The sequence below is a fragment of the Pseudomonas sp. IT-P2 genome, assembly GCF_949767575.1.
Taxonomy (GTDB): Bacteria; Pseudomonadota; Gammaproteobacteria; order Pseudomonadales; family Pseudomonadaceae; genus Aquipseudomonas; species Aquipseudomonas pharyngis.
On record NZ_CATKQA010000048.1, the window covers coordinates 1 to 52514 of the forward strand.

Annotated in this window: 64 protein-coding genes and 2 pseudogenes (1 of these 66 running past the window's edge); 34 read left to right on the forward strand and 32 right to left on the reverse strand. The window is 60.0% G+C overall.

Going from position 1 to position 52514, the window contains the following annotated elements:
• Positions 1–772: 772 nt before the first annotated feature.
• The 3 genes from infA to aat form a co-directional block, all read right to left on the reverse strand.
• Complete coding sequence (gene infA, locus ACM6JM_RS27305) at positions 773–991, reverse strand: translation initiation factor IF-1 (RefSeq protein ID WP_002553999.1); 219 nt, start codon at positions 989–991, stop codon at positions 773–775.
• A 112-nt stretch (positions 992–1103) separates the two neighbouring features.
• Entirely contained in the window at positions 1104–1811 is a 708-nt protein-coding gene (locus ACM6JM_RS27310; protein ID WP_007958178.1) for an arginyltransferase, read from the reverse strand.
• Between the two features lie 58 nt (positions 1812–1869).
• Positions 1870–2550 carry a leucyl/phenylalanyl-tRNA--protein transferase gene (gene aat, locus ACM6JM_RS27315; RefSeq protein WP_414882785.1) on the reverse strand — a complete coding sequence of 227 codons (681 nt, stop codon included), beginning with the start codon at positions 2548–2550 and terminating at the stop codon, positions 1870–1872.
• A gap of 522 nt (positions 2551–3072) precedes the next feature.
• On the opposite strand from aat, the gene ACM6JM_RS27320 reads away from it, so the two are divergent.
• The 6 genes from ACM6JM_RS27320 (at position 3073) to cysG (ending at position 10592) form a co-directional block, all read left to right on the forward strand.
• Positions 3073–5481 (forward strand): DNA translocase FtsK, encoded by a 2409-nt coding sequence (locus ACM6JM_RS27320; protein WP_011334945.1) that lies wholly within the window; start codon positions 3073–3075, stop codon positions 5479–5481.
• 78 nt (positions 5482–5559) lie between these two features.
• Positions 5560–6180, forward strand: a complete 621-nt coding sequence (lolA, locus tag ACM6JM_RS27325) for an outer membrane lipoprotein chaperone LolA (protein ID WP_011334944.1) — start codon at positions 5560–5562, stop codon at positions 6178–6180.
• A gap of 24 nt (positions 6181–6204) precedes the next feature.
• Positions 6205–7527 (forward strand): replication-associated recombination protein A, encoded by a 1323-nt coding sequence (locus ACM6JM_RS27330; RefSeq protein WP_007958186.1) that lies wholly within the window; start codon positions 6205–6207, stop codon positions 7525–7527.
• Positions 7527–7901: a fluoride efflux transporter CrcB gene (crcB, locus tag ACM6JM_RS27335; RefSeq protein WP_007958188.1), complete on the forward strand. Its 375-nt coding sequence runs from the start codon at positions 7527–7529 to the stop codon at positions 7899–7901. The genes ACM6JM_RS27330 and crcB overlap by 1 nt, the downstream gene beginning before the upstream one ends.
• A 15-nt stretch (positions 7902–7916) precedes the next feature.
• Positions 7917–9197 carry a serine--tRNA ligase gene (serS, locus tag ACM6JM_RS27340; RefSeq protein WP_074688938.1) on the forward strand — a complete coding sequence of 427 codons (1281 nt, stop codon included), beginning with the start codon at positions 7917–7919 and terminating at the stop codon, positions 9195–9197.
• On the forward strand, positions 9198–10592 hold the full coding sequence (gene cysG, locus ACM6JM_RS27345; RefSeq protein ID WP_210709782.1) for a siroheme synthase CysG: 1395 nt from the start codon (positions 9198–9200) through the stop codon (positions 10590–10592).
• Positions 10593–10637: 45 nt separating this feature from the next.
• Here cysG and ACM6JM_RS27350 read toward each other — a convergent pair whose 3' ends face one another.
• The 8 genes from ACM6JM_RS27350 to ACM6JM_RS27385 form a co-directional block, all read right to left on the reverse strand.
• Complete coding sequence (locus ACM6JM_RS27350; RefSeq protein WP_414882786.1) at positions 10638–11639, reverse strand: glutathione S-transferase family protein; 1002 nt, start codon at positions 11637–11639, stop codon at positions 10638–10640.
• A gap of 92 nt (positions 11640–11731) precedes the next feature.
• A complete protein-coding gene (locus ACM6JM_RS27355) occupies positions 11732–12733 on the reverse strand; it encodes a glycosyl transferase family protein (RefSeq protein WP_074688932.1) in 1002 nt (333 codons plus the stop codon).
• Positions 12730–13065: a TusE/DsrC/DsvC family sulfur relay protein gene (locus ACM6JM_RS27360; RefSeq protein WP_039767398.1), complete on the reverse strand. Its 336-nt coding sequence runs from the start codon at positions 13063–13065 to the stop codon at positions 12730–12732. Before ACM6JM_RS27360 ends, ACM6JM_RS27355 begins: the two co-directional genes overlap by 4 nt.
• Positions 13062–13355 carry a sulfurtransferase complex subunit TusB gene (gene tusB, locus ACM6JM_RS27365; RefSeq protein WP_163975822.1) on the reverse strand — a complete coding sequence of 98 codons (294 nt, stop codon included), beginning with the start codon at positions 13353–13355 and terminating at the stop codon, positions 13062–13064. The genes ACM6JM_RS27360 and tusB overlap by 4 nt, the downstream gene beginning before the upstream one ends.
• The gene (gene tusC, locus ACM6JM_RS27370; RefSeq protein ID WP_039767393.1) at positions 13355–13711 is read right to left on the reverse strand and encodes a sulfurtransferase complex subunit TusC; all 357 of its coding nucleotides are present in this window, start codon (positions 13709–13711) and stop codon (positions 13355–13357) included. The genes tusB and tusC overlap by 1 nt, the downstream gene beginning before the upstream one ends.
• Position 13712: 1 nt before the next feature.
• Complete coding sequence (gene tusD / locus ACM6JM_RS27375) at positions 13713–14105, reverse strand: sulfurtransferase complex subunit TusD (RefSeq protein WP_074689306.1); 393 nt, start codon at positions 14103–14105, stop codon at positions 13713–13715.
• Between the two features lie 100 nt (positions 14106–14205).
• Positions 14206–14907, reverse strand: coding sequence for a YoaK family protein (locus ACM6JM_RS27380; protein ID WP_210709786.1), 702 nt, complete (start codon positions 14905–14907; stop codon positions 14206–14208).
• 24 nt (positions 14908–14931) lie between these two features.
• Positions 14932–15261: a DUF6388 family protein gene (locus tag ACM6JM_RS27385; RefSeq protein ID WP_210709787.1), complete on the reverse strand. Its 330-nt coding sequence runs from the start codon at positions 15259–15261 to the stop codon at positions 14932–14934.
• A gap of 135 nt (positions 15262–15396) precedes the next feature.
• Here ACM6JM_RS27385 and ACM6JM_RS27390 point away from each other — a divergent pair, with 135 nt between their 5' ends.
• The gene (locus ACM6JM_RS27390) at positions 15397–15747 is read left to right on the forward strand and encodes a hypothetical protein (RefSeq protein WP_039767389.1); all 351 of its coding nucleotides are present in this window, start codon (positions 15397–15399) and stop codon (positions 15745–15747) included.
• Between the two features lie 61 nt (positions 15748–15808).
• Here the strand turns inward: ACM6JM_RS27390 and ACM6JM_RS27395 are convergent, their stop codons facing one another.
• The gene (locus ACM6JM_RS27395; protein WP_414882787.1) at positions 15809–16234 is read right to left on the reverse strand and encodes a GNAT family N-acetyltransferase; all 426 of its coding nucleotides are present in this window, start codon (positions 16232–16234) and stop codon (positions 15809–15811) included.
• A 137-nt stretch (positions 16235–16371) separates the two neighbouring features.
• Here ACM6JM_RS27395 and ACM6JM_RS27400 point away from each other — a divergent pair, with 137 nt between their 5' ends.
• The 4 genes and pseudogenes from ACM6JM_RS27400 (at position 16372) to ACM6JM_RS27415 (ending at position 19466) form a co-directional block, all read left to right on the forward strand.
• Complete coding sequence (locus ACM6JM_RS27400) at positions 16372–16809, forward strand: hemerythrin domain-containing protein (protein WP_039767386.1); 438 nt, start codon at positions 16372–16374, stop codon at positions 16807–16809.
• 223 nt (positions 16810–17032) lie between these two features.
• Positions 17033–17668, forward strand: a complete 636-nt coding sequence (locus ACM6JM_RS27405; RefSeq protein ID WP_039767385.1) for a lytic polysaccharide monooxygenase auxiliary activity family 9 protein — start codon at positions 17033–17035, stop codon at positions 17666–17668.
• A gap of 39 nt (positions 17669–17707) precedes the next feature.
• Positions 17708–18733: pseudogene (locus ACM6JM_RS27410) on the forward strand (chitinase); the annotation flags it as partial.
• Positions 18734–18875: 142 nt separating this feature from the next.
• Complete coding sequence (locus ACM6JM_RS27415) at positions 18876–19466, forward strand: NUDIX domain-containing protein (protein WP_074688922.1); 591 nt, start codon at positions 18876–18878, stop codon at positions 19464–19466.
• On the opposite strand, the gene ACM6JM_RS27420 is transcribed toward ACM6JM_RS27415, so the two are convergent.
• Entirely contained in the window at positions 19463–19978 is a 516-nt protein-coding gene (locus ACM6JM_RS27420) for a methylated-DNA--[protein]-cysteine S-methyltransferase (protein WP_074688920.1), read from the reverse strand. The genes ACM6JM_RS27415 and ACM6JM_RS27420 overlap by 4 nt on opposite strands.
• Positions 19979–20114: 136 nt before the next feature.
• Here ACM6JM_RS27420 and ggt point away from each other — a divergent pair, with 136 nt between their 5' ends.
• The 3 genes from ggt to ACM6JM_RS27435 all read left to right on the forward strand — a co-directional run bounded on the left by ggt (position 20115) and on the right by ACM6JM_RS27435 (position 23569).
• Positions 20115–21842, forward strand: a complete 1728-nt coding sequence (gene ggt / locus ACM6JM_RS27425) for a gamma-glutamyltransferase (protein ID WP_039767376.1) — start codon at positions 20115–20117, stop codon at positions 21840–21842.
• Positions 21843–21907: 65 nt separating this feature from the next.
• Positions 21908–22441 carry a cysteine hydrolase family protein gene (locus ACM6JM_RS27430; RefSeq protein WP_103385914.1) on the forward strand — a complete coding sequence of 178 codons (534 nt, stop codon included), beginning with the start codon at positions 21908–21910 and terminating at the stop codon, positions 22439–22441.
• Positions 22442–22549: 108 nt separating this feature from the next.
• Complete coding sequence (locus ACM6JM_RS27435; protein ID WP_103385915.1) at positions 22550–23569, forward strand: lysozyme inhibitor LprI family protein; 1020 nt, start codon at positions 22550–22552, stop codon at positions 23567–23569.
• Positions 23570–23578: 9 nt separating this feature from the next.
• Here ACM6JM_RS27435 and ACM6JM_RS27440 read toward each other — a convergent pair whose 3' ends face one another.
• Positions 23579–24220 carry a TetR/AcrR family transcriptional regulator gene (locus tag ACM6JM_RS27440; RefSeq protein ID WP_103386010.1) on the reverse strand — a complete coding sequence of 214 codons (642 nt, stop codon included), beginning with the start codon at positions 24218–24220 and terminating at the stop codon, positions 23579–23581.
• 123 nt (positions 24221–24343) lie between these two features.
• On the opposite strand from ACM6JM_RS27440, the gene ACM6JM_RS27445 reads away from it, so the two are divergent.
• Positions 24344–24802, forward strand: coding sequence for a GNAT family N-acetyltransferase (locus ACM6JM_RS27445; RefSeq protein ID WP_103385916.1), 459 nt, complete (start codon positions 24344–24346; stop codon positions 24800–24802).
• Positions 24803–24925: 123 nt separating this feature from the next.
• A complete protein-coding gene (locus ACM6JM_RS27450) occupies positions 24926–25540 on the forward strand; it encodes a hypothetical protein (protein ID WP_210709788.1) in 615 nt (204 codons plus the stop codon).
• Positions 25541–25596: 56 nt separating this feature from the next.
• Here ACM6JM_RS27450 and ACM6JM_RS27455 read toward each other — a convergent pair whose 3' ends face one another.
• Together ACM6JM_RS27455 and ACM6JM_RS27460 are read right to left on the reverse strand one after the other, a co-directional pair.
• On the reverse strand, positions 25597–26142 hold the full coding sequence (locus tag ACM6JM_RS27455) for a hypothetical protein (RefSeq protein WP_414882788.1): 546 nt from the start codon (positions 26140–26142) through the stop codon (positions 25597–25599).
• Between the two features lie 79 nt (positions 26143–26221).
• Entirely contained in the window at positions 26222–26518 is a 297-nt protein-coding gene (locus tag ACM6JM_RS27460) for a hypothetical protein (protein WP_414882789.1), read from the reverse strand.
• 174 nt (positions 26519–26692) lie between these two features.
• Between ACM6JM_RS27460 and ACM6JM_RS27465 the strand changes: the two genes are divergently transcribed.
• On the forward strand, positions 26693–28138 hold the full coding sequence (locus tag ACM6JM_RS27465) for a SulP family inorganic anion transporter (RefSeq protein WP_414882790.1): 1446 nt from the start codon (positions 26693–26695) through the stop codon (positions 28136–28138).
• Between the two features lie 19 nt (positions 28139–28157).
• On the opposite strand, the gene ACM6JM_RS27470 is transcribed toward ACM6JM_RS27465, so the two are convergent.
• On the reverse strand, positions 28158–28676 hold the full coding sequence (locus tag ACM6JM_RS27470) for a carboxymuconolactone decarboxylase family protein (protein ID WP_039767361.1): 519 nt from the start codon (positions 28674–28676) through the stop codon (positions 28158–28160).
• A gap of 134 nt (positions 28677–28810) precedes the next feature.
• On the opposite strand from ACM6JM_RS27470, the gene ACM6JM_RS27475 reads away from it, so the two are divergent.
• Positions 28811–29632 carry an AraC family transcriptional regulator gene (locus tag ACM6JM_RS27475; protein ID WP_074688907.1) on the forward strand — a complete coding sequence of 274 codons (822 nt, stop codon included), beginning with the start codon at positions 28811–28813 and terminating at the stop codon, positions 29630–29632.
• Between the two features lie 3 nt (positions 29633–29635).
• On the opposite strand, the gene ACM6JM_RS27480 is transcribed toward ACM6JM_RS27475, so the two are convergent.
• Complete coding sequence (locus tag ACM6JM_RS27480) at positions 29636–30529, reverse strand: DMT family transporter (protein WP_414882791.1); 894 nt, start codon at positions 30527–30529, stop codon at positions 29636–29638.
• A gap of 89 nt (positions 30530–30618) precedes the next feature.
• On the opposite strand from ACM6JM_RS27480, the gene ACM6JM_RS27485 reads away from it, so the two are divergent.
• From ACM6JM_RS27485 to ACM6JM_RS27495, 3 genes are all read left to right on the forward strand, one after another.
• Positions 30619–31950 carry a PLP-dependent aminotransferase family protein gene (locus ACM6JM_RS27485; RefSeq protein ID WP_163975801.1) on the forward strand — a complete coding sequence of 444 codons (1332 nt, stop codon included), beginning with the start codon at positions 30619–30621 and terminating at the stop codon, positions 31948–31950.
• A gap of 55 nt (positions 31951–32005) precedes the next feature.
• Positions 32006–32389 (forward strand): c-type cytochrome, encoded by a 384-nt coding sequence (locus ACM6JM_RS27490; protein WP_074688901.1) that lies wholly within the window; start codon positions 32006–32008, stop codon positions 32387–32389.
• A gap of 153 nt (positions 32390–32542) precedes the next feature.
• Positions 32543–33238 (forward strand): hypothetical protein, encoded by a 696-nt coding sequence (locus tag ACM6JM_RS27495; RefSeq protein ID WP_085667546.1) that lies wholly within the window; start codon positions 32543–32545, stop codon positions 33236–33238.
• Positions 33239–33244: 6 nt separating this feature from the next.
• On the opposite strand, the gene ACM6JM_RS27500 is transcribed toward ACM6JM_RS27495, so the two are convergent.
• On the reverse strand, positions 33245–33475 hold the full coding sequence (locus tag ACM6JM_RS27500; protein WP_414882792.1) for a hypothetical protein: 231 nt from the start codon (positions 33473–33475) through the stop codon (positions 33245–33247).
• Complete coding sequence (locus tag ACM6JM_RS27505) at positions 33468–35147, reverse strand: sensor domain-containing diguanylate cyclase (protein WP_074688895.1); 1680 nt, start codon at positions 35145–35147, stop codon at positions 33468–33470. Before ACM6JM_RS27505 ends, ACM6JM_RS27500 begins: the two co-directional genes overlap by 8 nt.
• Before the next feature lie 174 nt (positions 35148–35321).
• Between ACM6JM_RS27505 and ACM6JM_RS27510 the strand changes: the two genes are divergently transcribed.
• Positions 35322–35654, forward strand: coding sequence for a hypothetical protein (locus tag ACM6JM_RS27510; protein ID WP_414882793.1), 333 nt, complete (start codon positions 35322–35324; stop codon positions 35652–35654).
• 73 nt (positions 35655–35727) lie between these two features.
• Here ACM6JM_RS27510 and ACM6JM_RS27515 read toward each other — a convergent pair whose 3' ends face one another.
• The 4 genes from ACM6JM_RS27515 to ACM6JM_RS27530 form a co-directional block, all read right to left on the reverse strand.
• Positions 35728–36168: a hypothetical protein gene (locus ACM6JM_RS27515; protein ID WP_039767350.1), complete on the reverse strand. Its 441-nt coding sequence runs from the start codon at positions 36166–36168 to the stop codon at positions 35728–35730.
• Positions 36169–36283: 115 nt separating this feature from the next.
• Complete coding sequence (locus ACM6JM_RS27520) at positions 36284–36601, reverse strand: DUF6966 domain-containing protein (protein WP_011334909.1); 318 nt, start codon at positions 36599–36601, stop codon at positions 36284–36286.
• A gap of 89 nt (positions 36602–36690) precedes the next feature.
• The gene (locus tag ACM6JM_RS27525; protein ID WP_039767347.1) at positions 36691–37092 is read right to left on the reverse strand and encodes a hypothetical protein; all 402 of its coding nucleotides are present in this window, start codon (positions 37090–37092) and stop codon (positions 36691–36693) included.
• Between the two features lie 114 nt (positions 37093–37206).
• Positions 37207–37530 carry a hypothetical protein gene (locus ACM6JM_RS27530; protein ID WP_085667550.1) on the reverse strand — a complete coding sequence of 108 codons (324 nt, stop codon included), beginning with the start codon at positions 37528–37530 and terminating at the stop codon, positions 37207–37209.
• 283 nt (positions 37531–37813) lie between these two features.
• On the opposite strand from ACM6JM_RS27530, the gene ACM6JM_RS27535 reads away from it, so the two are divergent.
• Positions 37814–39421: an ATP-dependent nuclease gene (locus ACM6JM_RS27535; protein ID WP_039767345.1), complete on the forward strand. Its 1608-nt coding sequence runs from the start codon at positions 37814–37816 to the stop codon at positions 39419–39421.
• A 28-nt stretch (positions 39422–39449) separates the two neighbouring features.
• Here ACM6JM_RS27535 and ACM6JM_RS27540 read toward each other — a convergent pair whose 3' ends face one another.
• The gene (locus tag ACM6JM_RS27540; RefSeq protein WP_414882795.1) at positions 39450–40019 is read right to left on the reverse strand and encodes a chorismate mutase; all 570 of its coding nucleotides are present in this window, start codon (positions 40017–40019) and stop codon (positions 39450–39452) included.
• Positions 40020–40085: 66 nt separating this feature from the next.
• On the opposite strand from ACM6JM_RS27540, the gene ACM6JM_RS27545 reads away from it, so the two are divergent.
• The 4 genes from ACM6JM_RS27545 to ACM6JM_RS27560 all read left to right on the forward strand — a co-directional run bounded on the left by ACM6JM_RS27545 (position 40086) and on the right by ACM6JM_RS27560 (position 43155).
• Positions 40086–40412, forward strand: coding sequence for a low molecular weight protein tyrosine phosphatase family protein (locus ACM6JM_RS27545; RefSeq protein WP_414882871.1), 327 nt, complete (start codon positions 40086–40088; stop codon positions 40410–40412).
• A 57-nt stretch (positions 40413–40469) separates the two neighbouring features.
• Positions 40470–41030, forward strand: a complete 561-nt coding sequence (locus ACM6JM_RS27550; protein ID WP_039767341.1) for a nucleotidyltransferase family protein — start codon at positions 40470–40472, stop codon at positions 41028–41030.
• Positions 41031–41145: 115 nt separating this feature from the next.
• A complete protein-coding gene (locus tag ACM6JM_RS27555; RefSeq protein WP_074688883.1) occupies positions 41146–42501 on the forward strand; it encodes an MATE family efflux transporter in 1356 nt (451 codons plus the stop codon).
• Positions 42502–42597: 96 nt separating this feature from the next.
• Positions 42598–43155 (forward strand): YceI family protein, encoded by a 558-nt coding sequence (locus ACM6JM_RS27560; protein ID WP_163975791.1) that lies wholly within the window; start codon positions 42598–42600, stop codon positions 43153–43155.
• 6 nt (positions 43156–43161) lie between these two features.
• Here ACM6JM_RS27560 and ACM6JM_RS27565 read toward each other — a convergent pair whose 3' ends face one another.
• Positions 43162–43389 (reverse strand): YXWGXW repeat-containing protein, encoded by a 228-nt coding sequence (locus ACM6JM_RS27565; protein WP_039767335.1) that lies wholly within the window; start codon positions 43387–43389, stop codon positions 43162–43164.
• A 183-nt stretch (positions 43390–43572) separates the two neighbouring features.
• On the opposite strand from ACM6JM_RS27565, the gene ACM6JM_RS27570 reads away from it, so the two are divergent.
• A complete protein-coding gene (locus ACM6JM_RS27570) occupies positions 43573–44259 on the forward strand; it encodes a GNAT family N-acetyltransferase (protein ID WP_039767333.1) in 687 nt (228 codons plus the stop codon).
• Between the two features lie 71 nt (positions 44260–44330).
• Here the strand turns inward: ACM6JM_RS27570 and ACM6JM_RS27575 are convergent, their stop codons facing one another.
• On the reverse strand, positions 44331–44771 hold the full coding sequence (locus ACM6JM_RS27575; protein ID WP_011334899.1) for a hotdog fold domain-containing protein: 441 nt from the start codon (positions 44769–44771) through the stop codon (positions 44331–44333).
• A gap of 156 nt (positions 44772–44927) precedes the next feature.
• Between ACM6JM_RS27575 and ACM6JM_RS27580 the strand changes: the two genes are divergently transcribed.
• Positions 44928–45554 carry a TetR/AcrR family transcriptional regulator gene (locus tag ACM6JM_RS27580; RefSeq protein ID WP_074688878.1) on the forward strand — a complete coding sequence of 209 codons (627 nt, stop codon included), beginning with the start codon at positions 44928–44930 and terminating at the stop codon, positions 45552–45554.
• A 193-nt stretch (positions 45555–45747) separates the two neighbouring features.
• On the opposite strand, the gene ACM6JM_RS27585 is transcribed toward ACM6JM_RS27580, so the two are convergent.
• On the reverse strand, positions 45748–46380 hold the full coding sequence (locus tag ACM6JM_RS27585; protein ID WP_414882796.1) for a TetR/AcrR family transcriptional regulator: 633 nt from the start codon (positions 46378–46380) through the stop codon (positions 45748–45750).
• A 114-nt stretch (positions 46381–46494) separates the two neighbouring features.
• On the opposite strand from ACM6JM_RS27585, the gene ACM6JM_RS27590 reads away from it, so the two are divergent.
• Positions 46495–47079 carry an NAD(P)H-dependent oxidoreductase gene (locus ACM6JM_RS27590; protein WP_074688876.1) on the forward strand — a complete coding sequence of 195 codons (585 nt, stop codon included), beginning with the start codon at positions 46495–46497 and terminating at the stop codon, positions 47077–47079.
• 14 nt (positions 47080–47093) lie between these two features.
• On the opposite strand, the gene ACM6JM_RS27595 is transcribed toward ACM6JM_RS27590, so the two are convergent.
• Positions 47094–48035: a class I SAM-dependent methyltransferase gene (locus tag ACM6JM_RS27595; RefSeq protein ID WP_074688874.1), complete on the reverse strand. Its 942-nt coding sequence runs from the start codon at positions 48033–48035 to the stop codon at positions 47094–47096.
• Positions 48036–48223: 188 nt separating this feature from the next.
• Here ACM6JM_RS27595 and ACM6JM_RS27600 point away from each other — a divergent pair, with 188 nt between their 5' ends.
• Positions 48224–48637 carry a response regulator gene (locus tag ACM6JM_RS27600; protein WP_039767308.1) on the forward strand — a complete coding sequence of 138 codons (414 nt, stop codon included), beginning with the start codon at positions 48224–48226 and terminating at the stop codon, positions 48635–48637.
• A gap of 63 nt (positions 48638–48700) precedes the next feature.
• Positions 48701–49369, forward strand: a complete 669-nt coding sequence (locus ACM6JM_RS27605; RefSeq protein ID WP_103385931.1) for an HAD family hydrolase — start codon at positions 48701–48703, stop codon at positions 49367–49369.
• On the opposite strand, the gene ACM6JM_RS27610 is transcribed toward ACM6JM_RS27605, so the two are convergent.
• The gene (locus ACM6JM_RS27610; protein WP_039767303.1) at positions 49363–50022 is read right to left on the reverse strand and encodes a methyltransferase family protein; all 660 of its coding nucleotides are present in this window, start codon (positions 50020–50022) and stop codon (positions 49363–49365) included. The genes ACM6JM_RS27605 and ACM6JM_RS27610 overlap by 7 nt on opposite strands.
• Before the next feature lie 88 nt (positions 50023–50110).
• Here ACM6JM_RS27610 and ACM6JM_RS27615 point away from each other — a divergent pair.
• Both ACM6JM_RS27615 and ACM6JM_RS27620 read left to right on the forward strand, forming a co-directional pair.
• Positions 50111–50248, forward strand: a pseudogene (locus tag ACM6JM_RS27615) (pyridoxal-5'-phosphate-dependent protein subunit beta); the annotation flags it as partial.
• A gap of 108 nt (positions 50249–50356) precedes the next feature.
• Positions 50357–50956 carry a DinB family protein gene (locus tag ACM6JM_RS27620; RefSeq protein ID WP_414882797.1) on the forward strand — a complete coding sequence of 200 codons (600 nt, stop codon included), beginning with the start codon at positions 50357–50359 and terminating at the stop codon, positions 50954–50956.
• On the opposite strand, the gene ACM6JM_RS27625 is transcribed toward ACM6JM_RS27620, so the two are convergent.
• Positions 50871–51797: a LysR substrate-binding domain-containing protein gene (locus ACM6JM_RS27625; RefSeq protein ID WP_039767299.1), complete on the reverse strand. Its 927-nt coding sequence runs from the start codon at positions 51795–51797 to the stop codon at positions 50871–50873. The two genes, ACM6JM_RS27620 and ACM6JM_RS27625, sit on opposite strands and share 86 nt — an antisense overlap.
• Positions 51798–51860: 63 nt before the next feature.
• Positions 51861–52514, reverse strand: partial view of a LysR substrate-binding domain-containing protein gene (locus ACM6JM_RS27630; RefSeq protein WP_414882798.1) — the 3' portion only. 240 nt of this gene lie beyond the right edge of the window; the window shows 654 of its 894 coding nt (coding positions 241–894); the start codon falls outside the window, past its right edge — the gene reads right to left on this strand; the stop codon is at positions 51861–51863.

The following is a 52514-nucleotide window of genomic DNA, read 5'->3' on the forward strand; positions in this document are numbered from 1 at the left end:
CGGGCGCCTTTTTTTGTTTTGGGTGTTTCCTCGGGTTTTGTTTGTATATCCGTTGCTGCGGTAACGGCTTCTTAGGATTCCGCCCTTACGGCGGGTCACTTTTTCCAAACGCCGAAAAAGTAACCAAAAAGGCTTTACCCTGACGTACGGCCCTCGCTGTGGCTCGGGTTCCTTCGCTCCGGGATTGATCCGGGGGCATCGCCTACGGTTTGCTTCGCTGCACCTCCTCTCGATGCATGCGGCTGCGCCGCACGGTCGCTGCGCTCCCACCCCCGGATCAATCCCTCCACTCAGCCTTCCGACGGGCCCTGCGATCAAAAGCGGTACTCGAGCTAACGCTCATCGTGTTGCGTAGTGAGGAGCGGGGGCTCTTGATCTGGCTTTTGCTTTTGCTTTTGCTTTTGCTTTTGCTTTTGCTTTTGATTTTTTGCCCCTTCGGCAGGCCGAGCGGAGGTGTCCATCAGGGGGTAGGCGCGCAGCGCCGTGCGGCGAAGCCGCATACATCGAGAGGAGGTGCAGCGAAGCAAACCGTAGGCGATGCCCCCTGGTGGACACCGTAGCGAGGGAACACTGAGCCTAAGCGAAGTGCCGTACGCCGGGGCAAAAGCCTTTTGGTTCCTTTTTGGCGTTTGAAAAAGGGACTCGCTGTAAGAGCGAAACCATAAGAAGCCGTTACCGCAGCAACGGATATACACTCAAAACTCAAGCGGAAACCCAAAACCCAGACAAACAAAAACGCCCGGCAAATGCCGGGCGTCTTGTATTGACTTGATTAGCGAGCGCGGTAAGTAATACGCCCTTTGCTCAAGTCATAGGGCGTCAGCTCGACGCGCACTTTGTCACCGGTAAGAATACGAATGTAGTTCTTGCGCATCTTGCCGGAAATATGCGCGGTTACGACGTGCCCATTTTCCAACTCCACACGAAACATGGTGTTGGGCAGGGTGTCGACGACAGTGCCTTCCATTTCGAAGCTGTCTTCTTTCGACATGCAGTAAAGCCCTCGGTATCCAATGAATGGCCCGGTGCAACTGCGCCAGGCAAAAGCGGCGTGCATTGTGCCCGAAAAATGGGGTTTACGCCAAGGGGTTTAGGGTTTGCATTCAGTTCAGGATGACCCAGCGCTGATTAATGAGCAGTTCAATGGGCCGATATTGGGTCTTGTAGTTCATCTTTTTGCAGTTTTTGATCCAGTAGCCCAGGTACACCGCCTCAAGCCCCAGGCGTTGGGCTTCGGCGATTTGCCAGAGGATGGCGTAGCGCCCCAGGCTGCGGCGTTCTTCCTGCGGCTCGTAAAAGGTGTAGACCGCGGACAGGCCGTTGGGCAGCAGGTCGGTGACGGCGACTGCAAGTAACCGTCCGTCGAGCCGGAACTCGTAGAAGCGTGAGAAGGGCAGGTCGCGTACCAGAAAAGTCGAGAATTGATCGCGGCTGGGCGGATACATGTCGCCGTCGGCGTGGCGCTGTTCGATGTAGCGCTGATAGAGATCGAAATATTCTTCGCTGAACGCCGGCTTGACCGGACGTACCTGCAAATCGATGTTGCGCTTGAAAATGCGTTTTTGTTGGCGGTTGGGGTTGAACTGCGCCACAGGAATGCGCGCAGGCACGCAGGCATTGCAGTTCTGGCAATGCGGGCGGTAAAGATGATCGCCGCTGCGACGAAAGCCCATTTCTGACAGATCTGCGTAGACATGCACATCCATGGGCTGGCTCGGATCGAGAAACAGGGTCGTCGCCTGTTCCTCGGGCAGATAACTGCAAGAGTGAGGCTGAGTGGCATAAAACTTCAAACGCGCCAACTCGGTCATGATCAACCCTCAAGGGTAAGCTGGTGAATTAAGTGTAAGCCACGCGCGCAAAAGTCGCTCAGCAAACCCAGGTCGCATGATTGGGTTGATCGAGGTGCCGGGCCAGATAGTCGGCGAATGTCTGCCGTGAAATGGCCCGGGCGCCAAGGCTGTGCAGGTGATCGGTCGGCATCTGGCAGTCGATCAGCACGAAGCCCGCTTCCTTAAGATGTTGCACCAGCGTGGCAAAGCCGTACTTGGAAGCATTGTCCGCACGGCTGAACATCGACTCACCGAAGAACAGTTGCCCCATCGCCAGGCCATACAGGCCTCCGACCAGTTCGCCCTGATCCCAGACTTCCACCGAGTGGGCAAAGCCGTGCCGGTGCAGTTCGATATAGGCGTTCTGCATCGCCTCGGTGATCCAGGTGCCGTCTGCGTATTCCCTGGGGGCGGCGCAGGCGCGGATCACGGCGTCGAAATCCTGATCGAAAGTCACTTGATAACGCTGTTTGCGCATCAATTTGCCGAGGCTGCGCGAGACGTGCAGTTCGTCGGGAAAAAGCACGGTGCGCGGATCCGGCGACCACCAGAGAATCGGCTGACCCTCGGAAAACCATGGAAAGCAGCCATGGCGATAGGCCTGGATCAGGCGATCGGCGGACAGGTCTCCGCCGGCCGCCAGCAATCCGTTGGGATCGCGCATGGCCTTTTCCAGTGGCGGGAAAGTCAGTGAGTTGCGTTGTAACCAAGTCAGCATGGCGTCCAGGCTTGCAGAAGGGGAGGGCGGTGGGCAGTGGGCCCGCGGTAAAGTGTGCCGGGAAATGACGCGAATGTCCTCCGTTGCAGTACGGCTTTTGCGTAGCTGCAACTTGAGCATCCGGATGCGGTCGTAATCGGGCGCAACACCGGTGCGAGCAAGCTTGCCGACGTCAATGTGTGGCGTTCATGGGAGATGAGGCGCGAATGCTTCGCTACGTTCATCAAATACACCTCATAAGCCTTTGTCACAAAAGGTAATGCATGCTCAAATTGAACGTCGGGTGTTGTGCGTTTGGCTATGCTTGAACCTGGGGCTTCGAAGCATGGCATCGAACGCGCAAACCCGTACAATGCCGGGCTGTTACAGAATATTCGCCGTGTGCCGTGTTTATAAAAGGCGGGGCGCAGTGTTAAAAGTAGTCTCCGTTGCGCCCGTCAATTTTTTTACCTGCCTGGATTGGGCAGTTTTTTATCGTCATTCAATAGATGGACGCGCCTCTGGCGCAGGAAAAGAAGCGTTTTGAAGAAATCCACGGAAGCACCAAAAACAGTCGTTCCGCTCTGGCGTCAACAGTTGCACTACCGGCTCAAGGAAGGTGCATTGATCGCCATCGGCGCCTTGTGCCTGTTCCTGATGATGGCCTTGCTGACTTACGGCAAGGACGATCCGGGCTGGAGCCACAACAGCAAGATCGATGACGTGCAGAATTTCGGTGGCCCGGCCGGTTCCTACAGCGCCGACATCCTGTTCATGGTGCTGGGTTACTTCGCGTACATATTCCCGTTGCTGCTGGCGATCAAGGCGTATCAGATCTTCCGTCAGCGTCACGAGCCGTGGCAGTGGAGCGGCTGGCTGTTTTCCTGGCGCCTGATCGGTCTGGTGTTTCTGGTGTTGTCCGGCGCTGCGCTGGCGCACATTCATTTCCATGCAGCCACCGGATTGCCGGCCGGCGCGGGTGGTGCGCTGGGTGAAAGCCTCGGTGATCTGGCCCGCAACGCCCTGAACATTCAGGGCAGCACGTTGCTGTTCATCGCACTGTTCCTGTTCGGCCTGACGGTGTTCACCGACCTGTCGTGGTTCAAGGTGATGGACATCACTGGCAAGATCACGCTTGACCTGTTCGAACTGTTCCAGGGCGCGCTAAACCGCTGGTGGTCGGCTCGTACCGAGCGCAAGCAACTGGTCGCGCAGCTGCGTGAAGTCGACGATCGCGTGCATGACGTGGTTGCACCGACGGTCACCGACAAACGCGAGCAGGCCAAGGTCAAGGAACGTCTGATCGAGCGCGAGCAGGCCCTCAGCAAACACATGTCCGAGCGTGAGAAACAGGTGCCGCCGGTCATCGCCCCGGCCCCGGTCAAGGCGCCGGAGCCAAGCAAGCGCGTGCAGAAAGAGAAGCAGGTGCCGTTGTTCGTCGACAGTGCCGTGGAAGGCACCTTGCCGCCGATCTCGATTCTCGATCCTGCGGAAAAGAAACAACTCAATTATTCGCCTGAATCCCTGGCGGCGGTCGGCCACTTGCTGGAGATCAAGCTTAAGGAATTCGGCGTCGAAGTCACCGTGGATTCGATCCACCCCGGTCCAGTCATTACTCGTTACGAAATCCAGCCTGCTGCGGGCGTGAAGGTCAGCCGAATCGCCAACCTGGCGAAAGACCTTGCACGTTCGCTGGCCGTGACCAGTGTGCGGGTGGTGGAAGTGATTCCGGGCAAGACCACGGTCGGTATCGAGATTCCCAACGAAGACCGGCAGATCGTGCGCTTCTCCGAAGTGCTGTCGACGCCTGAGTATGACAACTTCAAATCGCCGGTCACCCTGGCCCTCGGCCACGACATCGGCGGCAAGCCGGTCATCACCGACCTGGCGAAGATGCCGCACCTGCTGGTGGCCGGTACCACCGGTTCCGGTAAGTCGGTGGGCGTGAACGCGATGATCCTGTCGATCCTGTTCAAGTCCGGCCCGGACGACGCCAAGCTGATCATGATCGACCCGAAAATGCTCGAGCTGTCGATCTACGAAGGCATTCCGCACCTGCTGTGCCCGGTCGTGACCGATATGAAAGACGCCGCCAACGCCCTGCGCTGGAGCGTGGCCGAGATGGAGCGTCGCTACAAGCTGATGGCGAAGATGGGCGTGCGAAACCTGTCCGGCTTCAACGCCAAGGTCAAGGAAGCCCAAGACGCCGGCGAGCCGCTGAGCGATCCGCTGTACAAACGCGAAAGCATCCACGACGAAGCGCCGCTGTTGCAGAAGCTGCCAACCATCGTCGTAGTCGTGGACGAATTCGCCGACATGATGATGATCGTCGGCAAGAAGGTAGAAGAATTGATCGCCCGTATCGCCCAGAAGGCGCGTGCGGCCGGTATCCACCTGATTCTTGCGACCCAGCGGCCATCGGTGGACGTGATCACCGGTCTGATCAAGGCGAACATCCCGACGCGGATGGCGTTCCAGGTATCGAGCAAGATCGACTCCCGGACCATCATCGACCAGGGCGGCGCCGAGCAACTGCTCGGCCACGGTGACATGCTCTACATGCCGCCGGGCACCAGCCTGCCGATCCGGGTTCACGGCGCATTCGTGTCCGACGATGAAGTTCACCGGGTGGTTGAAGCCTGGAAACTGCGCGGCGCGCCGGAATACAACGACGACATCCTCAACGGTGTCGAAGAGGCGGGCAGTGGTTTCGAAGGCAGCAGCGGCGGCGGTGACGGCGACGATCCGGAAGCCGACGCGCTGTACGACGAAGCCGTGCAGTTCGTGCTGGAAAGCCGTCGCGCCTCCATCTCCGCTGTACAGCGCAAGCTGAAGATCGGCTACAACCGTGCCGCGCGCATGATCGAAGCCATGGAAATGGCCGGGGTCGTGACGTCGATGAACACCAACGGTTCCCGCGAAGTCCTGGCCCCTGGCCCGGTACGCGACTGATTCGATACCCTGATCCAAATGCAATGGGCGGTGCATGAAGCGCCGTCCACTTTCCCACGAGTATTCAAGAGGACTCCCATGCGTCTTATCCGCATGTTGCTGCCGGTACTGGCTCTGACCACCCTCACGGCTCACGCCGATGACAAGGATGTGGCTCGCCTGACCCAATTGCTCGAAACATCCAAGACCCTGACCGCCAATTTTTCCCAGTTGACCCTCGACGGCAGCGGCACCCAGTTGCAGGAAACCACCGGCGACATGACCCTGCAGCGTCCGGGCCTGTTCTACTGGCATACCAATGCGCCAGCCGAGCAGACCATGGTGTCCGACGGCAAGAAAGTCACGCTGTGGGACCCGGACCTGGAGCAGGCCACCATCAAGAAACTTGATGAACGCCTGACCCAGACGCCGGCGCTGTTGCTGTCTGGCGACGTATCGAAGATCAGCCAGAGCTTTGACATCACCGCGAAAGAGGCCGGCGGCGTGATCGACTTCACCCTGAAGCCGAAAACCAAGGACACGCTGTTCGACAGTCTGCGCCTGTCGTTCCGCAACGGTCTGGTCAATGACATGCAACTGATCGACAGCGTCGGCCAGCGCACCAACATCCTGTTTACCGGTGTGAAGGCCAACGAAGCGGTCCCGGCATCGAAGTTCAAGTTCGACATCCCGAAGGGTGCCGATGTGATCCAGGAATAAACACAGAGGTTTCAACGGTACGTGATGGATCTGTTTCGCAGTGCACCGATTGCCCAGCCACTGGCTGCCCGTTTGCGGGCGACCAATCTGGATGAGTACGTCGGTCAGGAACACGTGCTCGCTCGCGGCAAACCTCTGCGCGAGGCGCTGGAGCAAGGTGCCCTGCATTCGATGATCTTCTGGGGCCCGCCGGGCGTGGGCAAAACCACGTTGGCGCGGTTGCTGGCGGAAGTCTCGGATGCGCACTTCGAAACGGTTTCGGCGGTGCTGGCCGGGGTCAAGGAGATCCGTCAGGCGGTGGAAATCGCCAAGCAGCAGGCCGGTCAGTACGGCAAGCGCACGATCCTGTTTGTCGATGAAGTGCACCGCTTCAACAAGTCTCAACAGGATGCGTTTCTGCCGTACGTTGAAGACGGCACGCTGATCTTCATTGGCGCCACCACCGAAAACCCTTCGTTCGAACTGAACAATGCATTGCTGTCGCGGGCACGGGTCTACGTACTCAAAAGCCTCGACGAGGCGGCGTTGCGCAAGTTGGTGCACCGCGCGCTGACTGAAGAGCGTGGCCTGGGCAAACGTCATCTGACCCTCAGTGATGAAGGCTTCCAGATGCTGCTGTCCGCCGCCGACGGCGATGGCCGGCGTCTGCTGAACCTGCTTGAAAACGCCTCGGACCTGGCCGAAGACAATAGCGAGATGGGCACCGAGCTGCTGCAAAGCCTGCTCGGCGACACTCGCCGGCGTTTCGACAAGGGCGGCGAAGCGTTCTACGACCAGATTTCTGCGCTGCACAAATCGGTGCGCGGTTCCAATCCGGACGGCGCGCTGTACTGGTTTGCGCGAATGATCGACGGCGGCTGCGATCCGCTGTACCTCGCCCGGCGGGTGGTGCGGATGGCCAGCGAAGACATCGGCAACGCCGATCCTCGCGCCCTGAGCCTGTGCCTGGCGGCGTGGGAAGTGCAGGAACGCCTCGGCAGCCCGGAAGGTGAGTTGGCAGTGGCGCAGGCCATCACCTATCTGGCCTGTGCGCCGAAAAGCAACGCCGTGTACATGGGCTTCAAGACTGCGCTACGCGCCGCCGCCGAACACGGCTCGCTGGAGGTGCCGCTGCACCTGCGCAATGCGCCGACCAAATTGATGAAGCAATTGGGCTACGGCGACGAATACCGTTATGCCCACGACGAACCGGACGCTTACGCTGCCGGCGAAGACTATTTCCCGGAAGAACTCGACCCGATTCCGTTCTACCAACCGGTGCCCCGTGGCCTGGAATTAAAGATCGGCGAAAAGCTCAACCACCTCGCCCAACTTGATCGTTTAAGCCCCCGGCAGCGGAGAAAATAGTGGTTCCATTGATTGTTGCAGTCTCCGTCGGCGGGATTGCCGGCACTTTGTTGCGCTTCGCTACCGGCAATTGGGTCAACGCCAATTGGCCGCGGCACTTCTATACCGCGACGCTGGCCGTTAATATCGTGGGCTGTCTGCTGATTGGCGTGTTGTACGGCCTGTTTTTGATACGCCCGGAAGTACCGATCGAGGTACGTGCCGGGTTGATGGTCGGCTTCCTCGGGGGGCTGACGACATTTTCATCCTTTTCACTGGATACGGTGCGCCTGCTGGAAAGCGGGCAAGTGCCGCTGGCCCTGGGCTATGCGGCCATCAGCGTATTCGGCGGGCTGCTCGCGACCTGGGCTGGCCTGTCCCTGACCAAACTTTGATAACGAGAAACCGACATGCTCGATTCCAAACTGTTACGTAGCAACCTTCAGGACGTAGCGGACCGCCTGGCTTCCCGTGGCTTTGCCCTGGATGTCGCGCGCATCGAAGCGCTGGAAGAACAGCGCAAGACCGTCCAGACCCGCACCGAAGCACTGCAGGCTGAGCGTAACGCGCGTTCCAAATCCATCGGTCAGGCCAAGCAGCGCGGCGAAGATATCGCGCCGCTGATGGCGGACGTCGAGCGCATGGCGGGCGAACTGAGCGCCGGTAAAGTCGAGCTGGACGCGATCCAGACCGAACTGGATTCGATCCTGCTGGGCATCCCGAACCTGCCGCACGAATCGGTACCGGTCGGCGAAGACGAAGACGGCAACGTCGAAGTCCGCCGCTGGGGCACGCCGACCGCGTTCGATTTCCCGGTTCAGGACCACGTGGCTCTGGGCGAGAAGTTCGGCTGGCTCGACTTCGAAACCGCCGCCAAGCTGTCCGGCGCACGTTTCGCTCTGCTGCGCGGCCCGATTGCCCGTCTGCACCGCGCACTCGCGCAGTTCATGATCAACCTGCACGTCACCGAGCACGGCTACGAAGAGGCTTACACGCCTTATCTGGTTCAGGCCCCGGCGCTGCAAGGCACCGGTCAACTGCCGAAGTTCGAAGAGGACCTGTTCAAGATCGCTCGCGAAGGCGAAGCCGATCTGTACCTGATCCCGACCGCCGAAGTGTCGCTGACCAACATCGTGGCCGGTGAAATCGTCGATTCGAAGCAGCTGCCGATCAAGTTTGTTGCCCACACTCCGTGCTTCCGCAGCGAAGCCGGCGCGTCGGGTCGTGACACTCGCGGCATGATCCGTCAGCACCAGTTCGACAAGGTCGAGATGGTCCAGATCGTCGAGCCGTCGAAATCGATGGAAGCGCTCGAGAGCCTGACCGCCAATGCCGAGAAAGTCCTGCAACTGCTGGAGCTGCCTTACCGCACCCTGGCGCTGTGCACTGGCGACATGGGCTTCAGCGCAGTCAAGACTTACGACCTGGAAGTGTGGATTCCGAGCCAGGACAAATACCGCGAAATCTCGTCGTGCTCCAACTGCGGCGATTTCCAGGCCCGCCGCATGCAGGCGCGTTTCCGCAACCCGGAAACCGGCAAGCCTGAGCTGGTGCACACCCTGAACGGTTCCGGTCTGGCAGTCGGTCGTACCCTGGTGGCCGTGCTGGAAAACTACCAGCAGGCCGACGGTTCGATCCGTGTGCCGGACGTGCTGAAGCCGTACATGGGTGGCCTTGAGGTCATCGGCTAAATGAAATATCTGCCGCTGTTTCACAACCTGCGCGGCAGTCGTGTGTTGGTCGTCGGTGGGGGGGAGATTGCCTTGCGCAAGTCCCGCCTGCTGGCCGATGCCGGTGCGCTGCTGCGGGTGGTCGCACCTGAAATCGAAGCGCAACTGCGCGAACTGGTCGCCGCCAGCGGTGGCGAATGCCTGCTGCGTGGCTACGCCGAAACGGATCTGGACGGTTGCGGGCTGATCATTGCCGCCACCGACGACGAAGCGTTGAACGCGCAAGTTTCCGCCGATGCCCATCGGCGTTGCGTGCCGGTCAATGTGGTCGATGCGCCGGCGCTGTGCAGCGTGATTTTCCCGGCAATCGTCGATCGCTCACCTCTGATCATCGCGGTTTCCAGCGGCGGCGATGCGCCGGTGCTGGCCCGGCTGATCCGCGCCAAGATCGAAACCTGGATTCCCTCGACCTACGGCCATCTGGCCGGTCTGGCCGCGCGGTTTCGCGATCAGGTCAAAGGCCTGTTTCCCGATGTGCAGCAACGTCGCGGTTTTTGGGAAGACGTGTTCCAGGGGCCGATCGCCGACCGGCAACTGGCAGGACAGGGCGCCGAAGCCGAACGTTTGCTGCAAGCCAAGATTGACGGCGAAGCCATGGTTACGACCGGTGAGGTGTATCTGGTGGGCGCAGGGCCGGGTGATCCGGATCTGCTGACCTTCCGCGCCTTGCGCCTGATGCAGCAAGCCGATGTGGTGCTGTACGACCGCTTGGTGGCTCCGGCGATTCTTGAGCTGTGCCGCCGCGATGCCGAGCGGGTCTACGTCGGCAAACGTCGCGCCGATCACGCCGTGCCGCAGGATCAGATCAACCAGCAATTGGTGGATCTGGCCAAGGCCGGCAAGCGTGTGGTGCGGTTGAAGGGCGGGGATCCGTTCATCTTCGGCCGTGGCGGCGAAGAGATCGAGGAACTGGCGGCCCATGGCATCCCGTTTCAGGTGGTGCCGGGGATCACGGCGGCCAGCGGTTGCGCGGCATATGCCGGGATTCCGCTGACTCATCGCGACTACGCTCAGTCGGTGCGTTTCGTCACCGGGCACTTGAAGGACGGTTCGACCGATCTGCCGTGGTCGGACCTCGTCGCGCCGGCTCAGACGCTGGTGTTCTACATGGGGTTGGTGGGATTGCCGATCATCTGCGAGCAGTTGATCAAACATGGTCGTGCGGCCGAAACGCCGGCCGCGCTGATCCAGCAGGGCACCACGGTCAATCAGCGGGTCTTCACCGGCACGCTGGCCGACCTGCCGCGTCTGGTGGCGGAGCATGAAGTGCATGCGCCGACGCTGGTGATCGTCGGCGAAGTGGTGCAACTGCGCGAGAAACTGGCGTGGTTCGAGGGCGCTCAGGGTCAGATCTGACGACTCTGAAGGGATCGTTCCCACGCGGTGGGAACGATCCTGCTCTCAACCTCTGCGCCAAACCCCTTTCCCGCCCAACCGGTCCCGGTCATGAGCAGCAGTGAAATCCTGCTCCGGCCCCTTCGGCACAACCCCGGTCGGGTTGATGGTCTTGTGGCTGCCGTAGTAGTGGTTCTTGATGTGCTGGAAATCCACGGTCTCGGCAACGCCCGGCCACTGGTACATCTCCCGCAGCCAGTTCGACAGATTCGGATAATCGCTGATCCGCCGCAGATTGCATTTGAAGTGCCCGTGGTACACCGCGTCGAAACGAATCAGTGTGGTGAACAAGCGCACGTCCGCCTCGGTCAGGTATTCACCCGTCAAATAACGGTTGGCGCCCAGCACCTGCTCCAGATGATTCAGTTCGGCAAACACGTCATCGAACGCTTCTTCATAGGCTTTTTGCGAGGTGGCGAAACCGGCGCGATACACGCCGTTGTTCACGGCAGGGTAGATCCGCTCGTTCAGCGAATCGATCTCACTGCGTAATGGCGCCGGATAGAAGTCCAGATCGTTGCCGGTCAGGTCATCGAAGGCGCTGTTGAACATGCGGATGATCTCCGCCGATTCGTTGCTGACGATGCGCTTGAGCTTTTTGTCCCACAGCACCGGCACGGTGACGCGGCCGGTGTAGTCGGCGGTGTCGGCGGTGTAGCGCTGGTGCATGAAATCGAAATGGTCGAGTTTGTCGCCGGTCGAACCGAGGTTCTGATCGAAGGTCCAGCCGTTTTCCAGCATCAGCCAGCTGACGACGGAAACGTCGATCAGGCTTTCCAGGCCTTTGAGCTTGCGCAGGATCAGCGTGCGATGGGCCCACGGACAGGCGAGAGAGACATAAAGGTGATAACGCCCGGCTTCGGCGGCAAAACCGCCTTCACCGCTCGGGCCCGGCTCGCCATTGCGAGTGACCCAGTTGCGGCGCTGCGCCTGTTCGCGCTGGAACGCGCCGTCCTTGCTGCTTTCGTACCACTTGTCCTGCCAGCGGCCGTCGACGAGTAAACCCATGATCAAGACTCCAGAAACCAATAATTCGTTGGAGTTGAGTCTATTCCGATGAGTTCGAACAAAAAGCGCAAAGATCGGGCGTTAATGATCGGTTAAATCGATTTATCCCGCGCGGCCCAGTATTGCTCCGCGGTTTCAAAAGCCTGTTCACGGCTTTGGCCGAGGCCGCGCAGCGCCAACGCCATGGTCGAGATCAACGCCATTTGCGGGTAACTGTCGACCACATCGCCGCGCCAAACGGCCTTCAAATGCTCGATATCCAGCGACGCCGGTTTGACGTGACGCTGCGCCGACAGCTGCGGCCATTCCTCGTCCCAGCTCTCGCCGCCGGTGGTGCCGTACAAGTGGCTGTCGGCATCCGGGTTGATCTCGATCTCGCCGCCGTCGCCCTTGATCACGATCGCCGTGTCGCCGAGCAGGCCGCTGGCATCGCGGTGCACCGCCTGATAGCCGGGGTGGAAAATACTCTGCAGGCCGCAACGCGCGCCCAGCGGATTGAGAATCCGCGCCAGTGAGTGAATCGGCGAGCGCAGGCCGAGGGTGTTGCGCAGGTCGATCATCCGTTGCAATTGCGGCGCCCAGTCCACCAGCGGCATGAACGCCAGACCACCGTTGTCCAGCGCCGCGCCAACCTGTTGCCAGTTGCGGCACAGCGGAATGTTCAGCTCACCGAGCAATTGTTCGGAGTACAAGCGCCCGGCGGTGTGTGCGCCGCCGCCGTGCATGAAAATGCGCAGGCCGTTCTGCGCCAGGCACTTGGCGGCCAACAGATACCACGGCAGGTGACGCTTCTTGCCGGCGTAAGTCGGCCAGTCCAGATCGACGTTCAGCGCCGGGGCCTGCAAGCGCTCGCGCAGGGCCTCGGTGAAACCGGCCATCTCCTCGGCGCTTTCTTCCTTGTGCCGCAGCAACATCAGGAACGCGCCGAGCTGGGTTTCTTCGACCGCTTCGTCGAGGACCATGCCCATGGCTTGCCGGGCTTCCTCGCGGGTGAGGTCGCGGGCGCCGCGCTTGCCCTTGCCGAGGATGCGCACGAACTGGGCGAATGGATGCTCGGCGGGCGTTTCGAGGGTCAGCGCTGGATAGTCGGTCATAGGCAATTCGTCGGTTTGGGCAGGCCCGCCAGTTTCGCGGCGAGTTTGGCAGGGGTGCCTTTGAACAGTCGGTTCAGGTGCAGGCTGTTGCCTTTCTCCGCGCCGAGCTTGAGTGCGGTGTACTTGATCAGCGGCCGGGTGGCCGGTGACAGCTGGAATTCGGCGTAGAAGCTGCGCAGCAATTCGAGGACTTCCCAGTGTTCCGGGCTCAGTTCGATATCTTCGGCAGCGGCGAGGGCGCTGGCGACTTCGGCCGACCAGTCGTTGAGGTCGACCAGAAAGCCGTCCTTGTCCAGTTCAATGGCGCGGGCGCCGATGGTCAACGCATTCATAGCCAGCTGTTGACCTTGTCGTGTTGGATCGACAGCTCGACGAAGGCCGGATAATCGATGGCTTCGGCCCAGTCCGGAACCTGCACGGCACGGGCTTGCGCGTCTTCGGCCAGCACGAACAATTTCATCTTGCGGGATTCCAGCGCACTGAACGGCGCGGTGCCAGGCTGCAGCGCATAAACGGCATCGCCAGACAGCAACAGTGCATCGGCAGAACCGAGCAGGCGCAGGCAACTGGTCAGGCGTTCGTCGCCGAACGGGGAGTGGGACAACACATGCAAAGTCGACATCAGAGGGTGATCACCTGGTCGTAACGGTCAATGAGGGCGGTGATTTGCTCGGCGGCCAAAGGCTGCGCCTCGTCCAGCGAACGATCGCCGAGGCCGCGAACACTGGCGCTGTCGGCGCAGTAGAACAGCTCTTCGACGCCAAACATCGGCAGCGCTTGCAGGTTGGCGCTCAGGTCTTTCTGTTGCAGGGCCTTGGCGTTTTGCCCGGCGGCCAGTTGCAACACGCCGTCGTCGAGAAACAGCAGACCGATCGGCAGATCGAAGGCGCCGCCGGCGAGCACGATGTCCAGCGCTTCGCGGGCGCCGGGACCGGACCACGGCGATTGACGGCTGATAATCAGAAGGGATTTGGCCATGTCATGCGCCTCCGAAACAGATGAGGCGGTCGGCATCCTGCACCGCGTCATGCAACTGACCGAGGCCGGACAATTCCCACGGCGCGCTGACGGCCACGGCATCACGCTGATAACGCCCGGCTTCCTCGGCATTCAACACGCCACGGCGCAGGGCGGCGGCGATGCACACCACGCCATCGAGGTTCTGTTCGCTGATGAAGGTTCGCCACTGTTTGGGCAGGTCCAGTTCGTCCTGCGGCGTGACCACGGCGTCGGACGCGTTGTGGACCCCGTCCTGATAGAAAAACAGCCGGACAATCTCATGCCCGCCGGCCAGCGCAGCCTGGGCGAACAGCAGGGCGCGGCGCGAGGAGGGCGCATGGGCGGCGGAAAACAGCGCAATGGCGAACTTCATGACGGACTCGATCAGCAAAACTGCGGCCATGATAAAGCTTTCTCGGCGGGGCGGCGAAGTGGATGTTTCCCGCGCCCGTCTCGATACGAGCAGGCGTCCGTCAGCGCGGCATGTAGCCCAGCTGCCAGCGCCGCGGAATTTTCAGGGTCAGCAGCCCCAGTACGGCGGCGAACATACCGCTGACCAACATGGCCTTGAGTCCCAGATGATGTTCCAGCGCTGCCCCCAGAATGGCGCCGACCAGCATTCCGCTCCACGGCACCAGTTGCACCCGCCAGCCGCTTCGCCGTTCGCCGAGCACCCAGCGGCCCAATCCACGGCCGAATCGGGACAGGGCGCCGGTGACGTACGTCAGCCCGACCGGCAGGCCGTTCACTTCTTCCACCGCCGCGTTGAGCATGCCCATCGCAATGATCGCCGCCAGCAGGGCCGGCAGTTGCGTGTCAAAGGGCCAGGCTGCCAAGCAGAGCAGAGCGGCGATGGACAACAACAAGGGCAGCGCCCGCCGACCACCCAGTCGGCTGACCACAACCCCGAGGGCATTACCGACAATGAACGTCGCGACCAGCAGGATCAGCCTTAATGTCAGTCCGCTGTCGCCATCACTGATCGCCACCGCCAGCCGCGTGGTGTTGCCGCTCATGAAGGAAACGAAATCGCCGCTGGCCATGAAGCCGATGGCGTCGGTCATGCCGGCCAGCACCGACAGGCTGGCAACCAGCGCCAGTCCCACACGGCCGCGCCATTTCTGTTTGTGAAGATGTCCGGGGCTGGCGCGGTGGGTCGAGGTGGAAGGCAGCATCGAGGCAGCGTCCTTGAGCGGGGTTTACGGTTCTATGCCATACAGATCGCAATATTCCAGCCAGTCCATGCCGGCCATTTCCGCCACTTCGCGATGCACTTCCAGGCGTTGCGCCTGATAGTCCTCGGGCGTCGCGGCGGTGAGCTGCAACGTCAGTTCCCAGGCAAACAGACCCTGGCTTTCGGCCTCGGCTTCGAAGGCTTCGTGCAGGCGTTCTTCGCGGTACTGCGCCTGGGTTTCGCCCTTGGCCTGGGCCAGCAGCGGATTGAGGTGGTCAAGGGCTTCGCGCAGTTCCGGGCGCGCATCGAGAAACAGTTTCAGGGCCTGTTCGTGTCGCTGGTCAGTAGGCGCCATGGGCTTTCCTTGTAAGGCTGATGACCGTTAATGTGCCGCAGCGGCCGGCATGTGTCGCGCTCTAAATGCAGTAAAGCAGAACGATTTTTGGCGTTGCGGTGGTACAGTCCGGTTTTTTCCGAATGAGCGAATGCAATGCGAATGCTGATGGTGGCACTGGCGGCAGCCCTGCTGGCCGGTTGCGCGGGTTCGGCGATGGAAGACGCCCGCACGCAAACCCCTTACAAGACCCTGAATTCGGACAAACCCGAAAAAGTCGTGGCCCAGTGCGTGCAATTTGCCTGGCAGGACGAAGCGGTGTTCGGCGTGGACGCGGCGGCGTATCTGCAACCGGGCAAGAAGGGCGGTTCCACGGTCTATACGCGCTCGGCGGAGTCGTTTGTCGACTTGACCACGGATGCGTCCGGTACCGTATTGAATTACTACGCGCAGAAGGATGATTTTGTGGCCAAGCGCCGCTTGGCGGCGCTGGCGACCTGTCTGTAACGGGCGGCTGGATGCGTTGATTTTGCGACCCTCACCAGCCTGCGGGCGAGGGTCGCTGAAATCAATCAATCAAGCGTTTCTGGAAGAAATGCCGCTTGTGCCCCAGCGGATAATCCACAATCTCGCCACATTCGCTATAACCCAGTTTTTTGTAGAACCCGGGCGCCTGAAAATCAAAGGTATCGAGCCAGATCCCAACGCAGTCCTTTTCCCGTGCAAACTCCTCGACCATGTTCATCAGCTTCGAGCCGATGCCCTGTCCCCGGCCTTGTTCCGGCACCGCCAGCAACTCGATAAACAGCCATCGATAGAACGTGTGCCCATAGAGGCCACCGAGGATCGCGTCGTTGTCGTCGCGCACCAGCAGCGCGACCGGTTCGTACAGCGTCGGCCCGGCCTTGGCAATGTTGTAGGCACGCAGCGGCGCCAGGATGGCCGCGCGCTGTTCTTCGGTGGGGTCCTGCGACAGCTCGATCCGCAACGTCATGTTGTCTTCCTTGTAGTAATGAATCGGCAGCCTATCGCGCCACAGCCGATTGAAGCAATCGCTTGGAACCGTCGCTCCTGCGCCGCGGTCTAGCCCTTCAGGGCGTCCATCCGGTACGCGTTTGCCTGGGAGATTCCATGAACATTTTCGAAGCCCTGCGTGAAAGCCACGATCGTCAGCGGACCTACGCGAAATCGTTGATCAAGACCAGCGGTGACACCCCGGAAAGGGTTGAGGCCTACAAACAGCTGAAAGCTGAGCTTCAGGCCCACGAAACCGCCGAAGAGCGCCATTTCTATATTCCGTTGATGGAGATCGACAAGGGTGTCGACCTCAGTCGCCATGCCATTGCCGAACACCATGAAATGGACGAGATGATGGAAGAGCTCGACGAGACCGACATGTCCAGCCCGGCCTGGCTGGCGATGGCAAAAAAGCTCGCGGATAAGGTCCATCACCACTTGCAGGAGGAAGAGCAGAAATTCTTCCAGATGGCCGGCAAGCTGCTCGACGACAAGCAAAAGGAACAGCTCGCCGGGCAGTATGAAAAGGAGTTCAGAGCGCAGCTTCCCTGAACCGGTGAACGCAGGTGTTTGTAATGACGCGGTGTAGTCTTTTTGCCATGCGTTGAGTGAGCGTCGTCGCAGCGAGCTGTGTTTATATACAGTGTTTTCGGCATTTTTGAAGTTTCGCCGAGGCCGACTGCGACAAAACCGCCGATGGACAAAAAATCCCCCTCCGTTAGCTTGAAGGCCTCTCCTCGGACTGGAGAGTTCTTAAATCAACGGAGTGAAAAACATGAACCAACCACAAGCTCAAACCCAACTGCGACACGGTCGCGTCATTTCCCCTGCAAGCCGCGGCGCGGTGGCCATCGAGCAAGGATTGCTCGGTGGCTGGCAGGTCAATGAAATGGAGGGCGGCAAGAACTTCCCGGCACTCGCGGCTGGTCCGTTCCCCGCGCCGTTCGAAAGCGACAACCCGAGCGTCGTACCGCCCGCTGACGGCTATATTCTCAGTGGCGGCAAGAACGACGCACGTGACTGTGTGAACTTCACCGCAGAAGAAATGAGCAAGAAACTCGGGCGCCCGTTCTCCTGGCCACTGCTCAATGTCACTCCCGGCCAGACCCTTGAGGTCAAATGGGAATACACCGCGCCGCACACCACTCGCGGTTACCGCTGGCTGATCACCAGAGATGGCTGGGACCCGAAACAACGCATCACCCGAGCGCAATTGGAAGCGCAACCGTTTGCCGAGGATTTCTATCCGCAAGTGCCGTACTACAGTCATGCGGCGGAATTGAAAGCCAAGGTCACCCACACGGTGCAACTGCCGGGCAACAAGCAGGGGCATCACGTCATCGTTCTGATGTGGATCGTCGCCAACACCGGCAACGCCTTCTATCAGGCCTTCGATGTGGACTTCAAATAAGTCCGCAACGTCCACCCACACGTTCTGAAGGATTAGAACATGTCAAACATTGACTTCACCCTATTGAATAACCAGGCCAGCGATGCGGCATCGCTGATGCCGAGCCTTGCCGGCAAGAAGATCCTCATGGGTTTCTGGCACAACTGGCCGGCCGGCCCGAGCGATGGTTACCAGCGCGGCCAGTTCGCCAACATCACCCTGGAAAACGTCCCGAAGGAATACAACGTGGTCGCGGTGGCCTTCATGAAGGGCAGCGGGATTCCGACCTTCAAGCCGTTCAACGTCTCCGATGCCGAGTTTCGCCGTCAGGTCGGCGTGCTCAACAGTCAGGGGCGGGCGGTGCTGATTTCCCTGGGCGGTGCCGATGCGCACATCGAGTTGCGCGCCGGTCAGGAGCAACCGCTGGCCAACGAAATCATCCGTCTGGTGGAAACCTACGGCTTTGACGGCCTGGACATCGATCTTGAGCAGAGCGCGATTGATTTCGCTGCCAACAAGACCGTCCTGCCGGCCGCGCTGAAACTGGTCAAGGATCACTACGCAGGCGAAGGCAAGCATTTCATCATCAGCATGGCGCCGGAGTTTCCGTACTTGACCGCCTCCGGCAAATACGTCGGATATCTGCAGGCGCTGGAAGGCTATTACGACTTCATCGCTCCGCAGTTCTACAACCAGGGTGGCGACGGGGTCTGGGTGCCGGAAGCCAATAACGGCAGCGGAGCGTGGATCGCCCAGAACAACGACGCGATGAAAGAGGATTTCCTCTATTACCTGACCGAGAGCCTGGTGACCGGCACTCGCGGTTTCACCAGGATCCCGGCGGACAAGTTCGTCATCGGCCTGCCGGCCAACGTCGATGCCGCCGCCACCGGTTACGTGATCGACAAGACCGTGGTCGGCAACGCGATGAAACGCCTGGCGGTCAAAGGGCATCCGATCAAGGGCCTGATGACCTGGTCGGTGAACTGGGACAATGGCACCAGCAAGGATCGCGTGCCGTACAACTGGGAGTTCTGTCGGCGTTATGGGCCGCTGATTCACGGCGCGCCCTCTGCGGCACAGGGTGCTGATGCAGCGACGGTGAACGTGGCACATCAGTAGTCAATGAAGGAAAGCCCGGTAGCGCTGCCGGGCTTTTTTTCGTCGGCGGTTTGCATCATTTCACCTACCATGGCCTTCTTCCGATGACAAAAAAGGATCACGCGTCATGTCCAACACAGCCGAGCGGGTCAACATCGTCGATACCCAGGTGTTGTCCCACGACTGGTATCTACTGAAGAAAATAACCTTCGACTATCACCGCAACAACGGTGACTGGCAGCGCCAGACGCGCGAGGTCTACGACCGTGGCAATGGCGCGGCGATTCTGCTGTTCAACCGCGAGCAACGCACCGTGGTGCTGACCCGACAGTTCCGCCTGCCGGTGTTCGTCAACGGTCACGACGGTTTGCTGATTGAAGTGGCGGCCGGACTGCTCGAAGGCGCGGCGCCGGAGCAGCGCATCCGCGACGAGGCCGAGGAAGAAACCGGTTACCGCGTGCATGACGTGAAGAAGGTGTTCGAGGCCTACATGAGCCCCGGCTCGGTGACCGAGAAATTGCACTTTTTCATCGCCGAGTACGATGCCTCGTCAAAGGTCAGTGAAGGGGGCGGTCTGGAAGAAGAGACCGAAGAACTGGAAGTGCTGGAGTGGCGTTTCGACGACGCGCTGGCGGCGTTCCAGCGAGGCGAGATCTGCGATGCCAAGACCATCATGCTGCTGCAATACGCGGCGATGAATAACCTGTTTGGCAGTTAAAACAAGTCACCGGTTTTACCAATGTTCGACCACTGGCCACCCTCCAGGGTCAGCAGACGCTCCTTGGCTTCCAGGCCTCCGGCAAAACCGGTCAGTTTGCCTGAGGCGCCGATGACTCGATGGCACGGCGCAATGATCGAAATCGGATTGCGCCCGTTTGCCGCGCCGACCGCACGCACCGCACTCGGGTGGCCGATCTGTTCGGCAATCTGGCTGTAGGTGCGGGTTTCGCCAAACGGAATGGTCAGCAACGCGGCCCAGACCTTTTTCTGGAATTCGGTGCCGGCAAAGTCCAGCTCCAGATCGAACGCGTTTCGCGTTCCTGCAAAATATTCTTCCAGCTGTCGCGCGGTTTTCAGCAACAGCGGATTGTCCGGTGCCTCGCTCATCGGCCCCAGGCGCACCCGGTTCGGTTTGTCGTTTTCCCAGAGGATGGCGGCCAGACGTGAGCCGTTCGCGACCAGCTTCAACTCGCCGACAGGCGAGGGCAGGGTGATGAACGTGTAGGCCATGGGCAAAACTCCGGGATGGGGCGGGAAACAGCGCCCAGCATACTGCCGGATCGGGGAGGCGCAAACCGCAATCGCGACCATACTGGCTGGTGCTCTTGAAGCGCTTTCCTACCTTATAAAAAGAAGAGACCGACTCATGAAGTACGAACCTTTTGCCAAATCGCTGATTGCGACCTCATTGGCGCTCAGCTGCCTTATGGCCCATGCGGCTTCGGTTGCCCCGGTGGCCGCCGAAAACGGCATGGTGGTCACCGCCCAGCACCTGGCCACTCACGTGGGTGTCGACGTGCTGAAAAGTGGTGGCAACGCGGTGGATGCGGCGGTCGCCGTGGGTTATGCACTGGCAGTGGTTTACCCGGCGGCGGGCAACCTCGGTGGCGGTGGTTTCATGACCATTCAACTGGCGGACGGACGCAAGACCTTCCTCGACTTCCGCGAAAAAGCCCCGCTGGCCGCGACGGCCAACATGTACCTCGACAAGGACGGCAACGTCATCCCTGATCTGAGCACCCGTGGCCACCTCGCGGTCGGCGTTCCGGGCACCGTGTCCGGCATGGAGCTGGCACTGAGCAAGTACGGCACCAAACCGCGCAAGGAAATGATTGCCCCGGCCATCAAACTGGCTGAAGAAGGGTTTGAACTGGAACAGGGCGACGTCGAGCTTTTGGAGTACGCCACGGACGTGTTCAAGAAAGACATCAAGGATTCCGGCGCGATCTTTCTGAGCAACGGCGAGCCGATGCAGGTCGGGCAGAAACTGGTGCAGAAGGACCTGGGTAAAACCCTGCGCACCATTTCCGAAAAAGGCGCCGACGGTTTTTATAAAGGCTGGGTGGCCGACGCCATCGTTACCTCCAGCCAGGCCAACAAGGGCATCATTACCCAGGCCGACCTCGACAAATACAAGACCCGCGAACTGGCCCCGGTGGAGTGCGACTATCGCGGCTATCACGTCGTATCGGCACCGCCGCCAAGCTCCGGTGGCGTCGTGATCTGCCAGATCATGAACATCCTCGAAGGCTATCCAATGAAGGATCTGGGCTTCCATTCGGCCCAAGGCATGCACTACCAGATTGAGGCGATGCGCCACGCGTACGTGGATCGCAACAGCTATCTGGGCGACCCGGATTTCGTGAAGAATCCGATCGAACACCTGCTGGACAAGAACTACGCGACCAAGCTGCGCAACGCGATCCAGCCGCAGAAGGCCGGTGTGTCGGCGGAACTCAAACCCGGCGTCGCGCCCCATGAAGGCAGCAACACCACGCACTATTCGATCGTCGACAAGTGGGGCAACGCGGTCTCGGTCACCTACACCCTCAACGACTGGTTCGGCGCAGGCGTGATGGCGAGCAAGACCGGGGTGATCCTCAACGATGAAATGGACGACTTCACTTCCAAGGTCGGCGTACCGAACATGTACGGCCTGGTGCAGGGTGAGGCCAACGCCATTGCTCCGGGCAAGGCGCCGCTGTCCTCGATGAGCCCGACTATCGTCACCAAGGACGGCAAAGTGGTGATGGTGGTCGGTACGCCGGGTGGCAGTCGCATCATTACCGCGACGTTGCTGACCATGCTCAACGTCATCGACTACGGCATGGGCCTGCAGGAAGCGGTCGACGCTCCACGTTTCCACCAGCAGTGGATGCCGGAGGAAACCAACCTCGAAGACTTCGCCGCCAGCCCCGACACGAAGAAGATTCTCGAGAGCTGGGGCCACAAGTTCGCGGGTCCGCAGGACGCCAACCACATCGCTGCGATTCTGGTCGGTGCACCGTCGCTGGGGGGTAAACCAGTCGGAAAGAACCGCTTCTACGGCGCCAACGATCCACGGCGCAACACCGGGTTGTCATTGGGTTACTGAGCGGAGTAAAAAGGGGGCGGGCACAGGTCCGCCCCTGTCCAAGGACCAATCAAGGAAGGCTCACCATGACCACCGCATTGCTGATCATCGATGTCCAGCGCGCCCTGTGCGCGGGCGAATACGAGTGCCACGACGCCAAACGGGTAATCGACACCATCAACGGCCTCAGCGCCCGTGCGCGCCAGTCGGGTGTGCCGGTGGTGCTGATCCAGCACAACGAAAAGGACAGCCCGTTCGCCCACGGCGCCGAAGGCTGGCAATTGGCTGAAGGCCTGAACACTGCACCTGGCGATCTGCGCGTCGACAAGACTGCCAACGACTCGTTCTACCAGACCAATCTGCAGAAACTGATCCCCCGGGAAGACTTCGACCGCCTGGTGATCTGCGGCATGCAAACCGATTACTGCGTCAACGCCACCGTGCGTCAGGCCCACCAGTTGGGCTACGACGTGGAGCTGGCGGCCGACGCCCATACGACGGTCGACAACGGCAACATGAGCGCCGAAGACATCATCGCCGAACACAACAAGGACTGGGCGCACCTGACCGGTTCCGTGGCGCGGATCGATGTGAAGCCGGCGGCTGAAATCAGATTCTGAGTCGTTCTTGCACAAGAGCCCGGTTGTCCGCCAGCAACCGGTGAAAAATCAGAGCATCGATAGCCCGAGCCCGGCATACTGCTGCCGCCTCAGGAATGGAATCTGTCGATGCTCGCTTTCAATCTCCGTCACGCCTTGCTGCTGACGTGTCTCGTATTTGCTACCACGTCCCACGCTGCCAGTTTTGACTGTACTGGCGCTTCCAGTCCCGTTGAAAAAGCCGTTTGTGCGGATCCGTATACCTCGAGTCTCGATGAGAAACTCGGGGCGCTCTGGCGGACAACGTTGGCGCAGGTGGCTGACCCGCAAGCGCTCAAGGCTGATCAGCGTTCATGGTTGAAACAGCGCAATCAATGCGCTGCCAATAGCTCCTGCCTGCGCCGTGAATATTTGATGCGTCTGAAAGCGCTTGAATACGTGGCCAAGCCTTTCAGCTGGGATGCCACCTGGCAGATGATTCCGTGGGGCGTTTCATCGGCGGCAGAAGTCATAACCAAGCGTGTGGACGCCACGCATATTGCCTTTGATGTTTCTGCGTCAAATGGTGGCAACTCTGGTGACATGGACGGTGTGGCCACAATCGACGGTGCCGTAGCGCATTTCGCTGAAGGCAACTGCACCCTGAAATTCAGCGCCCTCAACGGTTTGCTGGATGTTGATTCCGATGGCGGTGAGGGGGCTTGTGGTGGCGGGATGGGCGTTTACTACGATGGAAGGTATGTGGCATCTGACCAACCGATCGCGATTGAATACGACTTGCTGAGCCTTGGCGTCGTGCGTACGCAGCAAGAAGATCAGGCATTACGCACGTTGCTCAAAAATGACTATCAGACGCTGCTGCAAAATAGCGGCTCAATGGCAGCCGGCGAGACCTCTAGTGATGTGCCGGGGGGTGAGGTCAATGAGTTCTGGCTGCGAGGTCTGGCTTCCAGCAACGCGGCGATTCTGATGAGCGCGCCGGGAGGCCGAGTTTGGCTGGTGCTATTGGTTTTCGATGAGCAACGCAAAGTCAGGGCGCGGTATTACACCAACGTTCCCAAATGGAAAAAGCGGGTGCCTGATGTGCTGCTGGCGTGGCATGAACGCTTGGCGGGAGAGGCGACACTGCCCCTGGACCTGATGCCCTGACTCTCACGTTCAGGTCGCAAACATCAACCTGCGAACATCACTCACCGGCTCGGACACGGCACCGCTCAACACCAGCCGCGTAATCGTCTGCGCCGCCACCGCATAATCCTCATCCTGCGGCACCTCCCGCCCGGTGATGCGCCCCATCTGCCAGCCAATGTTGGTGTAGGTGCGCGTCGCCGACCAGATGAACAACATCAAATGCTCGGGATCGACCGGCGCCAGCAGACCACGGTCGATCCAGCTGCGCAGGCACTCGACATTCCGCCGTGCCTCACCGTGCAATAGGTCGCGGCATTCGTCGGGCAACTGACGGCCGCCGAGCAGCAACTCACTACTGAAAACCTTGGCGATCGCCGGATGCTCGCGGGCGATGCGGATGCGGGCGGCAACGTAGGCGCGCAGGCCAATCAGTGGGTCGTCGCTTTCGCGCAGCACCGCCGAGGCTTCCAGCAACGGTTCGACGAAGCCGAGCAGCACTTTGCCGTAGAGGTTTTCCTTGCTCTGGAAGTAGTAATACAGGTTGGCTTTGGGCACACCGGCGCGTGCGGCGATGTCGCGGGTCTGGGTCGCGTCGAAGCCGTTGGCGGCGAATTCTTCACTGGCGGCGGCCAGGATCAGTTGCTGGTTGCGTGCGCGGATGCTGCTCATGGACGGCATGGAGGTCTGGCCATTTCGGGTTCGAAATATACAAAACTATATAGCGATTAAGCCAGCGAACTCGTTTCTCGGCGCTATGCTGGTTTCAATTTCAATAACGTCAGGAAAAGGCCAATGACTCTCCGGGCCCTGCGCGCCACGACGACTCACCTCGACGCGGTGGCGAAGCTGTTCGACGCCTATCGCGGCTTTTATGGCCAGCCGTCGAACCTCGAGCAATCGCGAGCCTTTATTGCCGAGCGCATGGCCGGCAATGAATCGGCGATTTTTCTGGTTGAAGATGAAAGCGGTGAGGCGCTGGGATTCGTCCAGCTATACCCGACGTTTTCTTCGATTGACGCCCACCGCATCTGGCTGCTCAGCGACCTGTTCACCACGCCGGCCGCCCGTGGCCGTGGAGTGGGGCGGCTTTTAATGAACACCGCCCGCGACTTCGCCGTCGAAACCGGCGCCAAGGGACTGGTACTGGAAACCGCCACCGATAATTTCAGCGCCCAGGGTTTGTACGAATCACTCGGTTGGGTGCGCGATACGGGCTATTACACGTACACCCTCGATTTGCGCCAAAGCTGAGCTGGCGCACTCTTTTTCACGTTTTTCCCGAATCAGGTCTTTTCCTGAACGTAGACGATCACTAGAATCCGCCCCGGTGCTCCGCAATGGAGGCTCTTTGATATCACTTTTAGGGAAGACATCATGCAATTCGGGAAAATCCTGGCGCTGAGTCTGGTGCTCGCGCTGGGCGGCTGTGCCAGTTTCACCCAGGACGAAGTGGCTCCGGTCACGCTGCCATCGATGGCCAGCTATGCCAACAAGCCAAACGTCTATGTCGATTTCGACTTTTACCAGGGCGAGCCGAAAAGCGCTTCCGCCGTGGAAATGCCACAAGCTCGGGACATGCTCAAACCGCAATTGCAAACCGTCCTGAAGGATTCGGGTTTGTTCGGTCGTGTGACCTTCGACCAGTTCGAGAAGCAGCCAGGTGACTACAGCCTGCGTCTGAAAATGTACAACCATCCACCGAATGGCGGTCAGCTGGTGCTGGCGTTCATCAGTGGTCTGAGCATGACGATCATTCCAGCCTATGCCACCGACCAGTACACCATGAGCCTGGAAACCCTCGATCAGCAAGGCCAGCCGCTGTCCACCGCGAGTAACCACGACGCGGTCGGCACCTGGATGGGCATCTGGTTCCTCCCGCTGGCGTTCAATACGCCGAAAGCGGCGGTGACCGATACATTCACTCGGCAGGTCAATGCGTTGCTCAAGGAATGGGCCGATAGCAACCGTCCGAAGTATTCGGGTATCTGACTCACTCCAGCGAGTGGGCAAAAAAAGAGCCGCAATCGCGGCTCTTTTTTTTGCCCTTACTTCAGGGCCTGAATGAACTGTGGATCGCTGTACAGATTCTTCAGCAAGTCCTGCAGCATCGGGTTGTAGGCGTTGGTCGCGTTGGGAATCGCGATAAAGCCGAAAAAGCTGCTGTTCCACTGATGGCTGACATCCTTGGTGGCGTCGTACACCACATCGTTGCCATTGCGCAGGGTGAAACGCGCAGCGATGGTGCCATCACCGGTACCCATGCCAGCGTTCAACTGGTTTTTCACGACCAGTACCTGCAGATGACGCGTCGCCTGCGGATCGAGCAGACCAGCCTTGCGCAGTTCTTCGGTGATCGCGTCCTGGATATGCGCCGGGATGCTGCCGGTCGGCGACTTGATCGGGTTGGCGCGGACCATCAACGAGCCTTCGCCCGATTCAGCGCTGACCTGTGGATTGCTGATCGCGTGCAGCGGCGGGGTTTGCTTGAGCTTCTGAACATTGTCGAAGCTTGGCTCGTAACGGGCCATGGTCATGCCACAGCCTTGCAGGAGCAGGGCAAACAACGGGATCAACAACAGCGATTTTTTCACGGCAGTTCCTTGCGCGTAGAGAAGAGGGGGGCGAATTATGGGCAGAGTGCCATCATTGAGCAACTCTGATTGCCGTCTCTCATTCACGTTGCCGCAACAAGCCTTCGATCTGCGCCAGTTCCCAGGTACTCAACAGACTGACCGGATCGGTGCCGAAGCGCTGCCGGGTGTCGAGCGTCCATTCGCGACCGTCCGGGCACAGACAGTCAGCGCAGTGATGCAGGCGCTGGCCGTCGAAGTCCAGTTGCAAGCGCCAGCCTTCAATGTCGACCGCAACCTGATCCGCTCGCGCGTCCATCACCCGCAAGGCACACACGCCCAGCGCGGCATCGCGCAAGCGCTGGCACACTTCGCGGCTGGTCAATTCGCTCTGCATCCGAGGCTCCACTGGCAAAAACTGCGCGCCAGCATAAAGCGCGTGCCGACGGTTGTCAGCGATGACTGGCCCACGCCGGTGCATTTGCGTAACATCCGCAACCCTCTTTTTCCGCGGCGCTCTTTTGCGCCAATGCATGCGGCCGCGCCCGTCGGCCACTCTGTCAGGTAAGCCATGAAACCGATTCGTCTGCGCGCCGATGTCCTGGCCGGACTCACCACCTCGTTTGCCCTGTTGCCCGAATGCATTGCGTTTGCGCTGGTGGCTCATCTCAATCCGCTGATGGGCCTGTACGGCGCCTTCATCATTTGCACGCTGACCGCGCTGTTCGGTGGCCGGCCGGGCATGGTCTCCGGGGCGGCGGGTTCGATGGCGGTGGTGATCGTTGCGCTGGTGGTGCAGCACGGCGTGCAGTACCTGCTGGCGACGGTGTTGCTCGGCGGCTTGATCATGATGGCGTTCGGGCTGTTGCGGCTGGGCAAACTGGTGCGCATGGTGCCGCACCCGGTGATGCTCGGGTTCGTCAACGGTCTGGCGATCATCATTGCGCTGGCGCAACTGGAGCATTTCAAGAGCGGCGAGCAGTGGCTCAGCGGCACGCCGCTGTACCTGATGACCGGGCTGGTGCTGCTGACCATGGCCATCGTCTACATCCTGCCGCGCCTGACCCGCGCGGTGCCGCCGGCACTGGTGGCGATCCTCGGCGTAGGCTTGCTGGTCTACCTGCTCGGTCTGCCGACTCGCACCCTCGGCGACATGGCGCACATCGCCGGCGGCCTGCCGACGTTTGCGCTGCCGGACATCCCGTGGAATCTCGACACACTGCGCATCATCGCGCCCTACGCGATTCTGATGGCGCTGGTCGGTTTGCTGGAAACCCTGCTGACCCTCAACCTCACCGACGAAATCACTGAAACCCGTGGCTACCCGGATCGCGAATGCGTGGCGCTGGGGGCGGCAAACGTGGTCTCCGGTGCATTCGGCGGTATGGGCGGTTGCGCGATGATCGGCCAGACCGTGATCAACCTCAGTTCCGGCGGACGCGGACGGTTGTCTGGCGTGGTAGCGGGTGTGTTGATTCTGCTGTTCATTCTGTTTCTGTCGCCGCTGATCGAGCGGATTCCGCTGGCGGCGCTGGTGGGGGTGATGTTCGTGGTGTCGCAGCAGACGTTTGCCTGGGCTTCGTTGCGGGTGCTGAACAAAGTGCCGCTCAACGATGTGCTGGTGATCATCGCGGTAACCACCATCACGGTGTTTACCGATCTGGCCACGGCCGTGCTGTGCGGGATCATCATCGCCGCGCTGAATTTTGCCTGGCAGCAAGCGCGCGAGCTGTACGCCGATGAGCATCTGGAAGCGGACGGCAGCAAACTCTATCGCCTGCACGGCACGCTGTTTTTTGCCTCGACCACGCCGTTCCTCAATCAATTCGACCCGGCCAGCGATCCGCAACGGGTGACGCTGGATTGCCGGCACCTGAGCTTTGTCGATTACTCGGCCATCGCCGCGCTGAAAACCCTGCGCGAACGCTACGCCAAGGCGGGCAAGCAGTTGCAGGTGTTTCACCTGTCCGAACGCTGCAAGAAATTGCTGAAACGCGCCGGGGTCGATCACGACTGAGATCGACCCCGGTCACTGATCAGGCATCGATGGCGGGGAAATCGATGTCGGTGAGTGCCGCGTTGTTCAGGTAGTTGGTGAGGGTTTGCACAGCGACGAGGGCGATCACTTCGATGATCTTCTTGTCGTCGATGCCGGCAGCGCGGGCGGCGGCAATCTGTTCATCGCTCAAGTGACCACGGGTTTCGGTCAGTTGATGGGCGAGGGTGGCAAAGGCATTGAGCCGGCCATGACGCGCTTCGACGATTTCTTCTGCTGCCAGCCCGGCCTTGCTGGCGAACAGAGTGTGCGCCGCCAGGCAATAGTCGCAACCGTTGACTTGCGAGGTGGCCAGGTACACCGCTTCTTTTTCCTTGGCACTCAGTGAAGTCTTGCCCAAGGTTGCCGAGATTTGCACGTAGGCATCCAGCGCGACAGGGGCGACGGCCAGGGTCTTGAACAGGTTGGGCAGGAAGCCGATTTTTTTCTGCACGCCTTCAAGCACTGGGCGAGTGGCGTCGGTGGCGGTTTCGAGGCTGACAGGGGCGATGCGGCTCATGGTGATTCTCCGAAAGTCCGGTGCGAAGTGCGCCGGGGATGGAGGTCATGTTATTGAGCGCGGCTGGTGCTTTGGGTGCAAATCGTCGAGGATATGCGACAGATCGTCCAAACCTGTCCTTGCGAGAATCAGTCATGGATCGCCTTTCTACGTTGCTCAGCCATTTCGGCGTCAATGCCGGCACCTTTCACAGCGGCACGTTCTGTGGAGTGAGCGCCTACGGCGGCGACCAGGTGTGCGGGCATGTGCACCTGTTGCAGGCGGGGGAGTTGTTGCTCAAACCGGGCAATGATCCTGAAGTCTCGCTCAATGAACCGACCCTGATCTTTTTCCCGCGCCCCATGGCCCATCGCTTGTTCGCCAACGAAGTCATGGGCACGCAACTGGTGTGCGCTTCGCTGACCTTCGACGGCGGCGCGGGCAATGCTTTGGCGGCAGCGCTGCCGGATTATCTGGTGCTGAAACTCGCCGACCTGCCGGAAATGGCCAGCACCCTGGAGTGGCTGTTCAAGGAAGCTTTCGACGGCCACTGCGGGCGCGAAGCGGTGATGGACCGATTGTTCGAGTTGCTGGTGATTCTGTTGTTGCGCCATCTAATCAGCAGTCGCAACCAGCAGCCGGGCATGATGGCCGGGCTGGCCGATCCGAAGATTTCCCGAGCCTTGAACCTGATGCACGAGCAACCGGCCAAGGCCTGGAGCGTCGCCGAACTGGCGAGCGCCGCCAACCTGTCCCGCGCCGGTTTCGCCGACCACTTCCGGCGGGTGGTGGGGCAGACGCCGGTGGATTATCTGGTGAACTGGCGGATCAGCCTCGCGCAGAAACGCCTGCGCGAGGGACGACCGATCGCCCTGATTGCCGAAGAAGTCGGTTATGAAAGTCCTTCGGCGCTGGCCCGGGCGTTTCGACGCAAGACCGGGCTCAGTCCGCGGGAATGGAAGGCTGGCGCGAGTTGAAGACTATCTGGCGAATTTCTTTGCCCCGGCCACGCACAGGATCACCCCCAGCGTAACCACCAGCATGCCCACGCTGACATGCTCATGGAGCAAGGTCGCGGCCAGTGCCAGGCCGAAAAACGGCTGCAGCAATTGCAACTGTCCGACCGCCGCAATCCCGCCCTGGGCCAGGCCGCGATACCAGAACACGAAACCGATCAGCATGCTGAACAGCGAAACGTAAGCCAGACACACCCACGCCGACACGCTGATACCGCTGAACGAGGCGGGCGCAAGCCATACGCTCAGCACGGCCATCACCGGCAACGACAACACCAGCGCCCAGCAAATCACCTGCCAGCCGCCGAGGGTGCGCGACAGTTTTGCGCCTTCGGCGTAACCGAGGCCGCAGGCGAGAATCGCCGCCAGCATCAATAGATCACCGGTGGGCGAGGCGGTCAGGCCTTGTGAGATCGCAAAACCGACCACCAGCGAACTGCCCAGCACCGAAAAAATCCAGAACACCGGACGCGGCCGTTCGCCACCGCGCAACACACCAAAAATCGCCGTCGCCAGCGGCAGCAATCCTACAAACACAATCGAATGCGCCGACGTCACGTATTGCAGCGCCAGGGCCGTCAACAACGGAAAACCCACCACCACGCCCAGCGCGACGATCAGCAAGGACAACCACTGATCCCGCGCCGGACGCCGTTCGCGAAACAGCCACAGCAAGCACAACGCCAGGGTGCCGGCGATGGTCGCGCGGATGACGGTGAGAAACACCGGGTCGAACTCCAGCACCGCCAACCGCGTGGCGGGGAGCGAGCCGCTGAAGATCACGACGCCGATGAAGCCATTGATCCAGCCGCTGGTTTTTTCCAGGGCCGGGGTGCCGAGGTGGGTGGTTCGTTCCATGGATGTGGCGCTCGGAGGTGGGTTGCGTTGGATCGATCCTAGGGCTGAGAATCAGCACAATCAAAAAATTGTCATGGATACAGGCCGACATGCCGCGCTCCCGCTACAAGACCCTCGTCGACACCTATGCTGCCGATATCCGCGCCGGCCGCCTGTTGCCCGGCACGCGGCTGCCGACTCACCGGCAATTGGCAGCCAGCGAAGGGCTGGCGCTGGTCACGGCCTCGCGCGTATACGCCGAGCTCGAGGCCATGGGCCTGGTCAGCGGCGAAGCCGGGCGCGGCACGTTCGTGCGGGAAACGTCGTTGTTGCCGGGGCAGGGCATCGACCAGAAAGACGTCGCGGTGGGCATGATCGATCTGAACTTCAACTACCCGTCATTGCCGGGGCAGGCCGAGCTGCTGCGCACCGCGTTGCGGCAGCTGGCGTTGTCCGGCGACCTTGAAGCGCTGCTGCGCTATCAGCCCCACGCCGGTCGCCAGCATGAACGGGCCTCGGTGGCGCGGCACCTGCAAACACGGGGCTTGAGTGTCGAGGCCGAGCAGGTGCTGATCGTCAACGGCGCGCAGCAAGGGTTGGCGGTGACGCTGATGGCGCTGCTCAAACCCGGCGATGTGGTTGCCGCCGACGCCTTGACCTATTCGGGATTCAAAGTGCTGGCCGAAGCGCTGCACCTGGAAGTGGTGGCGATTCCCGTGAAAGAGCAGGGCCCCGATCTGGCGGCCCTCGACAGACTTTGCCGCCAACGACCGGTGCGTGCGGTGTACAGCATGCCTACCCTGCACAACCCACTGGGCTGGGTGATGCCTTTGGAGCAACGTGAGGACTTGATCGCGATTGCCCGCCGGCATGATCTGACAATCATCGAGGACGCGGCCTACGCCTTTCTGGTCGATAACCCGCCACCTCCCTTGGCGGTTCTGGCACCGGAGCGCACGGTCTACGTCTCAGGCCTGTCGAAAAACATTGCCACCGGCCTGCGTGTCGGCTTCATCGCCGCGCCGGTCGAACAGGTGGCGGCGCTGGAGCGGATCATCCGCGCGACCACCTGGAACACCCCCGGGGTGATGACCGCCATCGCCTGCGGCTGGCTCGACGACGGCACCGTCAATTTGCTCGAAGCACAAAAACGCAGCGACGCCCAGGCCCGGCAAGCCCTGGCCGCGCAGATTCTCGAAGGACTGTCGACTGTCGGCCATCCCTCTTCGTATTTTCTTTGGCTGCCGCTGCCGGAAGATATTCGGGCCGACCACATCGTGGTCGAGTTGATGCACGAACAGGTTTCCGTCACCACCGCCGAGCCCTTCACCGTGTCCACCCATGTGCCCCACGCGATTCGTCTGGCGTTGGGATCGGTGGACATGCTTGCCCTGCGTCAAGCCTTGCTCAAAGTCCGCCAGGTCGTGGGCGCCTACCTGTAGCGCAAGTGACCGCGCAGGATTACCCTTGGCGCCGCCGAAGCTCTGGAAATCCCTGATGAAAAACGCTGCAGTGACTTTCGCCCTGATCCTCAACGCTGGCCTGCTCAGCACACCCGTTCTGGCCGCTGGTGACGCCGAGGCCGGCGCAAAAATCTTCCCGCGCCTGTGCGGCGGCTGCCATCAGGTCGGCGAATCTGCCCGCCCGGGCTTCGGCCCCGAACTCAACGGCATCATCGGCCGCCCGGCGGGGACGTCGGCGAATTACGTGTACTCCGACGCCATGAAAAACTCCGGCCTGACCTGGGATCGTGAAACGCTGACGAAGTATCTGAAGGATCCGAAGGGGGTGGTGCCGGGGACGCGGATGATCTTTTGGGGGCTGAGTGACGAGGAGAAGATTGATAATTTGTTGGCGTATCTGCAGACGTTTTCTCAGTAATGAAGCGCCTGTGCGGGAGCTGCACATTTGAGGGGACGGGGCGTTAGCCTTGCACGCGCCCCAATTTTTCCGTGGCAATGAGTCATGCCAGGTTCAAGGATTGGCGAGTGCGGGCGATAAGTCTGATGTCCAATCCCTCGAACTTTCCCCACCATGAAAAAATTGCTCGTTGTTATTGGCGCACTCTTGCTGTTATGTGGATGCGTCACCAAGAACTTCAGTGTCGAAGATCGTCAACAGATCAAGACACTGAAGGTGCTACCGGTATTTGTTGCCGTCGATAACTTCAAATACACCAGCATGACTCAAGCCTGGAGCGCGGGACTGGGTGCCGGTGCCGGGGCGGCCACTGGGATGGCGGCCGGTGCATCGACGACACAAGTCAATGCATTGGCAGGCGCGGGGTCCGTTGCGGGGACAAAAAATGGTGATGTGCTGACGGGGGATATTTCCCGGGCAATCCTCAACAACATGAAGGCCAATGATATCGACCTGGCCAAACTGGTCCGCCAGAGTTTCGTTGACCGGGTTCAGCAGGAGCGGCTGTTCACAATAGTCGGAGAAGGCGAGCAGGCCGACGCCGAAATCGAAATCATGGTCGGACAGTGGGGGCTGTGCCTCAAAAACTTCAGCGAGGTGCTGTATCCGGTGATCGGCGCCAACGCCCAGATCAAGCGCAAGGGTTCGGCGGTCTGGCGAAACTTTGAAACGATCACGGTATTCAATGATGCCAACAACCTTGCCTATCTACCGGAGCAATACGCGAAAGATCCGGAAGTCCTGCGCAAGGCATTTACCCATGTGTCTGATCTGCTGATGGCTGAACTGGTCAAAGATATGAAGCAATAAAGCGGTTTACTTCAGCGCCAGCCTCAATCGCGCAGTCACATCTTTGATCGACGCCCCCTGAATCGCAGGGGGTGTCGGGCTTTCGCCAAACTCTCGCCAGATAAACAACGTCAACTCGGCGCCATCGGTGGCAGTCTGCGCATTCTCCAGACTGCCGAATGCCATGTGGTGATTGAGTAGCCAGTGTTCGGTTTCGTGGAGGATGAATCGTGGCGGGATCGAGTGCGCATCAGCCATTTTCGCTCACCTCGATGAGCGAAGCCTGGCAGGCCACTTGATTGCGACCTGCCGCTTTTGCCTTGTACAACCGCTGATCGGCACGTTTGACCAGTGCTGTCGGGGTGTTGTCGGCCGGGTCGGCCAGGCCGACACCAATGCTTACGGTAACGAGCCCGACCAGCGGAAATGTCGCTTCGGCAATGGTGGTCCGGATCTTCTCGGCGACCACTTCCGGGGTGTCCGGTTTGGCGATTTCCGGCAGCAGCACGGCAAACTCCTCACCGCCATAGCGTGCGACAAAATCGGTGGCCCGGGTGCTGATCTGTATGAGTTGCGCCAGTTGTCGCAGCACGTCATCTCCGACCGCGTGGCCGTGGGTATCGTTGATGCGTTTGAAATGATCGACGTCGATCAGCAACAACGCAAACGGCCGTCCGGTACGGCGAAACAAAAGACTGTACTCGGTGAGCTTTTCGTCAAGCCGGCGACGGTTGAACGCGCCGGTCAAACCATCATGAGTCGCCAGACTCAGCAGTTCGGCATTGGCCTGGGTGAGGGCAGCGGTACGTTGTGCGACCGTGGCTTCCAGCGAAGCGTTTGCTTCCTGCAACTCGCGCTCCTTGGCCAGCAGCGATTGGGTCATCGTGTCGATGGACTGGCCGAGCTGGGCGATTTCCCGAACCGGATGCTGCAACTGAAAACGCGTCCCCGGCTGATTGTTCTGCACCTGTTGAGCCGAGCGTGCCAATTGCTCGATCGGGCGACTCAGGTACAGCGCCAGATAGTAGGCGACCAGTGCAAACACCACCGCAGCCATCACCCCCAGCAGCAACAATTTATAGAGCAGCAGGCGCGCCGGTTGCAGCGCGGTGTCCAACGGCTGGCGCACGGCAATCGACCAGGATAACGCAGTGCTCAAGGGCGTCGGCACCGTCACCGCACTGGTCAGGTAACCGTCGCCGACGGTCCAGCCCGGCGAGTCGGGATTGTTCGCTGCCAGTTGCTGGCCAACCAGCGCTTCCGGATACAGCACCTTGCCGTCGTGATCGACGATCAATGCCTCGATGTCCGGCGCGACGCCTTTGTGCGAAAGCGCCGCCGATTCGACGATGCGTGTCACCCAACTCCAGTGCGCGTGGGCGCCGAGCACGCCGATCACCTGGCCGTCGGCATTGTGAATCGGCGCGGCGAAATCGATGAAGCGCAGCGGTTCGCCATTCGCCAGCGCCGGCAACATTTTTGCCAGCAACACGGCTTCGTGTGGGTCGCCGGTGTATTCACCGCGCAAACCCGCCTGGAACCACGGACGCTGTTGGACAGACTGGCCCACCAGCAATCCGTTGACGGCCTGATGCACTTGACCGTTGGCGTCGGCGATACCCATCCACGCATATTCGGCGCGGGCCTGGGTGCGCAGCTGCATCGATTTGAGGATCGCCGGGTTATCCAGATCACCACGCTCCAGATGCGGCGCACGACTGAGCAGATAAACCTCCAGTTGTCGCTCACGCAATTGCTCACCCAGCAATGCTGCGGCCGACCGTGCGGTGCTCAACAGGGCATTGCCGCTGGCCTGTTTCATTTGTTCGGTGGCGATGTGGCCGACATAGAAGCCAACGCTCAACAGCGTCAGCAGGGACAAGCCGGCAAACCAGAGAGTCAGGTGGCTACGCAGACTGGCTTTGAGCATGGAGAAATGTCTGTCTTTATTGGAGTGGCGCCATGGTATGCGACATCGCGGACGGGCTGCCAGCAAGGCGTTTAATGAAAGTCTGCCGAGGCCGATATCAATGAGCCACTGTGTTCGGTAAAGTGTGCGCCGCCCGAGAGACGGATCCCGGGCGTTTACCCATGGAGTCTTGCAGTGAAATACCTCAGCAAAGTAGTCGCCGCACTGTTCGGTGTGGTTCTGGCAGGTTGCACCGGCACCCCGATGAACACCAGACATTACGACAGCAGCCAATACACCGTGATTGGCCACAGCGAAGCCACTGCCACCGGCCTGATGCTGTTCGGCGTGATCCCGATCCGGCAGAACAGCCGTTTCGTCCGTGCACAGGATGCCGCCATCAAGGCCAAGGGCGGCGATGCCATGATCAACACTCAGATTCAGGAAAACTGGTTCTGGGCGTGGGTCCTGAGCGGCTACACCACCAAGGTCTCCGGTGATGTGGTCAAACTGAAAACCGTGCAATAAGCACCGGTTGGACGTGAAAAAGCCCGGCTGATCAGGCCGGGCTTTTTGTTTGTACAGCGGTAGAGCGTTTGATTCAGGCGACGCGGCGTTCTTGCAGGCGATCAGCGCCACCTTCGGCAACGCGGCGTTCCAGCAGACGATCCGAGCCACCTTCAGCAACGCGGCGTTCTTGCAGACGATCAGCACCACCTTCAGCAACGCGGCGTTCTTGCAGACGATCAGCACCACCTTCAGCCACGCGGCGTTCGATCAGACGATCAGCGCCACCTTCGGCAACGCGGCGTTCGATCAGACGATCAGCACCACCTTCAGCCACACGGCGTTCGATCAGTCGATCAGCGCCACCTTCAGCCACACGGCGTTCGATCAGACGATCCGAACCACCCTCTGCCAAGCGACTTTCAATCAACCGATCCGAACCGCCTTCGGCGATCATGGTGTGGGCGGGTTTGGCTGCAAAAGCGTTGACTGCAAGAACCGAGAAAGCGATGCCGAGAAGGATTTGGCGTTTCATGATCGTGTGCTCCAGGGGTGTTGTTTGTTTGGTATGGAGCCGATGTTACGCCGCGGATTTTTTATGAGAACTTCATTGAACTGATGGTGACTATCGACGCCAGCAATGAATGCCGTTATCGCTGCATGTGCCTGATTTCATTGGCCAACTCGTAGGCTTGCTCACGGAGTTCGGCAAATTTTGCATTCAGTTCCCCATAGCCGCGCTTCCAGGCAAATGCACCGTTGATGCTGGTTTGTCCGAGCACGACATCATTGAAGGACCCCATCCCGCCATAGGCCGAGAGCAGCCACGTGATTCCGGAATAATCGGAGTCCAGCAATCGTGCGCGAGCTTTTCGCATCCACGCGCTCCAGTGCGCTTCTCCGTCGCTTTCCAGAACACTGATTAGCTCATTCAGTACCTTGATCAGCGTTTCGGTTTTCGGGCCCATGTTCAATGAGTGCTCCTTTTGATGAGGCGTAGATATTCAACCAGTGACGACTTCAAGACGCCGAAGAGTGAGCGTTGCGCAAAGAGCGATCAAACAAGCTGACGCTTCACGTCCAGCGCGATCGAGGCAAAGCCTTTACCTGTGCCCGGATTAGATGTCGAAGTATTTTGCATCGACGAGACGTCCTCCCAGCGATCCACGGATTCAATGTGTTCATGGGAGGCGTCCGTATCGATTTCAAATGCGATGAAACATTCGTTTTGATCCAGCAAAAGTCCGAACAGGCGAGGCATGCCGGGAAAGTCGATTTCCAGTTCCAGCACGATGGACGACGACCAGTCGATGCCTTGGTACTCTGCGTATCGGGCCAGGGCGACAGGTACACCCTGTTTGCGCCATTCACTGGCGCAAAGCATCAAACGATGCGCAACGACTGCGTTTTGCTCCTGCACGTTGAGCTGTTTTTTCTTCAGTAGTCGTTCAATGTCCATGGGAAACCTGAAATTCGCAGCGTCGGGCTAAGAGCTTACCCAGCAAACGCAAAAAAGCGCGCGCAAAGAAAAGCCCGGCTGATCAGGCCGGGCTTATCTTTATGCGCTGCTTACTTATGCAACGCGGCGTTCGATCAGACGATCCGAACCACCTTCAGCCACGCGACGTTCGATCAGACGATCAGCGCCACCTTCAGCAACACGACGTTCGATCAGACGATCCGAACCACCTTCAGCGACGCGGCGTTCGATCAGACGATCCGAACCACCTTCAGCCACACGGCGTTCGATCAGACGATCCGAACCACCCTCGGCCAAGCGACTTTCAATCAACCGATCCGAACCGCCTTCGGCGATCATGGTGTGGGCAGGTTTGGCTGCAAAAGCGTTGACTGCAAGAACCGAGAAAGCGATGCCGAGAAGGATTTGGCGTTTCATGATCGTGTGCTCCAGGGGGGTTGTTTGTTGGGTATGGAGCCGATGTTACGCCGCGGATTTTTTATGAGAACTTCATTGAGCTGATGGTGACTATCGACGCCAGCAATGAATGCATGTCGGTTTTGTGAGGGATGTTTTCGTGTTCGTTCATTGCCGTCACGTCGTTGCCTCAAACGACCTAGTCTGCTACCGATACAGTTGAATGACTGTTGCCTGTTGCTTTGCCGATCGGGGGATGAACGCGATCATGCTGAGTATTCCCAATGTTTAACCAGGTGAAATTTTGCACATAGAAAAAATCAAGTTCAGTGCGTTACGAGGTGTCATTTTTCATGTCGGTAATGACATGTTCGGAGCCGATGCCGGGTTTCTTGATTTGCCAAGCGCTCATTTGGAACAGATCAATGTTTTCGGAGGACGAAACGGGTCGGGCAAGTCGACGCTGCTAGATGTGGTGCGGGCCCTATCCGAGCCTCGATTGTTTCAAACGCTTAAGCGCTCAGCGTTGAATCAGCAAGTCTTTCACGGCATGGACCTCACTTTCAGGGGAGGGAACACGAAATACCCTAAGTCTCCTTCTCCACTGGTTCTGCACGTGGAGTTTGAGTCTTCCCGCACACCACCGGTTCTGGCATTGCGCGTACTTGATCGGGCCAATCACGATGAAATAATTCTGGACGAGCTCTATTCAAGGATCCTTCCTGCAGGAATGACGATCACCGAGGTGAATAAAGTTAACCAGATCGTAGACAGAATGGGGGTTGTTATCGGCTATTGGCGCGGGCCTGAACAGGTTTGTTTAAGCAAAGACTTTGTCGTCGCGTTGAGAAGTATTCTGTCCGAGTTGGCCGGGGTCGACGAGGTGGAGCTCTCGTCTGCCGCTGACTTGCGAAATACCGCTTCTGTGAATTTGAGGCTTTCTGCCGATCCGACCATTGCTCAAGCGGTTCCGTTTGAATATCTGCCGTCAGGCTGGAAGGCTGCCTCAGGTTTGCTGGCATGGGTCAAGAAGCAAAACAATGGCGCTATTTTGGTTATCGAGGAGCCAGAAACTCATTTGCATCCGCGCCTTCAACGCGTACTGGCAATGAAGCTGGCCGCACTGGCCAGGAAAAAGGATCTGCAATTGCTGGTCTCATCGCATTCCTCGGTATTTCTCAGCCCGGAGGTTTGGAAATCTACGGATAGGAAGCCAGCAGTTGACGTTGCGCATTTTCATGTCGACGGCCAGCACATCCGTGCCTTGCATGGCCCTCGTGTAGAGAACTCACCGCAGCAGTTATTGAACGAACTGGGTGTGCGCGCCAGCGATCTCTACCAGGCGAATTTCGTGATTTGGGTAGAAGGTCCGTCGGATCGCATCTACATAAAGTACTGGTTGGAGCGTTGGTGTCAGACGAACAGGCAAAAATCCCCCTTGGAGAATGTCCACTATTCGTTTGTTTTGTACGGTGGCTCTGTCCTTTCTCACTATCAGGCGAATGAAATTCTGAAGGTCGGCCAAACCATTTCCATGCTGAGCATCAACAGGAACTCGTTCGTGGTTGTTGATTGTGATCATGACTTCAAATTTGACCAGGGCGTGCGTGTTCGTACCCGGGATGAGTCTTCGAAATACAAGATTCTCGATGCACTGAGTGAGGACAGAACCTGGATTACCCATGGTTACACCGTGGAATGGTACTTACCGCGCAAGTTCGGCAAGTATTTGATCAGAAAAAAGGACGGGACCATCGCGATCGGTACGGCGCTGACCAAAGTCGAGCTCGCAAAAAAATATGTGAAGGCTACGGCGAGTAGCGGTTTTCGCAATCTCTTCAAACGTAATCAAGCCAACCCGATCAACGAGATCGCAAAGATCTTCCAACTTATCAACGATGCCAATAAGTGAATGTCGGATGGGCTAGCCTGAAAGCCGACTAGCGCGCCAGCGGCCGAATGCACAGCTCTCCGGTGGCGCGGGTCAGGGCCAGATCATGCAGCGCATCGCGGGTCAGACCGGTGCGTGCCTTGGCCAGCCACACCGGGCAGTTCGGATCTTGACGGTAGGGCGCGAAGTCGGCGTATTGCTGCAACAGACGGGCTTGCAACTCGTCCAGACGCGGGCGAATCTGTTTGCCCAGATCCGGGCGCGGCGTGTCCGGCGCGGCACCGGCTGCCTGCCACTGTGCGAGCAAACCGTACTGCACCAGTTTGTTGGCCTCCATCTGTGCGGCGATCAACTGCGCGACATCTTCCGGGTCGAGCTTGCGTTCGGCGGCCAGCTTGCGGGCGTTGTCGATCACCTGCGCCTCACGGGGACTGTCCTGGATCGGTTTGCCGCTGTCCCATTTGGTCAGGGCAACGAGGTCGCCAATGTTCAGGCGTTCGTTCAGGGTTGCCACTAAAGGTTGCAAGGATTCGTGTGCGGCACCCGTTGTGGCGGCTTGCGTGGTATTAGTGACCAGCACCAGGAGCGTGCAGGCGAGCAGGCGTGGAGATTGAAGCATGATAAATTCTCGAACGTTGTAGAGTTGGAAGAGCGTCATGGTCGAGTATTGGCATGGAGTCAGCCGGTGTTGAAAGTACTTTTTATTTGTAGCCAGAATCGTTTGCGCAGTCCGACCGCCGAACAACGGTTCGATGATTGGCCCGGCGTGGAAACTGCGTCGGCGGGTACCGATCGCGAGGCGGATGTCCCGATCAGCCCTGAACTGCTGCATTGGGCTGACCTGATTTGTGTGATGGAGCCAGCCCATCGCAAAAAACTTTCCAGTCGATTCCGCTCGGCGCTGGCGAACAAACACGTTGTTTGTCTGCACATACCGGATGAGTACGAGTATATGGAACCAGCGCTGATCAAATTACTGGAAGAGAGCGTTATTCGGTATTTACCCGCTTGAATTTCAGTTCAGGCACCCATGCATACCGAGCTTCGTCATGACGACCGCAGAAACCCAATGATGCTAGAAGCCAACCTTCATGCACTCATGGCAGGTGATCGCGCACGCATGCAAATTCTTGAGATTGTAAGAGGATTGCAGTTGCGTGATTGCTGGGTCGCCGCCGGATTCGTACGTAGTCTGGTCTGGGATCATCTTCATGGGCGGGCGTTCTCTGCGTTGCCTTCTGATGTAGACGTCATTTGGTACGACTCGGATGACGCAAGTCCAGAGCGTGACGCGCAGTTGGAGTCATTGCTAATGACGCTGGACAGCAGCATAAGTTGGTCGGTCAAGAATCAGGCAAGAATGCATCAGCGTAACGCAGATCAGCCCTATGCTTGTGCAACCGAAGCAATGATGTTCTGGCCTGAGACGGCCACAGCCATAGGCGTCAGACTTGGTGCCAACGGCGTTATTGAAATAGCTGCACCCTTGGGCCTGCAGGATCTGTTTTCCCTCGTTGTCCGCCCTACGAGCAGGTTCCTCGCCGAGAAGCATTCGATCTATCTGGAGCGCGTCCGCGCCAAGTGCTGGCATCTTGATTGGCCGCTTTTGCAGATCATGATGGAACGATGAACTCAGCTTCGTCCGCTTTTAATCAGACAGAAAAACCTTCACCGCTATTACCTCCGACAAGTCTCAAAACATCTAGCGTAATATCCAGGCAATCCTCCACCCGAGACGGACCTCAATGCAAACCCCCGCTCAATCCCCCCTCTGGAAAACCTACCTGCTGTTCCTGGCCCCGATGGTGCTGTCGAACTTCCTGCAATCGATGTCGGGCACGGTCAACAGCATCTACATCGGCCAGATGCTCGGTACGCAGGCGCTGGCGGCGGTGTCGGGGATGTTTCCGATCATTTTTTTCTTTATCGCGCTGGTCATCGGCCTGGGTGCCGGGGCAGGGGTGTTGATCGGTCAGGCGTGGGGCGCGCGTGAGTCGCACATGGTCAAGGCGATTGCCGGGGCGACGCTGTTGCTTGGGGTATTGATCGGGCTGGTGGCGGCGGTGCTGGGCAGTGTGTTTGCGCGTCAGGCCTTGCAGGGTTTGGGTACGCCGGCGGATGTGCTGGACGATGCGGTGGCCTATGCCCGGGTGATGATGTGGACCTTGCCGTTTGTGCTGGTGTACGTGCTGTTCACCCAGTTGTTACGCGGGGTGAGCGACACACTGTCGCCGATGTTGGCGCTGCTGCTGTCGACCGTTGTCGGGCTGGCGCTGACTCCGGCGTTCATTCGCGGCTGGATCGGCTTGCCGCAACTGGGCATCCAGAGCGCGGCGGTTGCAGGTCTGGCCGGTACGCTGGCGTCGATGGCGTGGCTGTCATGGAGCCTGATCCGCAAGGGTCATCCACTGGCGCCGGATCGTGAGTTCTTCGCGGCGCTGCGACTGGACGGCGCAATTCTCGGCAAGGTGTTGCGTATCGGCCTGCCGACCGGGGTGCAGATGATTGTGCTGTCGCTGTCGGAGCTGGTGATTCTGGCGCTGGTCAACCAGCACGGCTCGCAGGCGACAGCGGCCTATGGCGCGGTGACGCAGATCGTCAACTACGTGCAGTTCCCGGCGCTGTCGATTGCGATCACCGCGTCGATCCTCGGCGCCCAGGCGATCGGTGCCGGGCGGTTGGAGCGAATGGGCCCGATCCTGCGCACCGGGCTGTGGATCAACGTGTGCCTGACCGGTGGCTTGATCCTGTCGGGTTACCTGTTGTCGCACTGGTTGCTGGGGCTGTTCCTGACCGAAGACTCGACCCGGGCGATGGCCGAGCACCTGTTGCACATCATGTTGTGGAGCCTGTTGATCTTCGGTTTCCAGGCGATCATCGGCGGCATCATGCGCGCCAGCGGCACGGTGCTGGTGCCGGTGGGCGTGGCGATCATCTGTGTGCTCGGTGTGCAGTTGCCGGCGGCCTACTGGCTGGACGGGCAGTTCGGTCTGCAGGGTGTGTGGATGGCGTTTCCGATCGCGTATCTGGGGATGCTGGTGCTGCAGACGCTGTATTACACACGGGTCTGGCAGCATCAGAAGATCGAGCGACTGGTGTGACGGGCCGGGCGGGCCTTGGTGGGCCTTGGCGGGGCTGGCGCAAGTGCCGGATGTTTGCTTAAGTCATTCGAGCCCCATCGGGCGCCGGAGCATTGCATGTCGATTCGATTGTTGTGGGCTGCCGCGTGTTGCCTGATTGTCGTCCCTGCTGCGCAGGCGGTGGAGTACACCCGCGTCAACACCACCGCCAGCCAGATCAGTTTCACCTACAACCAGATGGGCTCGCGGATGTACGGCACGTTCGGCAAGTTCGATGCGACGCTGGATTTCGACAGCGACAATCTCGCCAATGCCCGCACCACGCTGCACATCGACCTGACCAGCATCGACGCCGGCAGTGAGGACGCCAACACCGAGCTGGTGAAACCGGCATGGTTCGACACCGAGAAATTCCCGGTGGCGGTATTCGAATCGACCCGCTTCAGCCCAGCCGGCGACAACCGTTATCTGGTTAACGGCCATCTCACGCTCAAAGGCATCACCCGTGAGGTGCAGGTGCCGGTGCAACTCAAACCCGACAGCAGCATCGGCATTTTTGACGGCGAACTGGTGCTCAAGCGCGACCAGTTCGGGCTCGGTGCAGGGGAGTGGGCGGACACCGTGGTGTCCAAGGACATCGACATCAAGTTCAAGGTCGTTGCCCCCGCGCAGTGACCGACCTCAGTACGCTCGCCAATGCCCTGGCATCCAGCGCCATTGGTTGCCGGCCCAGCGGTAATGCCCGGCAACCCAGTGATAACCCGGCGCAGGCATGACCGGAACCACCTCAACGATCGGTGGTGGCCGATGCGGGCGAACCGGTTCGACGACACAGCCCGAGAGGGTGATCGCTACCAGCGCGGCAGCGAGCAAGGATTTGATGGTTTTCGCGGAACGCAGAACGTTCATGGCAACTCCTCAAGGCGTGCGTCGGGAAATGAACGCAGCTGAAAAATTGGACGCCAAATCGGCGAAAGATCCGTTCTCGGGCAGATGAAATTTTTGTCAGGCGTGCACAAGGTATGATGTCGCGGTTCGCCGGTCGCTCAACTCGCCCGGCAACCTGTGTTTTACCGTTGGAGTCCGCCCGCCATGCCCCGCATCACCCACTACAAATCCCCATGCCCCGAAGGCGTCAACAGCCAGATCCTGCAGATGGTGGTCGACTATCTCACCGACATCAGCGCCATCGGGCTGGGTCCGAGTAACCTGCTGTACAACGTTTATCAGTACGCGGTCGGCTACGAGGTGCATCTGTATCTGGAGGCGTTGAACGGCGAGAAGGGCACCGAGGTGGAATTGCTGGTGGCCACCGACGACGATGATCCGGAGCAGGTGATCGGCTTCCTGTTGTATCTGCCGGTGCAGGGTGATTGGGAGGCGTGCAACGTGGCCTATCTGGCGGTGCGCGAAGGGCATCGGCGTCAGGGTGTGGCCCGTTCGTTGATCGCGGACATGGTGGCGCGTTACCCCCATGCCGAGCTGACCTGCAGCGTCGGCAAGGTGCCGTATTTCGAGGCGCTGGGCTTCGAGGTGCTGGGCCAGCTCGAAACGCAGGTGCTGATGAGCACTCGGCATTACCGCAGCAACGGGCTGCGCGGTTTTATCGACACGACGCCAATCTACCGTTCGCTGGAAGTGCAGCAGATCCACACCTATCTGCTGCAAAAGCACGGCAAGCGGGCGATGCTCGATGCCGAGAAACAGCGCGATCGGCATCTGGATCAGGTCACCCGCCGCACTGAAGAATTTGTTCGTCAGCGCCTGACCGTTCACTGATCCCTTCTCTTTGAAACGACGAAAGCCCTTGTTGCGATCAGCGCAGCAAGGGCTTTTTTGTGCCGGTGATTTCAGGACAGTTTCACGTTCATGGTGATTCGCGCCGTGAACACTTTCTTGCCTTCGGCGTCGTGAACATCCACTGGCACGATCTTGTCGCCTTCGGTCTGCCAGTCCAGCCCTTCGCCATTGGCCACGGCGGTCACGTCGGTCTTGGCCTTGGCCAGGTATTCGACGGTCATGCCCTTGGGAATCCAGCGTGCGCCAGCGGGAATCGACACGTCGGTCATCATCCCGGCTGCCAGTTCAGCGGCGTTGCACAGGGCGATGGCGTGGACGGTGCCGAGGTGGTTGGTGATCTCGCGGCGAAACGGCACTTGCACCTGCGCGGAACCTGCCCGCAACTCGGTGACCAGTGGGTTGATGGTGCTGAAATAGGGAGCGACCTGGCAGGCCATCTGGCTGAACGCCTGGGAACCGACACTGTTGAACATGCTGAGAAACTGACTCATGGGTGGAGCCTCGCGGTTAGGGGTTTTACAGAATCATGTTCCGTAACAGAATATTATTCTGTAACGGAACGGTATTCTGTCTGCGGGAAATCTGTCAACCTGTGCGCGTTTCGATCACCGGCACGGACGTGCCCTTTACCCGGATTTTCAAGGCCCATGGACACCGCAGATCTACTCGAACGCAGCTACCCCGGCCGCCGCGCCGAACTCAAGCGCGACATCTTTCGCAAGGCCCTGCGCCTGTTCAACGAGCAGGGCATCGAGGCCACCACCATCGAAATGATCCGCGCCGAATGCGACACCAGCGTCGGGGCGATCTACCACCACTTCGGCAACAAGGAAGGGCTGGTGGCCGCGCTGTTCTTCACTGCGCTGGAGGACCAGGCGCGCCTGCGCGACGCCTATCTGGCCGACGCGACGACCACCGAAGAGGGCGTGCAGGCGCTGGTCTACAGCTACGTGGATTGGGTCGAGAACCAGCCGGAGTGGGCGCGGTTCCAGTATCACGCGCGCTATGCCGTGACCCGGGGCCCGCACAAGGACGAACTGGCCGAGCGCAACAAGACCCGCAACCTCGGCTTGCGTACCTGGCTGAGCGAGTCCGGGCGCGCGGCTGAACTCAACGAGTGCCCGGCCGAGTTGTTGCCGTCGCTGATCGTCGGTCAGGCCGACAGCTATTGCCGCGCGTGGTTGTCCGGGCGAGTGCAAGGCAGTCCGAAGGCCTATCGCGAATTGCTGGCTCAGGCCGCGTGGCGTTCGATCCGCCGTGAACCCGAACGCTGATTTTCCGAGACAAAAAAAGAGCCTCAAGACTCTTTGATGGGGAGGAAGTAGAGCCCGCGAGGCTCAAGATGCGCATGAAGCCAGGTGCAGGCTTGATTGGGGTTCAGAGCACCCGCACCTACGCAACGGCTTGGCGGACCAAGCGACTGCGTAGTTCCATCGTAGGAAGGTGGGGGGATGCGCTCAAGTACCGTCAGTCACCTGCCAGGATGGCGCGGGCGGCGGCTCTTTCGACCATCGCAATGATGGTTGCCAGCAGCTCGTCACGGGCCTGTTCGGCGCTGATTTCGTCGGTGGCTGCCGCTTGCGACAGCGCTTCGGCGGCGCCGAGCATGGCGCGTAATCCTGCCTGACCGATCTCTGCGCCTTCAGCGAAAGGTGAGAGCACGCTGCGGCACTTCTCCAGGAAAATCGCCTCGTATTCGCGCTTGATCCTCTCCAGTTCCGGCGTGCTCGCCAGGGCGGCGATCACTCCCGGAATCTCGTTGCCCTGGGTCAGCACGCAATCGACATACGCCGTCGCAATCACCGTCGCAATGCCGTTCAAGGTTGCTTCGGCGTTGGCCAGCGCGGCGTCCATCAGCGCCGTCTGGCGTCGGTCGAAATCCTGATACAGCGCCGCGAGCAGACCGGCGCGGGTGGTGAAATGGTCGTAGACCACCGGTTTGGTCACGCCGGCCTTTTCCGCCAGATAGCCGAGGGTCAGGGCATCGGTGCCTTCTTCGCGAATCAGTTGCCAGGCCATGTCGAGCAACTGGCGCTGGCGATCTTCCCGGGACAGGCGGCGACGGGGTTGTGTGTGTTCGGGGATTTCAGTGGTTGACATTACTTATATACCAAACGTAACTTACTGAAGGTAACTTACTAGTAGTAGCTTACCAATCGTAGCTTTTCGCAAGGGTAAGCCCTTGGTCAGCAATCACCAACCGGAGATTTCCCCATGCACGCATTGATTGTTGTAGATCACGATGATCCACGTTCGCTGACCCGCGCGTTGGCGCAACAGATTGCCAAAGGCCTGTCGGAAAGCGATCCATCCAGCACCTTCGAAATCGCCGACCTGCACGCCGAAGAATTCGACCCACGCTTTGGCGTGGCCGACTGGGCAGTGCATCACCGCGAATCCGCCCCACCCGCTGATGTACTGGCCGAGCAGGCACGCATCGACCGCGCCGACGTGCTGGTGCTGGTCTATCCGGTGTTCTGGTGGTCGATGCCCGCTTTGCTCAAAGGCTGGATCGACCGGGTATTCAGCAATGGCTGGGCGTACGATTTCGACGGCGACAAGACGCTGAAAAAACTCGGACGATTGCGCGTACACCTGGTCGGACTCGGCGGAGCGGATGTGCGCACTTACGAGCGCCACGGCTACGGCGCGGCGATGAAGACGCAGATCGATCACGGCATTTTCGACTACTGCGGGGCGACAGTGGCGGGCTCGGCGTTGTTGCTGGAGTCCGAGTCGAGCGATCCTGCGGTGCAGCTGCAGGCGGCGCGCGAAATGGGCCTCGGACTATTCCGCTGAAACCGGCGAGGAAGTTATTCAGTGCGCTTGAAGACTAGCGCCTTCAGACCGCTTTCCGGGTCGATATCCGGAAACTCCGGTGGATTCTCCAACCGCTGCTCGAAGCGCAGGCTCGGTGCCTCTTGGGTCACACCATCAATCAGGAAGTCCGAACCGAACGAAGGATCGTTCATGCACGCCAGCACCGCGCCCTGCGCCGTGAGCAATTCCGGCAGACGACGCAGCACGCGCTGGTAATCCTTGGTCAGCAGAAAACTGCCTTTCTGGAACGACGGCGGGTCGATGATCACAAGGTCATACGGGCCGCTGTTGATCACCTTGCCCCAGGACTTGAACAGGTCGTGGCCGAGGAAACTCACCTTGCTCAGATCATGCCCGTTCAACCGGTGATTGTCGCGGCCCCGGCTCAGCGCGGCGCGGGACATGTCGAGGTTGACCACATGGCTGGCGCCGCCCTCGATGGCCGCCACCGAAAAACCGCAGGTGTAGGCGAACAGGTTCAGCACCCGTTTGCCCGCCGCCTGTTCGCGCACCCAGTTGCGCCCGTAACGCATGTCGAGGAACAGCCCGGCGTTCTGCTTGCGGCCCAGATCTACGCGGTATTTCAGGCCGCCCTCGACGATGGTCATTTCGTCGATTTCTTCACCCAACAGCCATTCAGCGGTGCTCTGCGGCAGGTAACGATGCTGGATCAGCAGAGTGTGGGCACCGGACTGCTGCCATGGCGCCGAAGCGGTGATTTCCAGCAACAGACGCTTGAGGTCTTCCAGCTGCGAAGTCTCGGGCTCCTTGAACAACGACACCAGCACCACGCCTTGCAGCCAGTCCACGGTGACTTGCTCCAGCCCCGGCCAGCAACGCCCACGCCCATGGAACAGGCGCCGGGTTTCGGCCGGGGCCGACGTCAGCGCGTTGAGCAGGTGGGTATGGAGAATGGCGAGGGCTTGAGGGTTCATCAATCAGGATCGGCCAGCAAAAGGGCGCGCATTTTAACCGCAATAACGCGTCGGTGACTGCCCGTCGAACGGGTGTTATCGAAAAGAGCTGTATCAAAAATGAATTTCTGTAGAAGGCGCTGCTCATACCAGATAAGCAGCGGGATCAAGCCGCTAAATCGTTCATGCAATTCAGGGAGTGCCAGTTCATGTGTCCAATTTCGACGTCGAGCGCGCACCTTCCTGGCGGATTGATTCTGGTAGTTGAGGACGATCCGTTGATTCTGGAGTTTCTGTGCGAAATTCTTCAGGAGGAAGGTTTCAAGGTCGAGCCGCAGACCAGTGCCGATGCGGCCTCGCAATATCTGGAAGAGCACGCGCCGGAAGTGGCGCTGCTGCTTACCGACATCACCATGCCCGGCACCCTTAACGGCGCGGACCTGGCCAATCTGGTCGGCGATCGCTGGCCGGACAAACCGGTGATGGTCATGTCCGGTTATGAAACGCCGGAAACCTCAGGGGTGAAACATCCGGTAGCGTTTATCAAGAAGCCTTGGGCAATCGGCCAGTTGCTCGATTGCGTGGACAGTGCGTTCAAATCCAGGGCGCCGCGTCTGCACTGAAGCGTCCCGCAAGTGCTACATTGCCGGGCATCGTTGCCCGGCCCCTTGCGAGGAAGTGATCTTTTGTCAGCTCACGAGACTGTTTTCAACCGCGCGTTCGGCGCGTTCCTGTTCGACATGGACGGCACCGTCCTCAACTCCATCGCCGCCGCCGAGCGGATCTGGTCCGCCTGGGCCGTGCGGCACGGGGTGAACGTCGAAACGTTCCTGCCGACCATCCATGGTGTGCGCGCCATCGACACCATCACGCGTTTGAACCTGCCGGGCGTGGACGCCGAGGCGCAAGCGGCGTTCATCACCAAGGCGGAAATCGAAGACGTCGAAGGCATTGTCGAAATCCCCGGTGCAGCGGCATTTCTCAAGTCGTTGCCGGCGGATCGCTGGGCCATGGTGACCTCGGCGCCACGGGATCTGGCGTTGCGGCGGATGGCGGCGGCGGGAATTCCTGAACCGGTGGTGATGATCACCGCTGAAGACGTGAGCGCCGGCAAACCGGATCCGGCCGGTTATCGACTGGCGGCCAAACGCCTGGGCCTGGAGCCGGCGGACTGCCTGATTTTCGAAGACGCCACCGTCGGCATCCAGGCCGCTGAAGCCGCTGGCGCGCCGTTGATGATCATCACCACCACTCACCAGCATCCGCTTGAAACTGCACACGCGACCATCGCCAGTTACCGCGACATTGCGCTGAGCATCGACAGCGACGGCCAGCTGCGCCTGCAACCTCAATAAACCCCGGGCACCAGTCGCCAGCTGCGGGCGCAATAGGCGTCGTATTCGGCGCCGAACTGTGCGCGCAGCAGGGCCTCTTCGGCGTGGATGCGGGCGATCAGCGGGATCAGCGTCAGCGCCGCCAGCAACAGGCCGACCACCGAACGAAACGCCAGTGCCCAGCCGATCGCATTGATCACCAGCCCCAGATAACTGGGGTTACGCAAATGTCGATAGATCCCTTCGGTAACCAATCGGTGCCCCGGCTGAATCGCCACCAACCCGCTGAACCGATGGCCCAGCACAAACACCGGCCATAAACGCAATCCGCCGCCGACGATAAACAACAGCGCTCCCAGCCAACGGGTGCCTTCGCGGCCGATGGTCCAAAAGCCGATGCGGTCGCAGTAAGCCGGCAGAAAGGCACTGACCAATCCGATTACGGCGAACGCCGGAATCACCCAGCGATTGGCCCGGTCCTCGCGCTCGCCGGTGCTCAGATTCACTTCCGTGAACAGCGACGCCACCACCATGGCCAGCGTGGCCAGGGCCACCACGACCAATGCGCCGTGAGAAAAAAACACCGCCACGCCACCGATGCCCCACATCGCCAGGCCCAGATAGGCGAGGGTGGCGAGCACGGCGACCACGGTCATTTGCGCAGACATTTTCATAGGCACCTCACGGGCTGTTCCGTTCAGTGTAGATCCCGGCACGATCCCCGGCGTTTAGCCGCTGGCAACGGCGTATGGAGGATCAACGGCGTGCGGGATTTCACTGGAGGTGGCGTATCTTGACCTCCCGGCGCTGGCGGGGGCACGGGATGTGGTGATCATTGTTTGTGGCGGGGTAAGTATCAGTGCGCAACTGGTGACGGGGTGGGCGCGGTTGGGGGCTTGAGCGCAAGCGGAAGGTATTCACCTTCGACCAATAGTCAGCACCACCGCCATTCCCGCGAGAGAGGTCTATCCTAGGCGAAGCCCTTTTTCGTGCCTACGGTGACCCGCGATGATCAATCTGGCCACGGCCCATCTGCTCACGGACTACAAGACCTGGGCCAATCAGCGTCTGTTCGACAGCCTGCAAGCGCTGCCGGCGGGGGAGACGACGAGGGAGCGCAAGACGGTTTTCAAAAACATGATCGGTACGCTGAACCACATCTACGTGGTCGACCGGATCTGGCAGGCGCACCTCGAAGGGCGCGAGCACGGTTTCACGACGTCCCATGATCTGGTGCACGCCGACCTCGGCGAGTTGCGCCAGGCCCAGCAGGAAGTCGATGGCTGGTATCGCACCTGGAGCGCGCAGCAGACCGAAGCCTCGCTGAACCGCTCGATCGATTTCAAATTTGTTTCCGGCGATGGCGGCACCATGAACGCCGGGGCGATCCTGATGCACGTGATCAACCACAACAACTACCACCGTGGCTGGGTGGTGCAGATGTATTTCGAGATCCCGCAGATGCCGCCGATGACCGACCTGCCGGTGTACCTGCGCGAGGTCGATCCGGGGTTCAAGGGGATCAGTGCGCCTGTGGCGGAAGCGGCGCCGACATGTGATGGGCAATCAGCGAGCGCAACCAGCGTTCCGCCGGATCGTTGTCGTTGACCCCGTTCCAGACCATCGACAGCTCCGAAGGCACGATGTCGAACGGCGGGTCGTCGGCGCGCAGCACGCTGCTGCCTTCGACCAGCGCACAAGCGGCGAAATCCGGCACGGTGGCGAGCATGTCGGTGCCGGCCAGAATCGCCCGCAGCGGAGCGAATTGCGGCACTGCCAGCACGACACGACGTGCACGGTTGATTCGCGCCAGATCGCTGTCGATGGCACCGCCCAGATCGCCGGAAAACGACACCAGCGCATGGGGCCGTTCGCAGTAGTCGTCGAGGGTCAGCGCGCCGGGACGATCATCGCCGCGCAGGATCTTGCAGCGCAGGTCCCGCAGTTTTTTGCGTTTGGCATTGGCCGGCAGCTCAGTGGTGTAACTGACGCCGACGGAAATCTCCCCGGACGCCAGCATCGACGACATCAGCAGGAAATTAACCCGGCGGATGACGACCACCACGTCCGGCGCTTCCTCGCGCAATTGCTTGAGCAGCGGCGGCAGCAGGCCGAACTCGGCATCGTCCGACAGACCGATGCGAAACACGTCGCGGCTGCTCAGCGGGTCGAAATCCTTGGCCCGGCTGACCGCGCCGGAAATGGTGTCCATCGCCGGCTGCAATTCCTTGAGGATCGCCAGCGCCCGCTGGGTCGGCTCCAGCACGCGACCGTTGCGCACCAGCAACGGGTCGTCGAATAGGTCGCGCAGTTTCGCCAGTGACGCACTGACGGCGGGCTGGCCGAGGAACAGCTTTTCCCCGGCGCGGGTCAGGTTCTTTTCGAACATCAGGGTTTCGAAAATCACCAACAGATTCATGTCCACGCGACGCAGGTCATTGCGGTTCATGCCGGAAGACTCGCTGGTTTTTTGAGTCTTTTCAGTAAAGCAGCAAAGTCTTGCGCTGTCGGGTCACTGGGCGGGATCGACGCCGGTCAATACCTTGCGAAACGTTTCCACCAGCGGCCGCAGGTTGATCCGGTGCCAAGCCGCCCACAACGGTGTGGTGAACGCCAGCCACGGTACTTCCCGCAGCACCACGCCCGGCGGTGCGTTGTGGCTCAGGCCTTTCTGGATCATCGCGATCCCCAGACCCGAAGCGACCAGCCCCAGCGCGGTAAACGGCTCGGTGGCCTGCATCCGCACATCCGGGGTGAAGCCTGCGCGGATACAGGCGCTGACGAACTCATCGTCAGCGCCTTGGCGTGGCTGCACGCCGATCCATTCCTGATCGGCCAGATCCGCCGGGGTCAGCGATGCCAGTTGGTTCAGCGGGTGATGTTCGGGCAGCGCCAGCAACATCGGGTCGTCCAGCACCTGGAAGCCCAGCAGGTCAGGGTCGTCGATCGTCGGCGGCTCACTGACCAGCGCGATATCGAGGCTACGCTGACGCAGGCCTTCCAGTTGTTCGGCAGAACTCAGGTTGTACAGCGCGACATGCACGTTAGGCCGGTCGACCCGCAGTACGCGCAAGGCATTGGGCAAAACCCCGGCGTGCATCGCGTTCTCGATGTAGCCGATGCACAGGCCGCCTTCTTCGCCACGGCCCAGGCGTTTGCCGAGGGA

Excerpts from the sequence above, each read along its gene's own strand:
- infA (WP_002553999.1), bottom strand. The coding sequence starts at position 991 with ATGTCGAAAGAAGACAGCTTCGAAATGGAAGGCACTGTCGTCGACACC.
- ACM6JM_RS27310 (WP_007958178.1), bottom strand. The coding sequence starts at position 1,811 with ATGACCGAGTTGGCGCGTTTGAAGTTTTATGCCACTCAGCCTCACTCT.
- aat (WP_414882785.1), bottom strand. The coding sequence starts at position 2,550 with ATGCTGACTTGGTTACAACGCAACTCACTGACTTTCCCGCCACTGGAA.
- lolA (WP_011334944.1), top strand. The coding sequence starts at position 5,560 with ATGCGTCTTATCCGCATGTTGCTGCCGGTACTGGCTCTGACCACCCTC.
- ACM6JM_RS27330 (WP_007958186.1), top strand. The coding sequence starts at position 6,205 with ATGGATCTGTTTCGCAGTGCACCGATTGCCCAGCCACTGGCTGCCCGT.
- serS (WP_074688938.1), top strand. The coding sequence starts at position 7,917 with ATGCTCGATTCCAAACTGTTACGTAGCAACCTTCAGGACGTAGCGGAC.
- cysG (WP_210709782.1), top strand. The coding sequence starts at position 9,198 with ATGAAATATCTGCCGCTGTTTCACAACCTGCGCGGCAGTCGTGTGTTG.
- ACM6JM_RS27350 (WP_414882786.1), bottom strand. The coding sequence starts at position 11,639 with ATGGGTTTACTCGTCGACGGCCGCTGGCAGGACAAGTGGTACGAAAGC.
- ACM6JM_RS27355 (WP_074688932.1), bottom strand. The coding sequence starts at position 12,733 with ATGACCGACTATCCAGCGCTGACCCTCGAAACGCCCGCCGAGCATCCA.
- ACM6JM_RS27360 (WP_039767398.1), bottom strand. The coding sequence starts at position 13,065 with ATGAATGCGTTGACCATCGGCGCCCGCGCCATTGAACTGGACAAGGAC.
- tusB (WP_163975822.1), bottom strand. The coding sequence starts at position 13,355 with ATGTCGACTTTGCATGTGTTGTCCCACTCCCCGTTCGGCGACGAACGC.
- tusC (WP_039767393.1), bottom strand. The coding sequence starts at position 13,711 with ATGGCCAAATCCCTTCTGATTATCAGCCGTCAATCGCCGTGGTCCGGT.
- tusD (WP_074689306.1), bottom strand. The coding sequence starts at position 14,105 with ATGAAGTTCGCCATTGCGCTGTTTTCCGCCGCCCATGCGCCCTCCTCG.
- ACM6JM_RS27380 (WP_210709786.1), bottom strand. The coding sequence starts at position 14,907 with ATGCTGCCTTCCACCTCGACCCACCGCGCCAGCCCCGGACATCTTCAC.
- ACM6JM_RS27385 (WP_210709787.1), bottom strand. The coding sequence starts at position 15,261 with ATGGCGCCTACTGACCAGCGACACGAACAGGCCCTGAAACTGTTTCTC.
- ACM6JM_RS27390 (WP_039767389.1), top strand. The coding sequence starts at position 15,397 with ATGCGAATGCTGATGGTGGCACTGGCGGCAGCCCTGCTGGCCGGTTGC.
- ACM6JM_RS27395 (WP_414882787.1), bottom strand. The coding sequence starts at position 16,234 with ATGACGTTGCGGATCGAGCTGTCGCAGGACCCCACCGAAGAACAGCGC.
- ACM6JM_RS27400 (WP_039767386.1), top strand. The coding sequence starts at position 16,372 with ATGAACATTTTCGAAGCCCTGCGTGAAAGCCACGATCGTCAGCGGACC.
- ACM6JM_RS27405 (WP_039767385.1), top strand. The coding sequence starts at position 17,033 with ATGAACCAACCACAAGCTCAAACCCAACTGCGACACGGTCGCGTCATT.
- ACM6JM_RS27415 (WP_074688922.1), top strand. The coding sequence starts at position 18,876 with ATGTCCAACACAGCCGAGCGGGTCAACATCGTCGATACCCAGGTGTTG.
- ACM6JM_RS27420 (WP_074688920.1), bottom strand. The coding sequence starts at position 19,978 with ATGGCCTACACGTTCATCACCCTGCCCTCGCCTGTCGGCGAGTTGAAG.
- ggt (WP_039767376.1), top strand. The coding sequence starts at position 20,115 with ATGAAGTACGAACCTTTTGCCAAATCGCTGATTGCGACCTCATTGGCG.
- ACM6JM_RS27430 (WP_103385914.1), top strand. The coding sequence starts at position 21,908 with ATGACCACCGCATTGCTGATCATCGATGTCCAGCGCGCCCTGTGCGCG.
- ACM6JM_RS27435 (WP_103385915.1), top strand. The coding sequence starts at position 22,550 with ATGCTCGCTTTCAATCTCCGTCACGCCTTGCTGCTGACGTGTCTCGTA.
- ACM6JM_RS27440 (WP_103386010.1), bottom strand. The coding sequence starts at position 24,220 with ATGAGCAGCATCCGCGCACGCAACCAGCAACTGATCCTGGCCGCCGCC.
- ACM6JM_RS27445 (WP_103385916.1), top strand. The coding sequence starts at position 24,344 with ATGACTCTCCGGGCCCTGCGCGCCACGACGACTCACCTCGACGCGGTG.
- ACM6JM_RS27450 (WP_210709788.1), top strand. The coding sequence starts at position 24,926 with ATGCAATTCGGGAAAATCCTGGCGCTGAGTCTGGTGCTCGCGCTGGGC.
- ACM6JM_RS27460 (WP_414882789.1), bottom strand. The coding sequence starts at position 26,518 with ATGCAGAGCGAATTGACCAGCCGCGAAGTGTGCCAGCGCTTGCGCGAT.
- ACM6JM_RS27465 (WP_414882790.1), top strand. The coding sequence starts at position 26,693 with ATGAAACCGATTCGTCTGCGCGCCGATGTCCTGGCCGGACTCACCACC.
- ACM6JM_RS27470 (WP_039767361.1), bottom strand. The coding sequence starts at position 28,676 with ATGAGCCGCATCGCCCCTGTCAGCCTCGAAACCGCCACCGACGCCACT.
- ACM6JM_RS27475 (WP_074688907.1), top strand. The coding sequence starts at position 28,811 with ATGGATCGCCTTTCTACGTTGCTCAGCCATTTCGGCGTCAATGCCGGC.
- ACM6JM_RS27480 (WP_414882791.1), bottom strand. The coding sequence starts at position 30,529 with ATGGAACGAACCACCCACCTCGGCACCCCGGCCCTGGAAAAAACCAGC.
- ACM6JM_RS27485 (WP_163975801.1), top strand. The coding sequence starts at position 30,619 with ATGCCGCGCTCCCGCTACAAGACCCTCGTCGACACCTATGCTGCCGAT.
- ACM6JM_RS27490 (WP_074688901.1), top strand. The coding sequence starts at position 32,006 with ATGAAAAACGCTGCAGTGACTTTCGCCCTGATCCTCAACGCTGGCCTG.
- ACM6JM_RS27495 (WP_085667546.1), top strand. The coding sequence starts at position 32,543 with ATGAAAAAATTGCTCGTTGTTATTGGCGCACTCTTGCTGTTATGTGGA.
- ACM6JM_RS27500 (WP_414882792.1), bottom strand. The coding sequence starts at position 33,475 with ATGGCTGATGCGCACTCGATCCCGCCACGATTCATCCTCCACGAAACC.
- ACM6JM_RS27505 (WP_074688895.1), bottom strand. The coding sequence starts at position 35,147 with ATGCTCAAAGCCAGTCTGCGTAGCCACCTGACTCTCTGGTTTGCCGGC.
- ACM6JM_RS27515 (WP_039767350.1), bottom strand. The coding sequence starts at position 36,168 with ATGAAACGCCAAATCCTTCTCGGCATCGCTTTCTCGGTTCTTGCAGTC.
- ACM6JM_RS27520 (WP_011334909.1), bottom strand. The coding sequence starts at position 36,601 with ATGGGCCCGAAAACCGAAACGCTGATCAAGGTACTGAATGAGCTAATC.
- ACM6JM_RS27525 (WP_039767347.1), bottom strand. The coding sequence starts at position 37,092 with ATGGACATTGAACGACTACTGAAGAAAAAACAGCTCAACGTGCAGGAG.
- ACM6JM_RS27530 (WP_085667550.1), bottom strand. The coding sequence starts at position 37,530 with ATGAAACGCCAAATCCTTCTCGGCATCGCTTTCTCGGTTCTTGCAGTC.
- ACM6JM_RS27540 (WP_414882795.1), bottom strand. The coding sequence starts at position 40,019 with ATGCTTCAATCTCCACGCCTGCTCGCCTGCACGCTCCTGGTGCTGGTC.
- ACM6JM_RS27550 (WP_039767341.1), top strand. The coding sequence starts at position 40,470 with ATGATGCTAGAAGCCAACCTTCATGCACTCATGGCAGGTGATCGCGCA.
- ACM6JM_RS27555 (WP_074688883.1), top strand. The coding sequence starts at position 41,146 with ATGCAAACCCCCGCTCAATCCCCCCTCTGGAAAACCTACCTGCTGTTC.
- ACM6JM_RS27560 (WP_163975791.1), top strand. The coding sequence starts at position 42,598 with ATGTCGATTCGATTGTTGTGGGCTGCCGCGTGTTGCCTGATTGTCGTC.
- ACM6JM_RS27565 (WP_039767335.1), bottom strand. The coding sequence starts at position 43,389 with ATGAACGTTCTGCGTTCCGCGAAAACCATCAAATCCTTGCTCGCTGCC.
- ACM6JM_RS27570 (WP_039767333.1), top strand. The coding sequence starts at position 43,573 with ATGCCCCGCATCACCCACTACAAATCCCCATGCCCCGAAGGCGTCAAC.
- ACM6JM_RS27575 (WP_011334899.1), bottom strand. The coding sequence starts at position 44,771 with ATGAGTCAGTTTCTCAGCATGTTCAACAGTGTCGGTTCCCAGGCGTTC.
- ACM6JM_RS27580 (WP_074688878.1), top strand. The coding sequence starts at position 44,928 with ATGGACACCGCAGATCTACTCGAACGCAGCTACCCCGGCCGCCGCGCC.
- ACM6JM_RS27585 (WP_414882796.1), bottom strand. The coding sequence starts at position 46,380 with ATGTCAACCACTGAAATCCCCGAACACACACAACCCCGTCGCCGCCTG.
- ACM6JM_RS27590 (WP_074688876.1), top strand. The coding sequence starts at position 46,495 with ATGCACGCATTGATTGTTGTAGATCACGATGATCCACGTTCGCTGACC.
- ACM6JM_RS27595 (WP_074688874.1), bottom strand. The coding sequence starts at position 48,035 with ATGAACCCTCAAGCCCTCGCCATTCTCCATACCCACCTGCTCAACGCG.
- ACM6JM_RS27600 (WP_039767308.1), top strand. The coding sequence starts at position 48,224 with ATGTGTCCAATTTCGACGTCGAGCGCGCACCTTCCTGGCGGATTGATT.
- ACM6JM_RS27610 (WP_039767303.1), bottom strand. The coding sequence starts at position 50,022 with ATGAAAATGTCTGCGCAAATGACCGTGGTCGCCGTGCTCGCCACCCTC.
- ACM6JM_RS27620 (WP_414882797.1), top strand. The coding sequence starts at position 50,357 with ATGATCAATCTGGCCACGGCCCATCTGCTCACGGACTACAAGACCTGG.
- ACM6JM_RS27625 (WP_039767299.1), bottom strand. The coding sequence starts at position 51,797 with ATGAACCGCAATGACCTGCGTCGCGTGGACATGAATCTGTTGGTGATT.